This window comes from Maribacter sp. (assembly GCF_039974175.1).
Classification (GTDB): Bacteria; Bacteroidota; Bacteroidia; order Flavobacteriales; family Flavobacteriaceae; genus Maribacter_C.
In genome coordinates this window covers 345,548-403,218 of the sequence record NZ_JBDWJN010000009.1, presented here as the reverse complement: position 1 = coordinate 403,218, position 57,671 = coordinate 345,548, and the positions used below count along the sequence as shown (strand labels likewise).

42 protein-coding genes (2 of these 42 running past the window's edge) are annotated in these 57,671 nt (G+C 39.1%); 26 read left to right on the top strand and 16 right to left on the bottom strand.

Annotated elements, in window-relative coordinates; translation table 11 throughout:
* The 7 genes from ABJN95_RS08190 to ABJN95_RS08160 all read left to right on the top strand — a co-directional run.
* Nucleotides 1-165 carry the 3' portion of an aminotransferase class III-fold pyridoxal phosphate-dependent enzyme gene (locus ABJN95_RS08190; protein WP_348369895.1) on the top strand. It extends 963 nt beyond the left edge of the window, so 165 of the gene's 1,128 nt are visible here — the last part of the coding sequence; the start codon falls outside the window, past its left edge; the stop codon is at nucleotides 163-165.
* Between the two features lie 75 nt (nucleotides 166-240).
* A complete protein-coding gene (locus ABJN95_RS08185; RefSeq protein ID WP_348369894.1) occupies nucleotides 241-1,176 on the top strand; it encodes an acetylornithine carbamoyltransferase in 936 nt (311 codons plus the stop codon).
* On the top strand, nucleotides 1,173-1,952 hold the full coding sequence (argB, locus tag ABJN95_RS08180; protein WP_348369893.1) for an acetylglutamate kinase: 780 nt from the start codon (nucleotides 1,173-1,175) through the stop codon (nucleotides 1,950-1,952). Before ABJN95_RS08185 ends, argB begins: the two co-directional genes overlap by 4 nt.
* A gap of 1 nt (nucleotide 1,953) precedes the next feature.
* Nucleotides 1,954-3,018 carry a M20 family metallo-hydrolase gene (locus ABJN95_RS08175; RefSeq protein ID WP_348369892.1) on the top strand — a complete coding sequence of 355 codons (1,065 nt, stop codon included), beginning with the start codon at nucleotides 1,954-1,956 and terminating at the stop codon, nucleotides 3,016-3,018.
* A gap of 126 nt (nucleotides 3,019-3,144) precedes the next feature.
* A complete protein-coding gene (gene argH / locus ABJN95_RS08170) occupies nucleotides 3,145-4,425 on the top strand; it encodes an argininosuccinate lyase (RefSeq protein WP_348369891.1) in 1,281 nt (426 codons plus the stop codon).
* Between the two features lie 41 nt (nucleotides 4,426-4,466).
* Nucleotides 4,467-6,062 carry a M1 family metallopeptidase gene (locus tag ABJN95_RS08165; RefSeq protein ID WP_348369890.1) on the top strand — a complete coding sequence of 532 codons (1,596 nt, stop codon included), beginning with the start codon at nucleotides 4,467-4,469 and terminating at the stop codon, nucleotides 6,060-6,062.
* Nucleotides 6,063-6,138: 76 nt separating this feature from the next.
* Nucleotides 6,139-7,689 carry a hypothetical protein gene (locus tag ABJN95_RS08160; RefSeq protein ID WP_348369889.1) on the top strand — a complete coding sequence of 517 codons (1,551 nt, stop codon included), beginning with the start codon at nucleotides 6,139-6,141 and terminating at the stop codon, nucleotides 7,687-7,689.
* Nucleotides 7,690-7,795: 106 nt separating this feature from the next.
* On the opposite strand, the gene ABJN95_RS08155 is transcribed toward ABJN95_RS08160, so the two are convergent.
* From ABJN95_RS08155 to ABJN95_RS08135, 5 genes are all read right to left on the bottom strand, one after another.
* Nucleotides 7,796-8,635: a pseudouridine synthase gene (locus ABJN95_RS08155; protein WP_348370082.1), complete on the bottom strand. Its 840-nt coding sequence runs from the start codon at nucleotides 8,633-8,635 to the stop codon at nucleotides 7,796-7,798.
* Nucleotides 8,636-8,661: 26 nt separating this feature from the next.
* Nucleotides 8,662-9,612 (bottom strand): carbon-nitrogen hydrolase family protein, encoded by a 951-nt coding sequence (locus ABJN95_RS08150; protein WP_348369888.1) that lies wholly within the window; start codon nucleotides 9,610-9,612, stop codon nucleotides 8,662-8,664.
* An 82-nt stretch (nucleotides 9,613-9,694) separates the two neighbouring features.
* A complete protein-coding gene (locus ABJN95_RS08145; protein ID WP_348369887.1) occupies nucleotides 9,695-10,600 on the bottom strand; it encodes a geranylgeranylglycerol-phosphate geranylgeranyltransferase in 906 nt (301 codons plus the stop codon).
* Between the two features lie 15 nt (nucleotides 10,601-10,615).
* Nucleotides 10,616-11,554, bottom strand: a complete 939-nt coding sequence (locus ABJN95_RS08140) for a mevalonate kinase (protein ID WP_348369886.1) — start codon at nucleotides 11,552-11,554, stop codon at nucleotides 10,616-10,618.
* Between the two features lie 60 nt (nucleotides 11,555-11,614).
* Complete coding sequence (locus ABJN95_RS08135; protein WP_348369885.1) at nucleotides 11,615-12,697, bottom strand: diphosphomevalonate decarboxylase; 1,083 nt, start codon at nucleotides 12,695-12,697, stop codon at nucleotides 11,615-11,617.
* A 70-nt stretch (nucleotides 12,698-12,767) separates the two neighbouring features.
* Here ABJN95_RS08135 and ABJN95_RS08130 point away from each other — a divergent pair, with 70 nt between their 5' ends.
* Entirely contained in the window at nucleotides 12,768-13,241 is a 474-nt protein-coding gene (locus ABJN95_RS08130) for a TspO/MBR family protein (RefSeq protein WP_348369884.1), read from the top strand.
* 29 nt (nucleotides 13,242-13,270) lie between these two features.
* Nucleotides 13,271-13,792, top strand: a complete 522-nt coding sequence (locus tag ABJN95_RS08125; RefSeq protein ID WP_348369883.1) for a GNAT family N-acetyltransferase — start codon at nucleotides 13,271-13,273, stop codon at nucleotides 13,790-13,792.
* Here ABJN95_RS08125 and ABJN95_RS08120 read toward each other — a convergent pair whose 3' ends face one another.
* The 3 genes from ABJN95_RS08120 to ABJN95_RS08110 are packed head-to-tail and all read right to left on the bottom strand — an operon-like array spanning nucleotide 13,793 to nucleotide 16,301.
* The gene (locus ABJN95_RS08120; protein WP_348369882.1) at nucleotides 13,793-14,332 is read right to left on the bottom strand and encodes a DUF1697 domain-containing protein; all 540 of its coding nucleotides are present in this window, start codon (nucleotides 14,330-14,332) and stop codon (nucleotides 13,793-13,795) included. It abuts the gene before it with no gap.
* The gene (locus ABJN95_RS08115) at nucleotides 14,329-15,612 is read right to left on the bottom strand and encodes an NAD(P)/FAD-dependent oxidoreductase (RefSeq protein ID WP_348369881.1); all 1,284 of its coding nucleotides are present in this window, start codon (nucleotides 15,610-15,612) and stop codon (nucleotides 14,329-14,331) included. The genes ABJN95_RS08120 and ABJN95_RS08115 overlap by 4 nt, the downstream gene beginning before the upstream one ends.
* Nucleotides 15,612-16,301: a glycerophosphodiester phosphodiesterase gene (locus ABJN95_RS08110; protein ID WP_348369880.1), complete on the bottom strand. Its 690-nt coding sequence runs from the start codon at nucleotides 16,299-16,301 to the stop codon at nucleotides 15,612-15,614. The genes ABJN95_RS08115 and ABJN95_RS08110 overlap by 1 nt, the downstream gene beginning before the upstream one ends.
* Before the next feature lie 259 nt (nucleotides 16,302-16,560).
* On the opposite strand from ABJN95_RS08110, the gene ABJN95_RS08105 reads away from it, so the two are divergent.
* Nucleotides 16,561-16,977 (top strand): hypothetical protein, encoded by a 417-nt coding sequence (locus tag ABJN95_RS08105; protein ID WP_348369879.1) that lies wholly within the window; start codon nucleotides 16,561-16,563, stop codon nucleotides 16,975-16,977.
* 69 nt (nucleotides 16,978-17,046) lie between these two features.
* On the opposite strand, the gene ABJN95_RS08100 is transcribed toward ABJN95_RS08105, so the two are convergent.
* The 4 genes from ABJN95_RS08100 to ABJN95_RS08085 are packed head-to-tail and all read right to left on the bottom strand — an operon-like array spanning nucleotide 17,047 to nucleotide 23,020.
* Nucleotides 17,047-18,921 carry an alpha-amylase family glycosyl hydrolase gene (locus tag ABJN95_RS08100; RefSeq protein ID WP_348369878.1) on the bottom strand — a complete coding sequence of 625 codons (1,875 nt, stop codon included), beginning with the start codon at nucleotides 18,919-18,921 and terminating at the stop codon, nucleotides 17,047-17,049.
* Between the two features lie 35 nt (nucleotides 18,922-18,956).
* Nucleotides 18,957-21,257, bottom strand: a complete 2,301-nt coding sequence (locus tag ABJN95_RS08095; protein ID WP_348369877.1) for a glycoside hydrolase family 65 protein — start codon at nucleotides 21,255-21,257, stop codon at nucleotides 18,957-18,959.
* A gap of 58 nt (nucleotides 21,258-21,315) precedes the next feature.
* Nucleotides 21,316-21,972 carry a beta-phosphoglucomutase gene (gene pgmB / locus ABJN95_RS08090; protein WP_348369876.1) on the bottom strand — a complete coding sequence of 219 codons (657 nt, stop codon included), beginning with the start codon at nucleotides 21,970-21,972 and terminating at the stop codon, nucleotides 21,316-21,318.
* A gap of 19 nt (nucleotides 21,973-21,991) precedes the next feature.
* Nucleotides 21,992-23,020, bottom strand: a complete 1,029-nt coding sequence (locus tag ABJN95_RS08085; protein WP_348369875.1) for a LacI family DNA-binding transcriptional regulator — start codon at nucleotides 23,018-23,020, stop codon at nucleotides 21,992-21,994.
* Nucleotides 23,021-23,386: 366 nt separating this feature from the next.
* Between ABJN95_RS08085 and ABJN95_RS08080 the strand changes: the two genes are divergently transcribed.
* The 4 genes from ABJN95_RS08080 to xylA all read left to right on the top strand — a co-directional run bounded on the left by ABJN95_RS08080 (nucleotide 23,387) and on the right by xylA (nucleotide 31,158).
* Nucleotides 23,387-26,536, top strand: a complete 3,150-nt coding sequence (locus ABJN95_RS08080) for a SusC/RagA family TonB-linked outer membrane protein (protein ID WP_348369874.1) — start codon at nucleotides 23,387-23,389, stop codon at nucleotides 26,534-26,536.
* A 19-nt stretch (nucleotides 26,537-26,555) separates the two neighbouring features.
* Nucleotides 26,556-28,163: a RagB/SusD family nutrient uptake outer membrane protein gene (locus ABJN95_RS08075; protein ID WP_348369873.1), complete on the top strand. Its 1,608-nt coding sequence runs from the start codon at nucleotides 26,556-26,558 to the stop codon at nucleotides 28,161-28,163.
* 183 nt (nucleotides 28,164-28,346) lie between these two features.
* Entirely contained in the window at nucleotides 28,347-29,831 is a 1,485-nt protein-coding gene (locus ABJN95_RS08070; protein ID WP_348369872.1) for an FGGY family carbohydrate kinase, read from the top strand.
* A 1-nt stretch (nucleotide 29,832) separates the two neighbouring features.
* Nucleotides 29,833-31,158 (top strand): xylose isomerase, encoded by a 1,326-nt coding sequence (xylA, locus tag ABJN95_RS08065; protein ID WP_348369871.1) that lies wholly within the window; start codon nucleotides 29,833-29,835, stop codon nucleotides 31,156-31,158.
* An 87-nt stretch (nucleotides 31,159-31,245) separates the two neighbouring features.
* Here xylA and ABJN95_RS08060 read toward each other — a convergent pair whose 3' ends face one another.
* Nucleotides 31,246-32,832 carry a solute:sodium symporter family transporter gene (locus ABJN95_RS08060; RefSeq protein ID WP_348369870.1) on the bottom strand — a complete coding sequence of 529 codons (1,587 nt, stop codon included), beginning with the start codon at nucleotides 32,830-32,832 and terminating at the stop codon, nucleotides 31,246-31,248.
* A gap of 317 nt (nucleotides 32,833-33,149) precedes the next feature.
* On the opposite strand from ABJN95_RS08060, the gene ABJN95_RS08055 reads away from it, so the two are divergent.
* The 5 genes from ABJN95_RS08055 (at nucleotide 33,150) to ABJN95_RS08035 (ending at nucleotide 42,973) form a co-directional block, all read left to right on the top strand.
* Nucleotides 33,150-36,521, top strand: coding sequence for a VCBS repeat-containing protein (locus ABJN95_RS08055; RefSeq protein ID WP_348369869.1), 3,372 nt, complete (start codon nucleotides 33,150-33,152; stop codon nucleotides 36,519-36,521).
* Nucleotides 36,514-39,780: a VCBS repeat-containing protein gene (locus ABJN95_RS08050; RefSeq protein WP_348369868.1), complete on the top strand. Its 3,267-nt coding sequence runs from the start codon at nucleotides 36,514-36,516 to the stop codon at nucleotides 39,778-39,780. The genes ABJN95_RS08055 and ABJN95_RS08050 overlap by 8 nt, the downstream gene beginning before the upstream one ends.
* Before the next feature lie 11 nt (nucleotides 39,781-39,791).
* Nucleotides 39,792-41,132 carry a vanadium-dependent haloperoxidase gene (locus tag ABJN95_RS08045; protein WP_348369867.1) on the top strand — a complete coding sequence of 447 codons (1,341 nt, stop codon included), beginning with the start codon at nucleotides 39,792-39,794 and terminating at the stop codon, nucleotides 41,130-41,132.
* A 2-nt stretch (nucleotides 41,133-41,134) separates the two neighbouring features.
* A complete protein-coding gene (locus tag ABJN95_RS08040; RefSeq protein ID WP_348369866.1) occupies nucleotides 41,135-42,028 on the top strand; it encodes a GyrI-like domain-containing protein in 894 nt (297 codons plus the stop codon).
* Nucleotides 42,029-42,118: 90 nt separating this feature from the next.
* Nucleotides 42,119-42,973 carry a hypothetical protein gene (locus ABJN95_RS08035; protein WP_348369865.1) on the top strand — a complete coding sequence of 285 codons (855 nt, stop codon included), beginning with the start codon at nucleotides 42,119-42,121 and terminating at the stop codon, nucleotides 42,971-42,973.
* 8 nt (nucleotides 42,974-42,981) lie between these two features.
* On the opposite strand, the gene ABJN95_RS08030 is transcribed toward ABJN95_RS08035, so the two are convergent.
* Nucleotides 42,982-46,695, bottom strand: a complete 3,714-nt coding sequence (locus ABJN95_RS08030) for a metallophosphoesterase (RefSeq protein WP_348369864.1) — start codon at nucleotides 46,693-46,695, stop codon at nucleotides 42,982-42,984.
* A 60-nt stretch (nucleotides 46,696-46,755) separates the two neighbouring features.
* Between ABJN95_RS08030 and ABJN95_RS08025 the strand changes: the two genes are divergently transcribed.
* Nucleotides 46,756-47,946 carry a Pycsar system effector family protein gene (locus ABJN95_RS08025; RefSeq protein ID WP_348369863.1) on the top strand — a complete coding sequence of 397 codons (1,191 nt, stop codon included), beginning with the start codon at nucleotides 46,756-46,758 and terminating at the stop codon, nucleotides 47,944-47,946.
* Nucleotides 47,947-47,955: 9 nt separating this feature from the next.
* Here the strand turns inward: ABJN95_RS08025 and ABJN95_RS08020 are convergent, their stop codons facing one another.
* Complete coding sequence (locus ABJN95_RS08020; protein ID WP_348370081.1) at nucleotides 47,956-50,331, bottom strand: GAF domain-containing protein; 2,376 nt, start codon at nucleotides 50,329-50,331, stop codon at nucleotides 47,956-47,958.
* A 124-nt stretch (nucleotides 50,332-50,455) separates the two neighbouring features.
* Here ABJN95_RS08020 and ABJN95_RS08015 point away from each other — a divergent pair, with 124 nt between their 5' ends.
* From ABJN95_RS08015 to ABJN95_RS08005, 3 genes are all read left to right on the top strand, one after another.
* Entirely contained in the window at nucleotides 50,456-51,358 is a 903-nt protein-coding gene (locus ABJN95_RS08015) for a serine/threonine protein phosphatase (protein ID WP_348369862.1), read from the top strand.
* A gap of 256 nt (nucleotides 51,359-51,614) precedes the next feature.
* Entirely contained in the window at nucleotides 51,615-52,538 is a 924-nt protein-coding gene (locus tag ABJN95_RS08010; RefSeq protein WP_348369861.1) for an AraC family transcriptional regulator, read from the top strand.
* 75 nt (nucleotides 52,539-52,613) lie between these two features.
* Nucleotides 52,614-53,759: an acyltransferase family protein gene (locus tag ABJN95_RS08005; RefSeq protein ID WP_348369860.1), complete on the top strand. Its 1,146-nt coding sequence runs from the start codon at nucleotides 52,614-52,616 to the stop codon at nucleotides 53,757-53,759.
* A gap of 87 nt (nucleotides 53,760-53,846) precedes the next feature.
* On the opposite strand, the gene ABJN95_RS08000 is transcribed toward ABJN95_RS08005, so the two are convergent.
* Complete coding sequence (locus ABJN95_RS08000) at nucleotides 53,847-54,569, bottom strand: energy transducer TonB (RefSeq protein WP_348369859.1); 723 nt, start codon at nucleotides 54,567-54,569, stop codon at nucleotides 53,847-53,849.
* A gap of 170 nt (nucleotides 54,570-54,739) precedes the next feature.
* On the opposite strand from ABJN95_RS08000, the gene ABJN95_RS07995 reads away from it, so the two are divergent.
* The 3 genes in view from ABJN95_RS07995 to ABJN95_RS07985 are tightly spaced (at most 22 nt apart) and all read left to right on the top strand, a layout consistent with a single transcriptional unit that may run on beyond the window.
* Nucleotides 54,740-55,213 (top strand): (2Fe-2S)-binding protein, encoded by a 474-nt coding sequence (locus tag ABJN95_RS07995; RefSeq protein WP_348369858.1) that lies wholly within the window; start codon nucleotides 54,740-54,742, stop codon nucleotides 55,211-55,213.
* Nucleotide 55,214: 1 nt separating this feature from the next.
* On the top strand, nucleotides 55,215-57,410 hold the full coding sequence (locus ABJN95_RS07990) for a molybdopterin cofactor-binding domain-containing protein (RefSeq protein ID WP_348369857.1): 2,196 nt from the start codon (nucleotides 55,215-55,217) through the stop codon (nucleotides 57,408-57,410).
* 22 nt (nucleotides 57,411-57,432) lie between these two features.
* Nucleotides 57,433-57,671, top strand: the start of a protein-coding gene (locus ABJN95_RS07985; protein ID WP_348369856.1) for a RidA family protein. The gene runs 343 nt beyond the window's last position; the window shows 239 of its 582 coding nt (coding positions 1-239); the start codon lies at nucleotides 57,433-57,435; its stop codon lies off the right edge, out of view.

Here is a 57,671-nt window from a genome sequence, read left to right as displayed (position 1 = left end):
TTCGATTTCGAAATAGCAGAACTCCGCAAAAAACTAATTTACAAACAACATTTGTTTACTGGGGGTGCAAAAGATAAAAGTGTTCTTCGCATTTTACCAGCTTTAAATATTACAAAAGAAGACTTAGATCTTTTCTTTGAAAAATTACTAGACGAATTAGCATAAGATTATGAGTATTCCTTCCATCAGCAGAGGTAGGGTAGATTTTCTCCTTTTTAAGGAGTGGGCAAATACAGCATTATGAAACATTATTTATCGATACATGACATCGACTCGCTTCCCGATTGGGTTGCAGAAGCTAGAAAATTGAAAGAAAACCCTACCGCCCATAAAGCGTTGGGGTCAGGTAGAACCATTTGCCTGTTGTTTTTCAACAACAGTTTGAGAACCCGACTGAGCACTCAGAAGGCTGCTTTAAACCTAGGTATGGAAGTAATGGTGATGAACTTCGGAAGTGAGGGTTGGTCATTGGAGTATGAAGATGGCACCCTTATGAACCAAGGTACTTCAGAACATATAAAAGAAGCTGCCAGGGTAGTCTCGCAATATTGCGATATCGTTGCAATACGAGCTTTTGCATTGCTAACAGATAAAGAAAAAGATGAGGCTGAAGTAGTTTTAAACGGCTTTAAGAAGTACGCTTCGGTTCCCATTGTAAATATGGAAGGCTCCGTAGCTCATCCGTTACAAGCCCTCGCTGATGCGATTACGCTAGGCGAACAAAATACCAAAACACGACCCAAAGTTGTGCTTTCATGGGCACCACACCCAAAAGCATTGCCGCATGCAGTTGCAAATTCTTTTGTTCAAATGATGCAGTTACAAGATGCTGATTTTGTAATTACCAATCCGAAAGGATACGATTTGAACCCTGATATCGTAAATAATGTTCCCATTGAACACGATCAACGGAAGGCTTGTGAGGATGCCGATTTTATCTATGTAAAAAACTGGAGTAGCTATTCCGATTATGGACAGGTTTTGCACGAAGATTCCGACTGGATGATGACACAAGAAAAACTCGGCAAAGCGCAATTTATGCATTGTTTGCCTGTTCGAAGAAATGTGGTGGTCGAAGATGCTGTTTTAGACGGTACGCAATCTTTGGTTATCGAACAGGCCAACAATCGAACCTATGCCGCACAAGTGGTTTTGAAAAAGTTATTGGAATCATGAAACAAAACCTTTCTATTGTAAAAATTGGTGGAAACATCATTGAAGACAAAGCTGAGCTCTCCAAGTTTCTTCATTCCTTTTCCGAATTAGAAGGGCTGAAAATTCTTGTACACGGTGGCGGAAAACTTGCGACCCAGTTGGCAACCAAGCTAGGCATAGCATCAAAAATGGTTGGGGGACGAAGAATAACCGACAGCAACACTCTTGAAGTAATTACTATGGTATATGCGGGTCTAACCAACAAGAACATCGTGGCAGAATTACAAGCAGCGAATTGCAATGCTATTGGTTTGAGCGGCGCTGACGGAGATGCCATTCAGGCCCATAAGCGCCCTGTAACAACGATCGATTATGGTTTTGCTGGTGATATTGATGGTATAAATAGCCAAATGATTTCAAACCTATTGATTGCCGAATTATCTCCCGTTTTTTGTGCAATGACACATGATGGAAACGGACAATTGTTGAACACCAACGCAGATACCATAGCTTCAGAACTGGCTATTGGTATGAGTGAGCTGTATGATACTACACTCTACTATTGCTTTGAAAAGAATGGCGTTTTGATGAATATCGCTGATGATAACTCTGTCGTAAAACATATCGATTCAAAAAAATATAAAGAGCTATTAGATGCCGGAATCATAGCAGATGGTATGCTTCCCAAACTGAAAAACTGTTTTCATGCTCTAAATAAAAATGTGAGCAAAGTGTGCGTAGGACATCCTTCGATGCTGTACTCTGAAAATGAACTCTTCACAACGATTACCTTATAGAATGACACGAAAACAACTTACAGATAGGGCTTTGCGATTATTGAAACAGTTAATTTCAATAGAATCATTTTCCTCGAATGAAGATAAAACCGCCGACGCAATTCAAGAATGGTTCAAGACATTCGACATTCCTTTTGAACGAATTCACAACAATGTTTTCGCCAAAAACAAATTCTGGGATGATAGCAAACCTACCTTACTTTTGAACTCTCACCACGATACGGTAAAACCTAATAAGGCCTATACAAAAGACCCATTTCATCCTCATATTGAGGATGGTAAATTATTTGGCTTGGGCAGCAATGATGCTGGAGGATGTTTGGTTTCCTTACTTGCTACCTTCTCTTATTTTTATGCATGCGAAGAGCTTAATTACAATATTCTGATGGTTGCTTCTATGGAAGAAGAAAGCGCTGGAGAAAATAGTCTAAGGGGACTGCTTCCTAGTCTTCCCGAAATTGATGTGGCTATTGTGGGAGAACCTACCCTTATGGATTTGGCCATTGCAGAAAAGGGATTGATTGTATTTGATGCGACTATTAAAGGAACCCCATCGCACGCAGCTCATCCGAATGATAATAACTCCATTTATAATACTATTGAAGTATTGGAATGGTTTAAGAATTACAAGTTCGATAAATCATCAGAGGTCTTGGGCGATGTGAAAATGACGGTGACACAAATCAATGCCGGAAGTCAACATAATGTTGTGCCCGCCCAAGTCGAACTGGTGGTTGATGTTCGTGTGAATGATGCCTATACGAATAGCGAAATTGCAACGCTATTAAAATCAGAAGCTCCATGTAAGTTGCAAGAACGCGGCTTAAAACTCAATTCATCAAAAATAGATAAGAACCACCCCTTGGTGCAATCAGGTATTGCTTTAGGAAGAAAAACTTACGGCTCTCCTACCCTTTCAGATCAGGCTGCATTGAGTTGTCAATCGTTGAAACTGGGGCCCGGTGATAGTACTCGTTCGCATTCCGCAGATGAGTTTATCTACGTTCACGAAATTGAAGAGGGGATTGATTTGTATATTAAAATTTTAGAAGGATTTATCAAATAAGAATTGCGGTTATATCGAACGACGTCGCGCTGTATTTTACCAATGCAACTTTCTTCCGTTCCGCTCGAACTGACAATGGTAATAGTAAACAGATTCCGACCTTTGTAGGAATGAAAACAAAGCATTATGAAACTCTGGGATAAAGGATTCAGCACAGATAAAAAAATAGACCATTTTACGGTAGGTAATGACCGAGAACTCGATTTGTATTTAGCAAAATATGATGTGATTGCTTCAAAGGCTCACGCCAAAATGCTGGGTAAAATAGGTTTGCTGACGGAGGACGAAACCAAGGCTTTGATTGCAGAGTTAGATGTTATTGGAATAGCAATAGCAAAAGGAGAGTTTACCATTGAAGATTCCTTTGAGGACATGCATTCCAAAATTGAATTTCAGTTAACGCAAAAGTTGGGAGATACGGGCAAGAAAATTCACTCCGCACGTTCGCGAAATGATCAGATTTTAGTGGCGATGCATTTGTATTTAAAAGAGGAACTAAAAGAAATTAAATCGGCGACCAAAAGTCTTTTTGATTTGCTGATGAATTTGGCAGCGCTACACAAGGCAACTTTGCTTCCCGGCTATACACACCTACAAATCGCCATGCCATCTTCATTCGGATTATGGTTTTCAGCCTATGCAGAAAGCCTAATCGATGACTTGTATTTTGTTGATGCCGCATACAGAGTGGCCGACCAAAACCCGCTAGGTAGTGCGGCAGGATACGGCAGTTCTTTTCCAATTGATAGAACCTTTACGACCGAAGAAATGAGTTTTGAAACCATGAAATACAATGTGGTGGCAGCACAAATGTGCAGGGGAAAAGTTGAAAAAGCTACAGCTTTCGGAATGTCAAGTATTGCCAGCACATTGTCAAAAATGGCAATGGATATCTGTTTGTACATGAGTCAGAATTTTGATTTTATTTCGTTCCCTGATGAATTGACAACAGGCAGTAGCATTATGCCCCATAAGAAGAATCCCGATGTTTTTGAGTTGGTAAGGGGAAAATGTAACAAGCTGCAAGCGGTTCCCAATCAACTGAACTTGGTTATCAATAACCTTCCTAGTGGTTACCATCGTGATCTACAATTGGTGAAAGAAATTATAGTACCTGCGATTCAAGATCTAAAAGCGTGTCTAGAAATTCTCACTTTTAGTTTAACCAAAATCCAAGTAAATAACAGTATTCTAGATGACCCAAAATACGATTATCTTTTTAGTGTTGACACCTTAAATGAACTTGTTCAAAATGGCATGCCTTTCAGAGACGCCTATAAAAAAATGGGACAAGACATCAATGAAGGGAACTTCACTCCCAAAAGAGACATACAACATACCCATGAAGGCAGTTTGGGTAATTTGTGTCTCGAGGAGATTCGAAAAAAGATGGAAAAACTTCATTAGCGCTTTTGGACTATATTCGTACTGCGAAAATTCTAATTCTGATGAAAAAATTACTCCGTAAAAACAGCTTGCTTTTAGTGTCCTTTCTTCTTTTGGGTTATGTGCTTCAGGCCCAAGATACCTACCTCAGAAATACATCCGCTGACGTGCAAGGGTATATTTTCAATCTTTCGTTACATGACGACACTAACGAAATTAAAGGCGAAACCATTGCGACAGTAGCATTTAAAAATGAAGTCAATGAATTTTCATTAGACCTCGTAGCGAAATCAGGTACATATGGTATGGAAGTGCTAGGTGTTTTTGAAGACAGTATCAAGGCAAATTACAGTCACGAAGGCAACAAAATAAGAATTATTCCGTCAGCCAAGGAAGCAAAGCAACGAGTCTATACCATACAATACCAAGGTATTCCAGAACGCGGTTTGGTAATCGACACTACCAAATTCGGACAACGTTCATTCTTTGGTGATAACTGGCCTAATTTAGCGCGTCATTGGTTACCGTCTGTTGACCATCCTTCTGACAAGGCAAGTATTGAATTTCGTATTACCGCACCCGACCATTACGATGTGGTGGCTACTGGAGAAAAAATAGAGGAAAGTAATTTGGGCAACGGTGCTAAATTAACCTCGTATAAAGAGGCCGCGCCCGTCGCCATGAAAGTTGTTACCGTAGGAGTAACCAAATTCGCAAGTAAAGTTTTAGATGAGGTAGAAGGCATACCTGTTTCTGCATGGGTATATCCTGAAAATCGATTGGATGGATTTTCAGACTACGGTGTTGCCACCAATGTATTGAAATATTTCATCGATCATATTGGACCTTATTCGTACGCCAAGCTAGCCAATATGCAAGCAAAAACGCAATGGGGCGGACTTGAAAATGCAGGTACTATTTCTTATTTTGAAAATTCCGTTACCGGTCAAAACGAAGTTGAAGGATTAATTGCACATGAGATTGCACACCAGTGGTTTGGAAATTCGGCGTCTGAAAATGATTGGAATCACGTTTGGTTAAGCGAAGGATTTGCTACCTATTTTGCCATTTTGTATCAGGAAAGCGTTTATGGAGACGAAAAACGCAAAGAGGAACTGGCGATAGACAGAAAACAGATTATCGAATACTACGCGAAAAACCCATCGCCGATAGTTGACCCAAGTATCAAAGACCCCATGAAAGTATTGAGTACGAATACCTATCAAAAAGGAGGTTGGATATTGAATATGTTGCGTCATAAATTAGGTGATAAAACGTTCTGGAAGGGAATCAAAGCGTATTACAAAAAGTACCGCAATTCAAATGCAATGACCGTTGATTTTCAAAAAGCAATGGAAGAAGCTTCAGGGCAAAATCTCGAATCTTTTTTCCAACAATGGATTTTCACCAAAGGCTATCCTGAAATCAAATATAACTGGACCTATAAAAAAGGAAAGGTCAACATAACTATAAACCAAATTCAAGACTATCATATCTTCGAATTTCCCATGGAAGTCGAAGTCAAGAAAAATGGCAAATCGGTAATTTCATCTGTTCAGGTAAACACGAAAGAGTCCACTTTTGAAATAGCCGTCGATTCAAGACCAGAGGCTGTAAATTTCGATCCAAATCTTTGGCTTCTTTTCGAAGAGAAGTAAAATGTATGTTGCAAAACCTATTTTCAATGGGCAATAATATATTTTCAGTCCGTTTTAAAGTAAAGCTCCATTCAACATGAAAAAAATCTCACTGATTCTTCTTCTGTTCACTTTTTTAGAAGGCTTCGGTCAAGAAATAAAGATCGATACTTCGTATAGCAGGATTTTTAGAGAGCGTATTGAGAATACCACCCTTATCAGTACTCTCAAAGACCCCGTCAATGGAATCTATACCATAAGAAAATATCGACAACTTGTACCCTCAAAAGGCTGGACCAGAGGTTATATTATTCAATTCTGGGATGATGACATAGAACCAAAATCATATTACAATTACAGAGTTACAGAGAAATCGAGTTTTTTAGCAGGAGCTTTTATCAATGAGGGGAGACTGCATTTGTTGGAGTATGTGCAAAATAGAAAGAACAAAACCGTGGAGTGCTATGCCCACGTTTCCCCGTCTAAAGACCTCAAATTTGAAAAGAAAAAGTTGTTCGCGGTTGACATCAAAAAATTTCCAGGATTTTTTAGTTTTCTTTCTTCGCAATTCGACGCCGATTTTGGTGGTAATATAGCTTTTTCACCAAATGGTAAAAAGCTTCTTTTCTATGTAGACTCCTATAGCAAAAAAGAGGAGCGACATGCGCTATTCACTTTTAACAATGCTTTGGAACCACTTTGGAGCCGTGAATTTTCACATGAAAAAAAGGATAAGCTTTTCGATTTGGAAGAAGCGACCATAGATGACGAAGGCACGGCATTTATTGTAGCAAGAATCTATGAAGACAGTAGAAGAAAGAATAAAAACGGCAAACCAAACTATACCCATGAGCTGTTTAAAATATCAACCGATGAAACCAAAATTACGTCATTCGGTGACGAAAAGTATTTTATCAATAGTATTCAACTGAAGTTGACCGATTCAAAGGTCAAGTGTATAGGTTTTTATTCTTATGAGCAAGATTATCAACTGGCAGGAACATTCGTTGAAATATTAAACAAGTCTTCTCTCGAGCACGAAAGCAGTAACTTTCAAAAATTTACAGAAGAATTTTTGAATGATAAATATGGAGATCAAAAGAAAAAAGAACTTAGAGATGTTCATATTCGCAGTATTCAAACACTATCCAACAATGATATGCTTATTACTGCTGAGGAGATTTTTATCGAAGTAAATTTTAATACCAACGCAACTACTTCACAAACTTACAACTTTGATGATATTGCGATTATCAAATTGTCGGAAAGTGGTGATATGCTTTGGGCACGTAACATCAATAAAAATCAAGAAAGCGGATACCTAAACGAAGTATTGTCTTTTTCATCGTTAACTAAGGAAAACGAACTATACTTGTTTCTCAATGGTCATAAAAAAATGGGTCTGACAGGTGATCGAACTCGATTTAAGTCTGGCATTTTTGGAACTATAACCAAAGGAAATTCTGTTCTTTACGTCATCAAGTTTGACGAAAATGGTAATTGGACCTATGATATTGTACAGGAAAACCGTAATCCAAATCGAATATTTGATGCTAGAAATGGTATTCAGATAGACGAATCTAAAATACTTCTCTTTGGTTCAAAAGATCAGGAAAAACAGTTTCTAACAATCAGTAGTGTTGATTAAAAAGCAACACATTCGATATACTCTTCACTTGGTTTTTATTTGATGAAAAAAGCCGTCAAAACGATGCAAGCTTACAATGAATCGATCAAGATACTTGTAAAATATGCTACTGTACCATTCCGAGGTTGATTACCTCTTGTTCGGTTAGATAGCGCCAATGCCCTCTAGGAAGATCTTTTTTGGTAAGCGTACTATAGACTACTCTATCGAGTTTGGTTACCTCATACTCTAGTTCTTCAAATAAGCGTTTCACAATATTGTTTCTAGAACTGTAAATCTCAATACCTACCTCATTCTTGGGTGCATTATCTACAAAACTAATGTCTTGAACTCTTACGGCGTGCTCGTCTACGCTAACCCCCTCTTTAATGCGCTTCAAATCTGCGCTGCGCAATTCTTTTGTCAAGGTGACGTGATATATTTTTCGAAGTCCGTTTTTGGGTCTTGCTAGTCTTTTTGAAAGTTCTCCGTCATTGGTAAACAACAACAAACCCGTAGTACTTTTATCGAGTTTATCTACTGGAGCTAATTCAGATTTAGAAGCGCCTGACACTAAACTGTTAACGGTGCGCCTTCCCCTTTCATCTCTGCCGCTGGTAACAAAATCTTTGGGCTTGTTCAATAGAACGTATTCCTTTTTGATGGGGTTTAAACGTCGCCCATCAAAGCGCACATCATCGGTTAATTGCACCTTATAGCCCATTTCAGTGATGGGTTTACCGTTTACGGTTACATTACCAGCCGAAATATAGATATCAGCTTCGCGACGTGAACATACTCCAGAATTGGCCAAATATCGATTTAAACGAATTACATTCGGGTCAGACGGTTTATTACTTTCCGTTTTTTTGAAGGAAGATTTTCCTCTTCCAATTTTTCTGTTTCGGAAAGCTCCGCCTTTTTTCTCAGGTTTTTTTTTATCGTTGTTCGAATCTGACCTACCCATCATTTCTATTTTTTGCAAAGGTAGTCTTAATCCTCAAACTCCACTGTAGATTGCCGCTCTCTATTTACTGTCAATTTTGTAACATCAGGTCTTGAGTAATGCCCAACGCAATCAAAATTCTGGCGTTCTTCGTAAACGCGATTGAAGTCTAATTCTTGATAGATCAAACCTTCTTTATGAAGTACGGGTTCAATAATCCATTCGCCGTCTGGGCCAGCAATACATGAACCTCCGTTCGCCAAGGTTTCTGGAGCTCGCGCCAAAATAGCCCCCAAGTGTGGTGTGTCTTTCGGAAAATCGGTTTTCTTCATCAATGAGGAAACTGAAATGACATAGCTTCTAGATTCTCTCGCAATGAATCGAGTGATATCTTTGGTATTGTGCTCACTTCCCGGCCAAACAGCAATATGAAGGTTTTCCCCTTGTCCGTAAAGGGCAGTTCGTGGCAAAGGCATCCAGTTTTCCCAACAATTAAGCCCTCCGACCGTGAATTGTTTTAGCGGATGTACTTGCAATCCGTTGCCATCTCCGGGTGCCCAGGTTAAACGTTCATCGTAGGTCGGCTGTAGTTTTCTATGAACTGATTTGATCTCCCCTTCTTGATTGATATAAACCAAAGAGGCATAAATACTATGGCCGCCTCTGTTTTGAGCCCTTTCCATAATTCCCAAATAAATAGCAATAGTATTTGCCTTCGCTAGCTTACAGATTGCATACAGTTCCCCATCCTCAATTTGAATGGAGTTTCGGACGTAATGCGCGTGAAGTTCCTTATTTACTTTACTATCCCACTCGGCTCCATTGGTAAGCGCTAGCCAGAACGGATACCCCGGCAGGAGGGCTTCTCCAAAAACGACAAGCTCCGCTTCTTCTTTTGCAGCTGCCTGAATCGTTGTTTCTATTTTCTTTAGGGTTTCTTCTTTATTCAACCACACCGGTGCAATTTGGGCGAGGGCTACTTTGAGTATATTTTCCATTTATAAAATCAATGTTTTTATTCTTTGATATGAATTTCGCTAATTGTCACCAATAAATCTTCTTTATACTTTCTAGCCGCTATTATAAAATACGATTCAGCACTAGGTCAATATCAATCAGCAAAATACTAAAAACGCCGGCAACGATGATGAATTTCAAAATATTGTGAAGCCAAACGTAGTGCTTTTTGATCTTGGACTTCAACAGCAAAACAAGAAACAAAATCAGAAGGGCAATACATCCCATAAAGTAGTAGTTCATCAAACCCACATCAAATTTTGTGATCAGTAAAAGGGAAGGAACGAGGGTAAACGAAATCAGGGCGGCAATACAAACTTTTGAAACACCTGCACCGTAAATAATGGGGATCGTCTTATAATTTTGTGCCAAATCACCTTTCATATTCTCTAAATCTTTTATCATCTCACGTACCAAAATCAATAGAAAAAGAAAGATGGCATGAACGAATATTACAGTCTCAAAATTCTTATAATACACAAACACCGCAAAAAAGGGAGCAATGGCTAAAGTAGCCGAAACAAAATTTCCTACAAAGGGTACTTTTTTCAATTTATGCGAATAGAACCAAATTCCGAAGATATAGGCGGAGAAAAAGAATACGGCTCTAAAAGACACGTAGCTCGCTGCGAAAACAGCTAAAAAATTAAGAATGAAGTAGGTGGTCAATTTAAATCGTTGGCTTACCAACCGATCGAGCATACTTTTTTTAGGCTTATTGATTAAATCCTTTTCAGCATCATAGAAGTTATTGATAATATACCCGCTGGCAATTGTCAATGCCGAGGCGATTACAATAAAAAGCAGGTTGACATCAAAAATAACGCGGCGTAGTGGTAAGTTCGGAGACAGAATGTAGATAGAAGCTAGGTACTGCGCCAAAGCAATAATCAGAATGTTATAGCCTCGTACTACAGAAAACAGACTCAATAACTTTAAAAGTAAGAGTTTATTTTTTCTACTTAGCATTTGGAATGTGTTGTACTAGAAGTTGTACACCACTTCTAAATTATAGTCTTTGAGTGCTGATTTGGCTTTGTTAAAATCTTGTGTAAAGCCTAAAATATAACCGCCACCGCCTGAACCACAAAGTTTTAGATAATAGTCGTTTGTTTCGATTCCTTGCTTCCAAAGTTGATGAAATTTTGGTGGAATCATGGGTTTGAAGTTATCCAAAACCACATGTGATAGCTGCTTCAGGTTTCCGAAAAGTGATTTAACATTTCCATTTACGAAATCTTCTACACAGGCATCGGTATGTTTAATGAATTGATTCTTTAACATGGTTCTAAAGCCTTCCTGTTTCATCTTTTCCATAAACAGTTGTACCATTGGTGCAGTTTCTCCTGTTGAACCACTATCCAATAAAAATACTGCTCCCTTACCTTCCATGTTTTGACTAGGTATGCTGGTGGATTCGATATTGTCTTGGGAGTTAATTAGAATGGGTAAACTCAAATAACTATTCAATGGATCAAGCCCAGAAGATTTTCCATGAAAAAAGGATTCCATCTTACTGAAAATCTGTTTTAGTTTTAAGAGCTTTTCTCTGGTAAGGTTCTCAAGAACTGTTATCTTATCTTTCGCGTATTGTTCGTAGACAGCAGCTACAAGAGCACCGCTACTTCCTACCCCGTATCCTTGAGGGATAGAGCTGTCAAAATACATACCCGCCTCAACATCCTTTTTCAAACCGTCAAAATCGAAAGTAACTAGCCCAGGTTCTTCCTCAGCCACCTCTTGAAGATACTGCACAAAGTTCTTTAAGTGCGCATTGGAATCGAGCGCCTCTTTTGAAGGATTTTCATCTGTCTTCAATGCACCTTTAAAAAAGTTATAGGGAATAGATAAACCTTTGGAGTCCTTAATAATTCCGTACTCTCCGAAGAGCAATATTTTTGAATAAAACAAGGGACCTTTCATAGACTGTTTTGATTCGGGATTCTTTACTTAACGCCTATATGACGCTAATATGATCAAAAGTTACAATTTTTTGGCTCCAAAACCAATTCGGTCACAAAGGTACTGTCCATTTTCGCAAAATGCAACTAACTCATTCTTAATAAATTGAAAAGCTTCTTCCTTCTCAGCTTCAGGATATAATACATGTACATTTGCACCGGCATCTAAGGTAAAGCAGACATTTGTACCCGAAGATTCGCGAAAAGCCCATATTTTATTGATAATCTCTAGGGTGTTCGGCTTCATTAGAACAAAATAAGGTAAACTTGTCATCATCATCGCATGGAGGGTCAATGCCTCGCTTTCAACAATTTCGACAAAAGATTTTAAATCACCTTCGGCAAACACCTTTTTCAATTTCGTCAGATTTCTATGCGCTTGGTCGAAACGATTTATGGCAAATGGATGATTGTGCATTAAATCGTGACCGACGGTGCTGCTCACTTGCTTTTGACCCTTATCAACTAGTAAAATGGTATCATGATAGTTTTTAAATACCGAGTGCACCTCATATGGATATTTAATTCCGTACAAATCAGAACTGCCATCTATTTCGCCATGCTTCCCCCATTGTATTAAATCCCCTTCAATGCTTCTACAGGCACTGCCCGAGCCCAATCGGGCCAAGAAAGAAGCTTTCTTAATGAAATATTCTTGCTCCATTTCTGGATTCAATTCCTTTTCAATGGCCATTAAACCAAGTGCTAAAGCAGACATGCCGCTGGCTGAAGAGGCAATACCGCTACTATGCGGAAAGGAATTCGAAGTTTCGATGGTAAAATTGTAGTCCTTTAAAAATGGAAGATAGTTCTCAATTCGTTCAAAGAAAGTTGTGATTTTTGGCTTAAAACTCTCCATTGGTTTTCCTTCAAACAATAGATCAAAACTAAAACTTGACCCTTTTTCTTTTAACTTTTTATAGGATATCGAGGTTGTAGTGGCACAGGCATCCAGAGTAAAACTGATAGAGGGGTTTGCCGGAATTTGGCTTTCTTTCTTCCCCCAATATTTGACCAATGCAATGTTACTAGGAGACTTAAAGGTTACTTTTCCTTCATTGGTTTCATTCGAATAAACAGAAGGAACAAAGTTTTTATCGGTCATTCAAAATGGAATTTACGCAAAGATAGTTGTTAAACCATAAATTCACTATTTTAGAGAAAAACCAGTTCTGTTGAAAAAAAAGCTGACCTATATTATTGTTTCCGTATCTGTATGCCTTTTAATAGGGTTTCTTTCTGGTTTTGCCGCACAAAGCTCCTTAAATACATGGTTTGTAACGCTGAACAAGCCTAGTTTTAACCCTCCAAATTGGCTTTTTGCCCCCATTTGGACGATTCTGTATACCATGATGGGAATTGCTGCGGGTATAGTTTGGGCCAAAGGAATGCATCATGTTTGGGTAAAAACGGCATTATATCATTTCGGATTCCAATTGCTTTTGAACGCCGCCTGGAGTATTGTTTTTTTTGGATTCAAACAGCCTATTTGGGCGCTAATGGTAATTATTATGCTGATCGTTTTATTAGGATTGACGATTCGCTGGTTTAATGTGGTCAGTAGAGCTGCTGCTTATCTTTTGATTCCGTATTTTTTATGGGTTTGTTTCGCTACTGTCTTAAACTATAAAATTTGGGAATTAAATTGAATATACCCCCTTCAAAATTAATCTGACACATGGGTGTAACAAGCATAAGAAGGGCAACTGTAAGCGATGCTGAGTATATTTCTCTTTTAGGTAGAGTTACGTTTAGCGAAACATTTGGAGCCCTTTTTAGAGACAAACAAGATCTATTGCTTTATTACGAACGCACTTTCTCTGTTCAAAAGATAAGAAATAGCATTGCCAACGCAAATAACGCCTTTTGGATAGCCTTTGTGAATGAATTGCCTGTCGGATACGCCAAGTTAAAGCTAAAATCGGGTTCTCCATTTATCAACTCGAATGAGGTGTCTCAACTTCAAAAAATTTATGTATTAAAGGATTTTATTTCACTAAAAATTGGGCGCGAACTCCAAAATAGCGTATTGGCCAAAGCTATTGAAAATAAGAGCGAATATATTTGGTTATCCGTTTTAGAGAGTAACAATCGAGCGATAGCTTTTTACAAAAAAAACGATTTTTCGCAGGTAGGAAATCATGATTTTCAAATCGGTAAAGAGGGGTTTTCTTTTATCGTAATGTCTAGAATTCTTTAATTAATCACTCAATGCCAAAAGTTTTAGCATGGTTCTGTGATTTCTTGTCGTTGCAGCTACTTTAAGCTTGCGCTCCACAATATTGTTGGTCAATTTTGCTTTTCCTGCGCCGTATATACAATTCAGATAAACGCAATTCTTGCGAATCGAGAATAGCTCATTCGGATAATCTTGCTGAACCAAGCCAGCAATAGCATCTTGTTTTGGTTGTTCTTTTAATAGCACATAATAGATTCTATTTGCTTCTAAATCTTCCGTTTTATTATATGGGCTTTCTTGAAGAATTTTGGCTATTTCCGTTTTTGTTTTTACCAATACCGGAACATCAAAACCAAAGGTGTCGGCTATACCTTTAATTATTCTTTCTTCCAAAACTTGAATTTCTTGCGCATCTGATTTGAAAACAACATTTCCACTTTGGATATATGTTACTACATCTTTAAAGCCAATGTTTAGGAACATCGCTTTTAAGTCGATCATTTTTATTTTCTTCTGACCGCCGACATTAATTCCTCGCAATAATGCTATATATGTATTCATGTTTTACCCTTTGCAATTCCTTGGGCGGCTATGTAAGCACCAGTCCACGCGTTTTGAAAATTGAAACCGCCTGTAATGGCATCTACATCAATTACTTCCCCAGCAAAAAAAAGATTGGGTAGCAGTTTGCTTTCAAACGTTTTAAAATTAATCTCTTTGAGGTTCACCCCTCCGGCAGTTACAAACTCTTCTTTAAAGGTACTTTTACCGTCAATTACAAATTCACATTTAGTCAATTGACTGGCTAGTAACTGTAATTGCTCTTTCCTTGTGTCGGCCCATTTCGTATCTTCTGAAATGCCTGAAGCTCTGACTAAATTGGTCCATAATCTTCTAGGCAGGTCAACGGCTTTGGTACGTAATACTGTTTTTTTTGCCTCTACTTCTTTAATTTCAAGCAGCAAATTGATGACGGCATTGGCATGATATGAGGGTAACCAGTTTATTCTCAAGTGAAATTTGTAGTTCATTTCATTCAAAATCTTTGCGCCCCAAGCCGATAGTTTTAGAATAGCTGGCCCACTCATACCCCAATGCGTTATTAAAACAGGCCCTTCAGAACTAAGTAATACTTTATCTGCAAGCTCGGTTTTTAGTGGTATGGTAATTTTAGGCTGAAACGTCTTTTTGGCTAAAACTTCAACTCTCGCATAGGTGCTCAAACCAGGTATTCCTTTGATGCGCTCATCCTTACTATTAAAGGTAAACAGCGATGGAACCGGAGCTTCAATAGCATGCCCAAGTTGCTCAAGCATTTTCCATATTTTAGGATTGCTTCCTGTGGCTATCAATAGTTTTTTACATTGGTAGGTTTTCTTTATTGAAACTACCTCCCATATATTTTCGGCCTCAAAGTCTTTTACGGCAATTCCAACTACACTACTATGTTTTAACACTTGAATACCTAAACGATTGGTTTCTCTTAAAAAGCAGTCGATTATAGTTTGTGAAGAATCTGAAACTGGAAACATACGACCATCCTCCTCTACTTTCAACGAAATGCCTCGTTCTTCAAAAAAGGCTACCGTATCGCCACTACAATGAGTGTGAAAAGGTCCCAAAAGTTCTTTCTCTCCTCTCGGATAATTCTTGACCAACTCACTGGGGTCGAACTCTGCATGCGTAACATTACATCTTCCTCCACCAGAAACTTTTACTTTTGACAGCACCTCCTTACCGCGCTCGAGAATAGCAACTTTTAGATTTGAATCTGCTTCTGCAATATGAATCGCCGCATAAAAGCCCGCCGCACCTCCACCGACGATCAGTACATCAAACATTAACGAATGCGTTCAGGATAATTCGTAATAATGCCATCAACACCGAATCTTTTCATGGCCATGATATCTTGAGGTTCGTTGACCGTCCAAGTATACACCTTAAAACCCGCTTCTTGAATTGCCAAATTATTTTCCGCATTCAACATTTTATAATTCGGATTGATAGCCTCAGCATTTAATTCCTTAGCGACAGCGATAGCATCCACCGGGTCTTTTTCGGTCAACACAGCAATAGGGATATCAGGATTAAGGGCTCGCATAGCTTTGAGCTCGTCCCATTTGAAGCTAGAAATCAGAAAATCTTCAGTTTTCCAACCCTTTTCTTTAATATAGTAATTGGTAATAAAATTTATACGGTCAGTAGTTCCAGCGCCTTTTAACTCGATGTTAAGCCTGACCTTGTGATCAATAACCTTGAGTACGTCTTGCAACAAAGGTATCTTATGACCCCCATCTACTATGACTTTCCGCAACTCATAGTAACTCCAATCTTCTATCTTACCTCCCGCGTTGGTCAGGCGCTCTAAGGCCGTGTCATGAAAAACTACAGTCTCTCCGCTTCTTACATTAAAAACGTCTATTTCGATCATATCTACCTCTAATTCCAAGGCTTTTTCAATTGAGGCAATCGTATTTTCGGTTTCGTGACCCATGGCACCCCTATGCCCAATAACAAGTGGTTTATTCATAGTTTCGCAGTTTAAAAAGAGAAAAATCGAGAGAATTAGAACAGCAAATTTCATCAAATCATTTTTTTTACAACCAAGAATCAAATATACAATTGGTTCTGCAATTTAGAAATTTTATCAGCACTTGAATTGGTTTGCAAATTAGCTACCAATACGAACTAAAACGCAGATTATCAGCAAGATAATTATTGTTAAATTTTTAAAAAACCATCTATTTTTAATTAGATTTATATCGCAACAACCAATTAAAACCAATATTATGTTTACAAAAACAAATTTGATCTCAACAATCGTGACCGCTATTTGGGGACTTATGGGCGGCTATCTTTTATGGGGAATTTTAGCTGATAGCTTTTTGAACAGTCATTTAGGAACCGCCGCAGGGGTTGGTAGAGAAATGCCTGAATGGGGCCTTTTGGCGCTTGGCTGTCTTATTCAAGCTTTCGTATTTTCAAGTATATTTAGACATTGGGGGCCCAATAGCTATACCACTTCCGATGGATTAAAATTCGGAATTCTTATAGGAGTTCTTGTCGGGCTTGGAAATGAACTCATCAACCACGCCACCACCAATATCTTTGATATGACCGGTGCACTTGTAAATGGATTGATTTATATTCTATTCTTTGCCGTGATGGGCTTTTTGACAGGTCTAATTTATAACAAAGTCAAATAGCTATTAACTAAATGAAAAGCAGTATTTCAAAGGCTTCCATAGGGAAGCCTTTTTTATGTTTACAGCAAGTTACTGTAGTTCAAAAATAAATGACTCCAAAGAATGTAGTTCAATTTTAATCTTGCCCATTCCATCATCAACTTGTAGTACATTTTCTTTTCCATATAACACATCACGAACCGAGTAATTTCCGTCTCGGAGATTCCATTTTTTAATGACCTTCTGCGGAATTTTTAGTTCGAAGGTGTATTCTTGGTCCGTATCAAAATTGGAAATCACTATCACTTTTTCGTTAGCCGACCAGCGTACAAATGAAAGCACCCGATGATTATAGTTCTTGGTATGTTCTCGGTTAAAATAGTGTATGTCTTCGTATGATCCCATAAGGGCATTGCTACTTATCGTAAAATTTAGCAATCGCTTATAAAAAGTTCGTAGGTTCTTTTCGTCTTCCGAAAGCTGACCTCCATCAAACTTTCTGTCATTTACCCATCTTTGGTGATGCGGCACGCCAATGTAATCAAAAATCGATGTTCGGGTAGGTTTACCATAACCTGCGTTTTCAGCACCCGCTTCTCCAACCTCCTGACCAAAATAGATCATTGTTGGCGATGTACTAATTGTGGCAGAGACTACCATAGCGGGTTTGCCTTTTTTAGCATCTCCTGCGAAGTCAGGGCTGGCAATACGCTGTTCATCATGATTCTCTAAAAAGTGCAGCATATGATGTTCAATATCCTGTAAACCCTCTTGCACTTTGGGAATATGGTCTGTCCAACCATGTCCCTGCATAATATGTTTCAAGCTATCGTAAAGTTCTACTTTGTCGTAGAGGTAGTCCATTTTTCCCCTTAGTAAATAATCTCGATAAAGCGCAGGCTGATACACTTCGGCAAGAAGAAAGGCGTCAGCCTTCTTCATTTTTATGTGTGAATTCATATAACTCCAAAATTCTACAGGGACCATTTCGGCCATGTCGTAGCGAAAACCATCTACACCCATTTCCAACCAATAGAGCGCGATATCTTTAAATTTTTTCCAAGAATTAGGAACGCTTTTATCTGACCAAAATTGATAATGTTCTTCAAAATTTTTGGTGTCATATCCTTCGGGAAGTACATCAAAATCATACGAACCATCTGGACGAACACCGTAATTTATCTTTACGGTCTCGTACCAGTCATTCATATTTGGCTGAGCTAATCGAGAGCCGTTGCCTGTCCATTTTGCTGGAATTTCTTCGAATTTGCCATCGGATAAGGCATGCTTATCACCCCCTAACGGAAGGTATCCATTTTCCCAATTAGGAACTTTAAACTCAGCGTCGGGAACATAATAAAAATTATTATCACGTTCGTATTCCACCAAGGTATTGTCAGATACGCCAAAGGGCTCGGTGCCTTTTGGGGTTGACATGCCTTCATAGTTTCTAGCCACATGATTCGGTACGATATCTATTAGCAGTTTCAGCCCTGCTGCATGTGTACGCTCAATCAATTGTTTAAATTCTTCTAAGCGCCTTTCTGGGTTTTCCGCCAAATCAGGATTTACATTATAATAGTCTTTAACGGCATATGGCGAGCCGGCTCGCCCTTTAAAGATATCGGGGTCGTCATTTGATATTCCGAATTCCGAGTAGTCGGTAATTACTCCATGATGTGGCACTCCAGTATACCAAATGTAGGTTACTCCTAAATCTTTGATTTCCTTCAAAGCTTTTTCTGAGAAGTCAGAAAATTTCCCAACTCCGTTTTCTTCGAGGGTTCCCCAGGGTTTGTTATAAGTACTTGTATTTCCAAAGAGTCTAGGAAAAACTTGGTAAACGACTTCTTTCTTCTTAGCAGCTTGCCTTGGCGTCATATTCTCAGATCCTTTTTTATCAGTTTTGCACGCCAAAAATACCATTGAAATAAATAGCAACAGTATTTTATTGGCGGTTGTCATAAATTCTTTTCTGTATTCTAAAAAGTAAAGCTATTTTAGGCCTGTTCAGCGTGCACAACTAGGCGCTCTCCATTGACGCGAATCGACATATCTTCTTTGCCTTCTTCCAACTCAAATTTTGAGCCCTCCTTAGACACGGTCACCTTCAAAATACGCTTTCGGAAATTGACTTTGAAAGAATAGGCTTTCCATTGGTCTGGTATTCGAGGTGTAAAAGACAATTTATCATCAATTACTCGCATTCCGCCGAAGCCTTCAACTATGCTCATCCAAGTTCCAGCCATTGAAGTAATGTGCAACCCCTCTTCCACTTCTTTATTGTAGTCATCTAAATCTAATCGTGATGTACGTAAGTAAAAGGTATAGGCCTGCTGCATACGGCCTAACTTTGCCGCCTGAATACTGTGCACGCAGGGCGATAACGAAGACTCGTGAACGGTAAAAGGTTCATAAAAATCAAAATGTTTTTCGAGCGCTTCGGTAGTGAATTGATCTTCGAAAAGATAAAACCCCTGTAAAACATCAGCTTGTTTGATATATGGAGAACGTAAAATTCTATCCCAACTCCATTTTTGATTTATGGGGCGCTGCGATTTAGGTAAATCAGCTACTGTAATCAGCTCTTTGTCTAGAAATCCGTCTTGCTGTAAATAAACATCATATTGCTCAGAAAACGGAAAATACATGTTCGTTGCTACTTCTTCCCATTTAGTGATCTCCACTTCCGACAATTGAGCAACGCCGGTAATTCGATCGTAATCCGCCGGATATCCATCTTGAACTTTCTGCAACTGCTCAATGGTATAATTGATACACCACTTCGCCAAATAATTGGTGTACCAATTATTATTTATATTGTTTTCATACTCGTTTGGTCCTGTGACTCCAAGAATTACATACTTATCTTTTTGTGTGGATAAGGTAGCCCTTTGGTGCCAAAAACGTGCGATTCCAATGAGCACCTCTAAGCCCATTTCAGGAATATAGGAGTAGTCTCCGGTAAAACGATAGTAATTGTAAATTGCAAAGGCGATCGCACCATTTCTATGGATTTCTTCAAAAGTAATCTCCCATTCATTATGACATTCTTCACCGTTCATGGTGACCATAGGATATAAGGCAGCTCCCTTCGAAAAGCCCAATTTTTCAGCATTTTCAATGGCCTTTTCCAAGTGATTGTATCGATATTCTAACAGATTTCGGGCAACAATTTGGTCTTTTGTGGCCATATAAAAAGGAATGCAGTAGGCTTCTGTATCCCAATAGGTACTACCCCCATACTTTTCACCTGTAAAGCCTTTCGGCCCAATATTTAATCTTGAATCTTTACCCGAATAAGTTTGGTTTAATTGAAAAATATTAAATCGAATAGCTTGCTGTGCCTTAACATCACCTTCAATGGTGATATCGCTCATTTTCCAGATTTCATTCCAAGCTTCTTTTTGCTTTTCCAATAAAGCCTCGAAACCTAGATCGGTTGCCTTTTTCAAAACCAATTTTGCCCTGTTGATCAAATCTTCTTTCTTATGATTCGTATCAACCACATATCCGCCGAACTTATGAAGTCCAAGTGTTTCTCCTTTTGGCACTTTCTGGGAGTATCCGTGCGTAATAGAAAGCTCCTTTTTGCTTTCTTCAGGCTTTTGCTCTTTACGCTTACCGTTCCTATACAACTGGGCTTGCATAAAGGTACATGTCGCAAAATTCGTCTTCATGGTATGTGCTTCTACAAAGGCTTGGTTGCCTTGCGAACTGACGGCGGTAGTATTCCAAAACTTATCGTCCCAATTACTGTCTTCATTAGTAATTCCTGAGTCTAGATAGGGTTCAAAAAGAATTGCAACATCGGCCTCAAGTGGGGTAATTTCATATTTTATTGCACCGACTTCATCCAAATCTAAACTTAAAAGACGTGTTACATTAACATCAACAAGAATGTCGTTTGCGGTTACGGCTTGAAAAGAGCGTTGGTACCAACCTTCTTTCATATTTAGTTCACGTCGAAAGTGAGAAATACCTTTGCACGTATTCAGATCTAATGGTTCACCATTTAGCCTGATGTTAATTCCAATCCAATTCGGGGCGTTTAACACCTTGGCAAAATATTCAGGGTATCCATTTTTCCACCATCCTACTCTGGTTTTATCAGGATAATAGACCCCTCCAATATAACTACCTTGAAAAGTTTCGCCCGAATACTGCTCCTCAAAATTAGCGCGCTGTCCCATGGCTCCGTTTCCAATACTGAACAAACTCTCTGAAGATTTTACGCGCTCTTTGTCAAAACCTTCTTCTATAATCGACCAGTTATCTGGTTTTATGTAATCTTGATTCATTAATGCTGGTACTTTTTATATGCAGCCCCACAAAGGTGGAGCCTGTCCTTTATAAATCCTATTCTTTTAGTAAGCCGTTTAAAAATTGCAAGTCTATTTCTCTGAAATCTCTGAAATTGTAATTTGCTTCAGAAAGTACTGTGCTGTCTCCAATACCAATGCTTAACATATTTGCGGCATTCGCCGCTTGTATTCCCGCAACCGCATCTTCAAAAACAATACAATTTACAGCACTGACCCCTAGTTTTTCGGCCGCAATTAAAAACACCTCAGGATTGGGCTTGGCCTTAGTCACATTGTTTCCATCAACGATACAATCAAAGTAGTGTAATAGGCCTACCTTTTCTAATATCGGTTTTGCATTTTTACTTGCCGAACCCAGGGCAACAGGAATTTGCTTTTTTCTAAGAAACTCTAACACCCGTGGAACATCGGGAAGGATCTCCGAAGCATTCATTTTTTCAATATACTTTAAATAGTCTTCGTTCTTTTCGATCATCCATCGATCAAACTGCTCTTGAGAGGCCTCAATTTTTCCTATATCTAATAAAATTTCCAAGCAGCGTTTTCTGCTCACACCCTTAAAAAGTTCATTCTGTTCTTCGGTAAATTCAAATCCTAGCTCTTCGGCTAAATTTCGCCAGGCTAAGTAGTGGTATTTTGCAGTGTCAACAATAACACCATCCAAATCGAATATAAATCCGGTTTTTGTCATTTCGTAAAATCGTTGTGGATTAATTTATGGTAGATTCCCTTTCTATCAAGGTGGCCTCGATAACTTCGGTTCGAAAAACTTCTTCTTGCTCTTCCTCGTTCTCAGCTTCTACCCTTTCTATTAACATTTGTGCCGAAAGTTGCCCCATCTGATCACCGTGTTGCGCTACTGTCGTCAATGTCGGCCGCGAATACTTCGATAAAATGCCGTCTGAAAAACCAACAAAAGATATATCTTCGGGAATTCTGAAACCCATATTTTGAGCAATACCCATTCCATGTATAGCGAACATTTCATTTACACATAATACAGCATCTACTTTTCGGTTTTCGAAAAACTTTTTGATTGCAACTTCATCAATATCGTTATATACTAGCCTTAAAACCAGGTTCTCATCATATTCCAACCCTCCATCAACAAGTGCTTTCTTATAACCGGCTGCCCTCTTGTCACTTACATCTCCAAATCCGATATTGGTTATCAGCGCTATACGAGTTCTTCCATTTCCTATTAACTTTTTAACCACATCATAGGCGATGGCGGTGTCATTGATAATAACCTTGTCACATTCTACCTCGGGAGTGGTTCGATCAAAACAAACCAAAGGAATACCTTGTTCAGTTATTTGTTTCAAATGATTGAAGTCTCCTTTATCTAGCGTTTCGGCCGCGAGTGATAGAATAAATCCATCTATGCTACCGTTCGCGAGCATTTCCATATTAATAACCTCTTTATCAAAAGCATCGTCAGATACGCATACAATCACATTATATCCTCTACTATTCGCATACTTTTCAATACCCCTAAAAACAGTGGTGAAAAAATGATGGACAATGTCGGGTATAATAACCCCAATGTTCTTGGTATGCTTGTTTTTTAGGCTTACGGCAATATTGTTGGGCTTGTAATTGTAGAGTTTGGCAAAAGCTTGAACCTTTTCCTTCGTATCTCTACCGATTTCCTCGCTATTTTTTAAAGCCTTAGATACCGTAGATATTGAAACCTCAAGTTCTCTAGCTATATCTTTTAATGTGATTTTTCGCCGCAATGATATGGTATTAAATGGTTTGAATAATCCAAAGTAATTGTTTAGACTAATTTTCTTTACAAAATGTTATTTTTTAACATTCACCTACGTAACTTGGTTAAATTTGCCTGCTTAAACACAAAAATAAAAAACATTATATTTGCCGAAAAAATAAACATTTGGAGTTTTTACACTGCCAAAGATGCGAAATGTTTAATTTATAGCTAATTAAACCATTATACTCTTATTTTGGAAAAGTTATCAACACGAAACCGTTTTCGTAGTTTTTCAATGTTCCCACAAACTCAATTTAACACATTTTTTACATATTTTTAACGCTTGTATTTACTTAAAACTAAAATTAACTCAACTTTTAAATTAACATCTATGAAGATTACGCTACTTAGAAGCTTGTTCATGGTTGGAGCATTTTTATGCTTCGGACTAACGCAGGCGCAGGAAGTAACCGGAACCGTTTCCGACGCCAACGGGCCCTTGCCGGGTGCGAGTGTGGTGGTTAAAGGAACAACCACGGGAACCCAAACTGACTTTGATGGTAACTACACCATTGAGGCAGGAAGTGATGCCACATTAGTATTTAGCTATGTTGGCTTCAGCACGCAGGAAATTGCAATAAATGGACAATCAACCATTAATGTTACTATGTTGGAAGACGCCGAGGCATTGGAAGAAGTAGTAGTTATTGGTTACGGTACTACAACAGTTAAGGATGCCACGGGTTCTGTAACAGCAGTTACCGCTGAGGACTTTAACGGTGGTGTGATTGCTTCACCAGAACAGTTGATACAAGGTAAGACTGCTGGTGTTACTATTCAACAAACAAGTGGTGAACCAGGTGCTGGTATCTCAATCAACATTAGAGGTTCCAACTCGGTACGTGCAAACAACAACCCGCTATTCGTGGTTGATGGTGTGCCCCTGTCAGGTGAAAATACCTCACCTCAAGGTAATGCCGGTAACGGTGGTGGCACTGCACAAAGAAATCCACTGAACTTTTTAAATCCCGCTGATATTGAAAGCATCAGTGTTTTAAAAGATGCTTCTGCAACGGCTATTTACGGTTCAAGAGGTGCAAACGGGGTAGTTATTATTACTACTAAAAGTGGTAAAGGAAGCCAAGGTGGCGTTGTAGAATGGTCATCAAGCTTGAGTATTGCAAAACCAGCACGAGATTATGACTTGCTAAATAGAGATGAGTTTGTAGATGCTGTTTTTAAATTCAACCCGAATGCAGATTTGGCTACTACAGATTTTGGAAATAATACAGATTGGCAAGATTATATTACAAGAACTGCCGCATCAACAAACAACAATGTATCTTACTCCAACAATTATGGAAAGGGAAATGTTCGCGCAACCTTTGGTTACAGCAAACAATTTGGTGTTATTGAAAAAACAGATCTAGAAAGAATTACAGGAAGAATCAATGCCAGACATCGTTTTCTCGATGACAAGTTAACACTAGGCGTTGCGGCAACCATTTCACGTGTTAATGACGAAACTGCCCCCTTAGCAGGTGGAGCTGGTTTTAGAGGTGATATTCTAGGTGCTGCATACTCTGCAAATCCAACTTGGTCGACCAATTCAGCTTTTGCTGCACAAGGAGGTCTTTTATCTCCTGCCAATTATTTAGCAAACAGCCAGATTAGAACAAATACTGACAGAGTGCTGCTTAACGCCTCTTTAGATTACAAGATTACTTCTGAACTTACAGCAAAAATAAACGTGGGTTATGATAAATCGGAAGGTGAAAACAACTCGGTAATTTCTTCTGCAGTTCAAAACATTGATGGTGTGCAAGGCATCGGTCTAGGGTTTTACAATACCTTGGAGCGAGAGAATAGCCTTTTGGAAGCGACTTTGAATTATAAAAAGGAATTTAATAATTCAAACTTAGACGTGCTTGTTGGATATTCTTTCCAAGATTTCAAGACTTCAGGTAGAAATGCAGCTTCTCGTGGATTCACTACCACAGATCTAAACGGAATGGTCAGTGATTTACAAGAAACGGTTAATGGTGCCCAAGCTACCATCTCGGGTTCATTTCAGCAATTTTACTACGGAACCAACTCTAGTAACTTGGTTATAAATCGATTATTTCCAACCGTAGTGGCTGGAGAGGAACAAAATTTCGGGTTTAACAGAAAAGTAAGATCAGTGTTTGTTGACGTTTTTGATAATACTGATGAGTTGCAATCTTTCTTTGGAAGAATCAATTATTCTATTGCCAGCAAATACTTGTTTACGGCAACAGTAAGAGCGGATGGATCTTCTCGTTTTGGTCCTGAAAATCAATATGGTATCTTCCCATCAGGAGCTTTTGCTTGGCAGTTGGGTGAAGAAGATTTTATTGGTGACGCCGTTTCTACACTAAAACTTCGTTTGAGTGCAGGGGTTACCGGTAATCAAGATGGTTTGGGTTACGGAAACTTTGTTGCAAGACAACGTTTTAGTGATGCCAATGGTAATATCCAGAATAACATCCAAAACAATGGTGAAATCAATCCTAATGGTTTAGCCATTGTTGCGACCGATGTTCCTGACTTGAAATGGGAGCCCACTTTAAACTTAAACGTTGGGCTTGACTTTGGTTTCAATAATGATAGGTTAAGTGGTAGTATTGACGTATATAGGAATGAGACTACTGATGTACTATTAAGAACTCCACCTGCTGCTCCAGCAGTTGATCCTTTCCAATTTGGTAATGTAGATGCTACAATTGTTAACCAAGGTATTGAATTCGCCTTAGGTTACGATTGGATTCAACAAGAAGACGTTAATTTCTCTACCAATTTCAACATTGCCTACAACCAAAACGAAGTTGAAGACTTTGGAGGTTTGATTGATACGGGTGCTGTTAACGGCCAAGGATTGTCAGGTGCATTTGCGCAGCGTTTCGCCGCAGGCCACTCTTTATTTTCATACTACATGGCTGAATATACGGGATTAGATTCTGCAGGTCAACCAACATTTAAAGATCAAAATGGTGATGGTGTAGGTGACGTTTTCCAAGATAAGGTATTTGTTGGCGAAGATGCACTACCGGATGTTACGGCAGGTCTATCGTTAAATTTAAATGTGAAAAATTGGGATTTTGCCGCTTATTTCACAGGACAATTCGGATTCTCTGTGTATAACAACACAGCCAATGGTCTTTTTACTGCAGGTTCTATAACCAATGCTAGAAACGTAACGCAAGATGTAGCCAATAGCAACGAGGCATCTGGTGCTTCCGCTGATGTTTCTACTAGATATTTGGAAAAAGGTGATTTTGTACGTTTCCAGAACGCAACCTTAGGCTACAATGTGCCTCTTACTGGTGAGGGATTATTTAAAACATTAAGATTATCTCTTACAGGTCAAAACCTTTTCTTGATAACGGACTACAGCGGTCTTGATCCTGAAATCACAGTTGCTACTGGAGATTTAAATTCAGGAGTACCTTCAAGAGGTATTGATTGGTCAGGTTTCCCAAATCCAAGAACTATTACTTTTGGATTAAACGCATCATTCTAATTAAAAAAAATTGAATATCATGAAAAGAATTAATTTGAAACTTTATTTTACCAGCCTCCTTTTGGTAGTAGGATTAGCTTCCTGTACCGATTTAGAGCTTGAGGAGACCGATTCGATTATCAGTGCCGGTTTTCAAGGTTTGGCTGACCCTTCATCTACGGTAGATGAACTATATAATAGATTAAATGGTCAATACGGAGATCAGGGTAACCGTTTTGCGTTGATGGAAGTAACCGCTGATGCGGCTATAGTTCCAACGCGTGGTACTGACTGGGGTGATAACGGACAATGGTCTAGTTTACATCAGCACCTATGGACTCCTGAGCATGTATTCGTCATTAATGTTTGGAATGACTGGAATGGTAATCAGTTGCTTGCATCTCAAATTTTAGATTCGCGTAGTAACCCTTCAGCTGAAAACGTTGGTGAGGCAAGCTTTATTCGTGCTTTGAGTATGTGGACCATTTTAGATTTCTATGGTCAGGTACCTTTTAGAGATGTAACCTTACCTTCTTCTACCTTGCCAGATGTTCTTTCTGGTCAAGCTGCTCTTGACTTTATTATGGCTGATGTAGATACTGCTATATCTAACCTTCCAAGTGTTGCCGCAGGTAGCGGTGAAGCCAATGGCAGAGCTAGTAAGGCCGCTGCTAGGTATCTTAAAGCAAAAATACTTTTAAACAAGCACATCTATCTTGGTGGATCTGTAGATAGCGGTGATATGGCTTCGGTAATTTCATTAGTAGACGAAATAGCTGGTGAAGGCTACGCACTTCAAGATGGCTATTTTGATCTCTTTAGAGACTCCGCTGACAATGAAACTATTTGGTCGTTAGCATCAGGTGTAGGTAACCGTATTTTTAATGGTTTACATTATAACTCTACCTCTCAAGGTGGTGGTGGATGGAATGGTTTCAGTACCTTGGCTGAATACTATGATCTTTTTGAAGGAGATCCAAACAGTAACCGAGTCGAGTTGGATGAAACTCCATTAGACATGCAAGAGGAAAGACGTGGTGGTGTTCCATCTGGAGGTATCCCATTTACTGGAAGAGATCAAACAGAAGACGAAGATGGGTTTGAAGTTGGTTCAAATGTAGGTAATGGCTTCTTAGTAGGTCAACAGTACGCTCTTGATGGTACTCCATTAACAGATAGAGCAGGTGCTCCTTTAACATTCAAAAGAGATTTCTTGGATGGTGATGGCGCTCCAAATATCATCAACAATGACGAAACTACAGGAATTCGTGTCATGAAATATGCCCCTCGATTTGGAGCTTTCCGTGGTCATGAAATATTCTTCCGATATTCAGATGCGCATTTAATGAAAGCTGAAGCTATGATGCGTAGTGGTGGTGATCCAACCGCTATGGTAAATGAGCTAAGAGTTTTAAGAAAAGCTTCTCCCCTCGGCTCAGTTAGCGAGCAAGATCTTTTAGATGAAAGAGGGCGCGAGTTATTTGCTGAAGCCTGGAGAAGACAAGATTTAATTCGCTTCGGACAGTACACAAGAGACTGGCAGTTTAAAGCGGCAGGCTCAATTGGCAACGACACCTACAAATTGTTCCCAATTCCAGCAGCACAGCTACTTGCTAATCCGGCTTTGGTTCAAAACCCAGGTTACTAAGAGTATTTAAATTTTAAGTGTTTAAGAGCCTTGATGAAATTTCATCAGGGCTTTTTCTTTTTTGGCTGCTAAACACAAAATTCAAGCTTTTTGTATAATTAAAGCGTTGTTTAAAATTCAGTTTGTGACAAATTGTGAAAAACAATATCTTTCGCAGCGCAAACGATATAGTAAACCTTATTTATGTATTCTATTGGATATGATATTGGAAGTTCTTCCATCAAAGCCACCCTTGTTGAAATCGAATCGGGCAAGAGCATTGCCCTTGTCAATGAGCCCAAAACAGAAATGGGAATGCATGCGATACAAAACGGTTGGGCAGAACAACATCCTGATGACTGGTGGATGCATATTTGTACGGCCACGAAAAGACTTCTAAAGGATCAAAATGTTCCACCATCGCATATTACAGGTATCGGAATATCATATCAAATGCACGGTTTGGTAGTTGTTGATAAAAATGGTAAGCCCCTGCGAGATGCAATCATCTGGTGTGATAGTCGAGCCGTTGAAATAGGGCAAAAAGCATTTGATGATTTGGGAAACGAAAAATGCGCCGAGCAGTTACTAAATTCTCCAGGAAATTTCACTGCCTCTAAATTAAAGTGGGTCAAAGAAAATGAGCCTGAAGTATATTCCAAGATTTACAAATTTATGCTGCCCGGTGACTATATCGCGTACAAGCTGGGAGGGGAAATCTGCACTACTATTTCGGGTTTATCTGAAGGAATTTTTTGGGATTTTAAGACCAATGCGATAGCCGATTGGCTTTTACAGCATTATGGTATTGATGCAACTCTAGTTCCAAAAGTAGTCGACACCTTTGCGGTGCAAGGTCAAGTTTCACAACAAGGCGCTTCCGAATCTGGTTTGGCAGTGGGTACACCAATATTGTATCGTGCAGGTGACCAACCCAACAATGCCCTTTCACTAAATGTTTTTAATACCGGTGACGTGGCGGCAACTGGAGGCACTTCAGGAGTTGTATACGCCATAACCGATAGTCTTTCCGTTAAAGAAAGTTCTCGCGTCAACAATTTTGCACACGTGAATTATGATTTGCATAATCAGCGTATTGGAAAGCTTTTATGCATCAACGGAGCAGGGATTCAATACCGCTGGTTATTGAACAACCTTAAAGTGTCATCGTATGAGGAAATGAACGAATTGGCGGCTTCAATTTCCATTGGTTCTGATGGTGTTACCCTACACCCTTTTGGAAATGGTGCCGAACGCATGCTTGATAACAAAAGCTTAGGTACCCAGCTTTCCAATTTAAATCTAAACAATCACTCAAAGGCACATTTGTGTAGAGCGGCCTTAGAAGGTATAGCCTTTTCCTTTGTATATGGCATGGAAATTATGACGTCTGATGGAATTCAGACCAAAGTAATTAGAGCAGGAAATGACAATCTCTTTCGCTCCGAGATTTTTTCGAATACCATCGCAACACTAATAGGCCAAGAAATCGAAATATACAATACTACAGGAGCAATAGGAGCTGCGCGAGCGTGTCAACTACAAAAAGGGGACTATGAAACGTTTGGCAAACAAATTATGGATAATGATTATGTTATGAGTTTTAAACCCTCAGCAAACCGAGAGGCCCATACAAAAGCGTATCAAAAATGGAAAAAAGAATTAGAACAACTATTAAAAAACAACTAATATGGTAAATCTAGGCGACAAGGAGTATTTCAAAGGAATAGGTGAAATCAAATTTGAAGGAAAAGAATCAGATAATCCTTTGGCATTTAAATATTACAATGCCGATGAGGTTGTTGCTGGTAAAACCATGCGCGAACATTTCAAATTTGCCATTGCCTACTGGCACACTTTCTGTGGGCAAGGGGCAGACCCATTCGGGCCCGGCACTCAAAGTTTTCCATGGGATCAACCGTCTGATGCAGTTGAAGCCGCAAAAGCCAAGGCAGACGCGGCTTTTGAATTCATTACCAAAATGGGTTTTGACTATTTCTGTTTTCACGATTTTGATTTAATTCAAGAAGCTTCCACTTTTGCCGAATCTGAAAAACGCTTGGCCACTATTGTTGACTACATAAAAGAGAAAAAATCGGAAAGTGGTGTAAAACTTTTATGGGGAACAGCTAACTGCTTTTCCAATCCCAGGTATATGAACGGGGCATCTACCAATCCTGATTTCAATGTGCTGGCACGCGCCGGGGGTCAAATCAAGTTGGCTTTGGATGCTACAATGGCATTGGATGGCGAAAATTATGTATTCTGGGGAGGCCGAGAAGGATATATGTCGCTTTTGAATACCGATATGAAGCGCGAATTAGACCATATGGGTAGGTTTTTGGCAATGGCAAGAGATTATGCCAGAGGTCAAGGTTTTAAGGGAAATTTCTTTATCGAGCCAAAGCCCATGGAACCGATGAAGCATCAGTACGATTTTGATTGTGCTACTGTTGTTGGTTTTTTACATCAATATGGACTACAGGATGATTTTAAACTTAATATTGAGGTCAATCATGCTACTTTGGCCAGTCATACTATGCAGCATGAACTTGAAATAGCCGCAGCGCATGGCATGTTAGGCAGTGTGGATGCGAACCGCGGCGATTATCAAAACGGCTGGGATACCGATCAATTTCCGAACAATATAGGGGAGGTTACCGAAGCCATGTTGGTATTTTTAAAGGCCGGTGGATTGCAAGGTGGCGGTGTCAATTTTGATGCTAAAATCCGTAGAAATTCTACCGATATGGATGATGTATTCCATGCCCATATTGGCGGAGCTGATACTTTTGCTAGGGCTTTGTTGGTTGCGGATAAAATCATTTCCTCATCACCCTATGACGCGCTCCGCAAAAAAAGATACAGTTCCTTTGATACTGGAAAAGGGCAAGATTTCGAAAATGGAAAACTAGATTTTAAAGATCTCTATGAAATAGCATTGGAGAACGGAGAGCTTGAGCTTCAAAGTGGAAAACAAGAGCTGTTTGAAAATATTGTAAACCAATATATTTAAAAAAATAACTACAAGAAATTACCGCTTATAAATGAAAAACCCAACCTTTTTAAGGTTGGGTTTTGTGTATTCAAAAAGGTGACTGTACTATCTAAAAATAATATATGTGCTTATCACCACCAGGGTTATGGCAATACCCACTGGCTTTACATATTTCCAATTGGTGATATCCACCTCATTGGTATACTTCTGTACATAATCTGTTTCACGTGGTTTCATACGACCAATGGTCAACATCAACACAATAGTAAGTACAAACGTAATCGCTTGCATGTGAAGCATATGGGGTAACCATTCTACACCAAATCCTCTTGAAAGAATAATGTAAGCTACATATACCACAAAGGCAAATACAATACCCGTCTTGGCAGCAATGGCCGGTACACGTTTGGTCAAGAAACCAATAACGATTACAGATAATATGGGTATACTATAAGCCCCATTGACTTGCTGTAAATACCCAAAGAGTCCGCTAGAAGCATAATATAGAAAGGGTGCTATTACCATTGAGAAAAGTGCTAAACCGATCCCAAACTGCTTGCCTTTTGCAACAACTTGACCCTCTGGAGCTTCCTTGTTGATATACTGCTTGTAGATATCAACGCCAAATAACGTAACACAACTGTTTAATGCGCTGTTAAAAGAGCTCAAAATCGCTCCAAAAAGAACGGCTGCAAAGAAACCAACAAAAGCAGAAGGCAATACTGCTGCCACCAATTTCGGATAGGCCTGATCTCCCCTTTCCAACTGCCCGTCGAACATATGAAAAGCAATAATACCAGGCAAAACAACAATAATAGGACCTAATATCTTAAAAAAGGCAGCCAATAATAGCCCTTTCTGACCCTCGATCAAATTTTTGGCTCCTAAGGCTCTCTGAATAATTTGTTGATTAGTTCCCCAATAAAACAACTGAACCAAGACCATTCCTGTAAAAATAGTTGCAAAAGGTATGCTCGAAGATTCAGAACCAATGGCATTGAATTTTTCCGGATGTTCGGTAGTCAGTTTCGCAATTCCACCTAAAATACTGTTGTCATCACTAATCGCTAAAAGACCAAAAACAGGAATTAATAGGCCTCCCAATAATAATCCAATGGCATTAATACTATCGGATACGGCGACTGCCTTAAGTCCACCAAATATGGCATAAATACCGCCAATAATGCCGATACTCCAGACACATACCCAGATCGAAGCCCATTCAGAAATACCCAGTTTACCAGGTAAATCAAACATTCCACTGATGGCCAAAGAACCAGAATATAATACAATAGGTAGTAGAACAATAGCATAACCACTCAGAAATAATCCTGACGTAAGTGCTTTTGTGGTCGTATCAAAACGCCTTTCCAAATAGGTAGGAATGGTGCTAATACCGCCCTTCAAATATCTAGGCAATAAGTAAATGGCACAAATGACCATAGCAATAGCCGCTAAGGTTTCCCAAGCCATTACCAAGATACCGTCTCGATACGCATCACCATTTAGTCCAACAATTTGTTCAGTAGACAGATTGGTCAGCAAGAGTGAGCCCGCTATAACACCAGCGGTAAGACTTCTACCTCCTAAGAAATAGCCGTCTGAGGACTTTTCATTTGTTTTTAAAGTGGATACATACGCTATAATGGCAACCAAAATGGTAAAACCTAAAAAAGAAACTATTCCGAGCATTTGAATGGATTGGGTTTGATTATTTTTCTAAATATATTGGATTTTAATAGAATATTACCCTCGGAAAAAGTATTTCTAACAAAAGGGGCTATTACTCTATCGTTTTAGTACAAAACAAGAAGCTGTTTTTGACAAATATTAACTAGAGTCAACTTCCCTGTTCATCAAAGATTGCATATCTTGCGCTGCTACATTTAGAGTGTGTAATGATTTATAAAATATGAAGCATACTCAAGCTCTAAAAGCCTAAAATTTGATTGAAAAATAAAGCGTTTTTCACCATAAACCACTGTACGTTTTTTGATAAAAAGAATCGGATGTTTAGTTATATCACAACCAAGAATTTTAGCAAAGTATTTATGCTGTTGCTATTGATTTCCACCATATTTTCATGCACTTCAAAAGAAGAGGAAGAAGCAGTAAACCAAGACCAAAATCAGAAACTGTTTTCACTGCTACCCTCGCAAAAAACAGGTATCGATTTTATAAACTCTGTCGAGAATCAGAAGGATTTCAACATCTTCAAATACAGAAATTTCTATAATGGTGGTGGAGTTGCTATTGGCGATATCAACAATGATGGCTTAGCTGATATTTATCTGACAGGCAATATGGTGCCCAACAAGCTATATCTCAATAAAGGCAATTTGACCTTTGAAGATATTTCGGCAAAAGCGGGAATCGAGGGTAGTAAACCCTGGTCAACAGGGGTTAATATGGTTGATATCAATGCCGACGGCTTATTGGATATTTACGTTAGCAATGCTGGTAATATGAAGGGCAATAATCACGATAACGACCTGTATATTAACAATGGTGATCTTACCTTTACGGAAAAGGCCAATGAATATAATCTGGCCAAGACAGGGTTCTCAACCCATGCTACATTTTTTGACTATGATAAAGATGGAGATCTCGATGCCTACATTTTAAACAACAGCAATATTCCAGTAAGCAGCTTAGGATATGCTGAGCAACGCCACGTGCGCGCACAAGATTGGGAAGGGGTTCCAGATATCTTCAAGGGTGTGGGCGATATGCTATTGCGTAATGATGATGGTACATTTGTTGATGTCAGCGAAAAAGCCGGAATTTATGGTAGTCTTATTGGTTTCGGATTGGGAGTAATGGTAACTGACATTAATAAAGATTTATACCCCGATCTCTATGTTTCAAATGATTTTTACGAGAGAGATTATCTCTACATCAACAATCAAGATGGTACGTTTACCGAAGAAATTAAAGAATGGACACAGCATTTATCACTCTCGGCAATGGGCATTGACATTGCTGACATTAATAATGATGGCAATTCAGAGATTTTTATAACAGATATGCTTCCTGAGGCCGATCAACGTGTTAAGGCGGTAATGGAATTTGAAGGTTATAATGTCTTCAAGCTAAAGCAGGGTAAAGACTTCTACCAGCAGTATATTCAAAATACCTTACAACTCAATAATGGCAACGGCACTTTTTCCGAAATTGCCTATTACAGTGGTGTAGATGCGACAGATTGGAGTTGGGCCGGACTTCTAGTTGACATGGACAATGATGGCCTCCGAGATATCTACATTACGAACGGTATTAATCATGACTTGACTGACTTGGATTTTGTTGACTTTTTTGCCAATGAAATCATTCAAAAAATGGCCTTGACGGGTAGAAAAGAATCTATTGATTCTATAATAAATAAAATGCCCATTCGACCTCAACCTAATTATGCGTATAAGAACAATGGAGACATTACCTTTTCAAACGCGAACGCCGAATGGGGTTTTGAAATCCCCAGTATGTCAAATGGAGCGGCATATGGTGACTTAGACAATGATGGAGATTTGGAGCTGGTGGTCAACAATGTAAACATGGAGGCCTTCATTTATGAGAACCATACCAACGAGTTTTCCGAAAACAACTATATCAAAATAAGCCTCGAAGGCACCGAAAAAAATAGATTTGCCGTAGGTGCTACGGTCTTGCTATACTATGACGATAAAACTGTGATGCAAGAACAAATTCCATCACGTGGATTTCAGTCTTCCATGGATTATACCATGACGATCGGTCTAGGAAGCAAAAATACCATTGACTCACTTCGTGTTATTTGGCCCGATAACCGATCGCAGAAAATTGATAATGTCAAAGCAAATCAAACGCTGCGCCTTACATATGACGTTACTGATAAGGTTTACAATCCATGGAAAAGCCAAAAGAAAAAGCCTTTACTGAAGGAAGTTGAGAATACCGAGCTAGTTGCTCACAGGGAAAACAATTATAACGATTTTGATTATGAAGGCCTCATTTACAAGGCCCTATCTCAGGAAGGTCCTTCATCGGCCGTAGCAGATATTGATGGTGATGGAAATGAGGATGTTTTTATAGGTGGTGCGAAAGGGTCTCCTGGAAACCTATATAAACATATGGGCAATGGGAAACTAAAATTGATTTCCCAAAACGTCTTTGCCGATGATGCAAATTTTGAAGACACCGCCGCAGCCTTCTTTGATGCGGATGGAGATTCTGATAAAGACCTTTTAGTTGGGTCTGGTGGAAACCAAGTTGGCGAAGAGCAAAACTATAGAGCTAGGCTTTATTTGAACAATGGTAAAGGTGTTTTTAGCAAATCAAACGAACAATTGCCCTCCACCTTTAAGAACATTGCTACAATTGCTCCGCATGATTTTGACGATGATGGTGATATCGATGTATTTGTTGGTTCTAGGAGCGTGGTAGGCACTTATGGTCTTGACCCAAATCATTTGTTTTTGGTAAACAATGGCGATGGAACATTCGAAGACGCTACGGAACGCTATGCCTACGACTTGAAGAATGCTGGCATGGTGACCCATGCGGTTTGGACCGACATGGATGGCGATGCAAAAAAGGATCTTGTCACCGTATCGGAATGGGGTACCACCAACATCTATAAAAATTCTGGACGCCGTTTGGCTAAAATGCAAACCTCGCTAGATAGTCTACCAGGGTGGTGGAACGTGGTTACATCGGCAGACTTAGACAATGACGGAGACAATGACCTTATTCTTGGCAATCAAGGAAACAATCTACATTATAAACCTACCATTGACAATCCAATGAAAATGTGGATCAATGATTATGACAACAATGGAACACTTGAACAGATTGTAACTCAAAGCCAAGATGGAAAAGATTATCCGTTACATCAGAAACAAGAAATGACCGAGCAAATTACCGCCTTAAAAAAACAAAATATCAAAGCCTCAGTTTATGCTACCAAAACGGTAGGCGAATTGTTTCCGGCGGCTGTTTTTGAAAAATCGATCATGCGGCAATCGTCAATATCAGAATCGGTAATTGCTGTGAACGAAGGCGGTGGAAAATTTTCGATCAAGAAACTCCCCAGCCGGGTACAATTATCCTGTATTTGTGGAATTGCATGTTCTGATATCAATGGTGATGGAAATTTAGACTTAATCTTAGCGGGTAATAATTTTGAATTTAAGCCACAATATTCCCGTTTAGACGCTAACTACGGTAACGTGCTTCTTGGAGATGGCAAAATGGGCTTTGTGTGGCAAGACTACAACACCAGCGGTTTTTCTGTTCGAGACGAAGTAAAACACCTAAAGCAGTTCAAAGATTCAAATGGAAAAAAATTCCTAATAACAGCTATCAACGATAATAAACCTAAGGTATTTGCATTCGATGATTAAAAATGTACTTTACATTTTACTCTTTGTATTTGTTATAAGTTGTGGAAATTCCGAAGGAGAATTATTTTCAAATCCCTCGTCGCAAGAAACCGGAATTGACTTCTCCAATGCTTTAACACCTAACGAAGATGCCAACATCTTAGATTACCTCTATTTTTACAATGGAGGTGGAGTTGCTGTTGGTGATATTAATGGAGATGCGTTGCCTGATATTTTCTTTTCAGGAAATCAGGTAAAGAACAAACTATATCTAAACAAAGGCAATCTTACCTTCGAAGATATTACTGATATAGCAGGTGTTTCTGGAAACAGCACTTGGAATACAGGAGCCGTTATGGGCGATGTCAATGGCGATGGGCTAATCGATATCTACGTTTGCGCTGTTGTTGGAATTAACGGTTTTAGCGGCTTTAATGAGCTATACATTAACAATGGCCCATCGACGAGTTCGGGCCAAGTTACTTTTACCGAAAGTGCGGCTAAATATGGACTCGATTTTGACTCCTACAGTTCCGCTGCTGCGTTTTTAGATTACGACAGCGATGGTGACCTCGACATGTATCTTCTTAACCATGCCGTTCATACTCAGGAATCATATGGCAAGGCCGAAACACGTAAAAAGAGAAACTATCAAACTGGAGATAAATTATTGCGAAACGATAATGGAAAATTCATCGATGTAAGTGAAGCAGCTGGTATTTATGGTGGTGTAAATGGTTATGGCTTGGGTGTTGCTGTCTCCGATTTCAATCAAGATGGATATCCAGATATCTATGTAGGCAATGATTTCCATGAAGATGACTATTACTATTTGAATAATGGTGATGGTACTTTCACGGAGTGTCTAAAAGAATACTTCGGACATACCTCTAGATTCTCAATGGGGAATGATGTGGCGGATATCAACCATGATGGTTGGCCCGATATACTTTCCTTAGATATGCTCCCTGAAAATGAAAAAGTCTTAAAGTCTTCTGAAGGCGCCGATGATGTGCAGACACAAAAACTACGTACAGAGCGATTTGGCTACCATTACCAATACTCGAGAAATATGCTTTTTGTAAATCGGCCGCAAGCTGGCTTTACAGAAACTGCTTTGTTAAGCGGAGTAGCTGCTACCGACTGGAGTTGGAGTGCGCTTTTTGCAGATTATGATCAAGATGGGCAGCAAGACATCTTCATTTCTAACGGCATTGCCAAACGTCCTAACGATTTGGATTATATCAATTTTGTTTCCGATAAACAGATACAGAAGAAGATCAACAACACCAAACTAGTTGATGAGCAAGCTTTAGCGCTAATGCCTTCCGGCGCCGTGCACAATTATATTTTTAAGGGCTCTAAAGATTTAAAATTCGAGAATAAATCTAAAAATTGGATTAGCAACGACACCTTAAAATCGGGCGCCACTGCGATGGCAGATCTTGATTTGGATGGCGACCTTGATTTGATCGTTAACAATACGAACCAATATGCTTCATTATATATCAATAAAACGGATACAAAAGCCAATTTTCTAAAGTTGAAGTTCAACTATAAGCAAGCGAATCGTTTAGGAATCGGCACCAAAGTATTTTCATATCACAGTGGTCAACTGCAGTACAAAGAACTGTTTACAGCTCGTGGTTTTCAAGCCTCTTCAGAACCCATAGTACATTTTGGGTATGGTGCAAATCAACAAGTAGATTCATTAAAAATCGTTTGGCCCGATCATACGTTCCAGGTGTTAAGGAAAGTACCTACCAATCAGATCTTAACAGTAACACCTGAAAATACAAAACCCTTTGATTATCGAATACTTCAACCCGCAACTGCTAAGTTGTTCGAAAGGGTTGAAAACAATCTAGGCATATCTTTCGATCATAGAGAGGATGGATATGTCGATTTTAATCGGCAAAAGCTAATTCCTTATCAAATAGGAGATCGAGGACCTGCATTTGCCCAGGGAGATTTAAACAATGATGGTTCAACCGATCTTTTCTTTGGAGGCTCTAAGTACATTCCATCGAAGACTTATATTCAAAGTGATTCGATTTTTGTAGCGTACAAAATACCTTCCATAAGCAAAGATTCTCTTAAGGAAGATGTTTCCGCTGTAATTTCAGATTTCAATTCCGATGGTAAAAACGATATACTTCTTGGTACCGGAGGCGCTGATTTCTTTAATGAAATGAAGCCTCTCCTAAATAGTTATTACAAGCAAAAAGATACCGCTTATGAGTTAGCACCGCTACCTAAGAATTTTGAAAATGCTTCGGTTTTGCGAACTGATGATTTTGACAATGATGGAGATGTAGACATATTTGTTGGCAATCAGTCTGTTTCAAATGATTTTGGAAAGCTTCCCAATTCTTATCTATTGGAAAATGAAAATGGAAATTTTATTATCAGTGAAAATAAAGTACTGCAAAATGTAGGTATGGTCACCGATGCCGTGTGGCATGATTTTGACGGAGATCAGATTAAAGACCTCATTGTTATTGGTGAATGGATGGCCCCGACCTTCTTTAAGAATAAAAATGGTACCCTTATTAAAAAAGACATGGCAACCGATGAACTAGCTGGTTTATGGCAGAGCATTGCCCCTTTTGACGTAGATGGTGATGGAGACATCGACTATTTGCTAGGCAACTGGGGCGCGAATAGCAAGTTTACCGCTTCGGCAAAGTCTCCTATGAAGATGTACTATGGAGATTTCGATAACAACGGACAAACAGAGACCATCATAACCACCGAAAAAAATGGAAAATACTATCCGCTGGAAAGTCTTGACGGACTAACAGGTCAACTGGTTTCACTTAAAAAGAAGTTCACTACTTACGCTGACTTCGCAGGAAAAACCATTGAAGAGATTTTTGAGAAGGAAATCCTAAAAAATACCACTGTACTAGAAGTATCTGAGCTGCATTCGGGATTTTTACGTAACGAAAATGGTGCATTTAGTTTTGTTCCCTTCAAAAATAAATTGCAAGTATCACCGATCATGGCATTTTTGTGTTATGATTTTGATAAAGACGGGAAGGAAGAAGCACTAGCAGCCGGAAATTATTTTGGTGTAAAACCCTTTCACGGTAGATTTGATTCTTTTTCAGGAGCATTGATAAAAGATGAAAATAATGTAATTTTGGGTGATGAAATCGGATTGAACCTTACGCAAAAATCTGTACGGCATTTAAGTATCGTTATGCTAAATAAGCAACCTTATTTGCTAGTTACCATCAATAATAATAAAGCGGAAGTTTATAAACTAACAAAGTAAAAAGAAGAACGATGAAGAAGATCATTGTAGTGTTTACTGCCCTAACCGTATTGTATTCTTGTAATGAACCCATCAATGTCTCCCCTGAGGATTTACATACTTCGGTAGATAAGGTAATCGAAATCATGATTCATGATATTTTTTCGCCCCCAGTAGCGAGTAGAATCTTTGCATACCCCAATGTAGCCGCATACGAAATTATCGCCTTAGAAAACCCAGAATATCTTTCCTTAGCCGGACAGTTGACTGATTTTAAATCCATACCTCAACCCAAAGATGCTGTAATAATTAATTATAAAGTTGCGGCCATGGTCGCGCATATGGAGCTCAGTAAGAAGTTGATTTTCTCAGAGCATGAAATGGAGGTGCTTCGCGATAGTCTGTACAATATTTGGGAAGGAAAGAATTCGGTCTTATTTGAAGATTCGAAAACATATGGGCTAGAAGTTGCTGAACATGTAGCGGAATGGATGAGCAAAGACAATTACAATCAGACCCGTACAATGCCAAAATTCACTGTTAATACCGATGACCCTACCAGATGGCAACCTACACCACCTGCGTATATGGATGGCATTGAGCCTCATTGGAACAAAATACGGCCATTTGTAATTGATTCGGCAGCACAGTTCAAACCCGTTCCTCCGCCACCGTTTTCTTTAGATAAAGAATCTGATTTTTATAAGGAATTGGCTGAGGTTTATGAAATAAGCAATCAAATTACCGCAAAAGGTGATGACTCTGAAGAAATTAAAATCGCTCAATTTTGGGATTGCAATCCGTATGTGTCTGTGACCCGAGGACATTTGATGTTTGCTACCAAAAAAATTAGTCCGGGTGCACACTGGATCGGCATCACCAAGATAGCAAGTAGAAAAACGAACAGTGATTTTGACAAAACAATTTATGCCTATACCAAAGCCTCAATTGCCATGGCAGATGCATTTATCAGCTGCTGGGATGAAAAATACCGTAGTAATTTGATCCGCCCTGAAACCTTAATTAATGAACACATTGACGAAAACTGGAAACCCGTTTTGCAAACACCTCCTTTTCCTGAATACTCGAGCGGTCATAGCGTAGTATCAGGAGCTGCGTCTATTGCACTAACCGATATTTTTGGTGATGACTTTAGTTTTGATGACGATACCGAAGTGGCCTACGGTTTACCCGTGAGAAGTTTTACTTCTTTCTCAAAGGCGGCCGATGAGGCGGCTATCAGTAGAATGTACGGTGGTATTCATTATCGCGCTGCGGTTGAAATAGGAGTGAAACAAGGCCGTGACCTGGGAAAATTCGTTGTTGATAATCTAAAAATGACCCCCGACAAAAAAATGGCAATAAACCAATAAACATGCGAAAGAAATTTCTGTGGGGTTTGCTGGTATTACTATCTGGCGCTTTCATATGGTATCTCTTCCTTAAGCCAAATGATTACCAAGTCACATTCAAAACAAAGGCCATACCGGGTACCATAAATCAAACCATTAAGCTGTGGGCTAATGGCCTAGACCAGGCAAAGTTGCTGCACCAAACAGATTTACAACACTTTAGTCACAGACTAGAATTCAATGATTCTATTTACGACTATGATTGGAATGTTATACCTTTAAATGATTCTACATCTCAAGTAACAGTGCTTGTAACGGATGTTGAAAATAGCCTTTCAAACAAAATAGCGATTCCCTTTTCAGAAACTGACTTTGAAAAACGCACAAAACGTACGCTCAAAGACCTCATGGAAACACTCAAAGAGCATTCGGAGAGTTTTAAAGTAACGGTATTGGGAGTAGACGAAATACCTTCTAAATATTGCGCTTATGTTCGCTTAAAAAGCATTCAAAAAGAAAAAGCGCTCAAAATGATGGAAAATTATCCCTTTTTGAACAGCGTTTTGGCAAAAAACAACATTCGACTAGATGGCCCCCCATTTATCCAAATTGAAGATTGGGATATGCAAACAGATAGTATTGCTTTTAATTTTTGCTATCCTATCATAAAGTCGGATACGTTACCCCAAATTAATGGTGTTAGGTATAAACTAATACAGGGGCAAAAGGCTATAAAAACCGTATTTAATGGCAACTACATCGTTTCAGATCGCGCCTGGTACACCATGATTGATTATGCCAAGCAGAATGGGCTTGCGATTCGCAAACAACCTGTCGAAGTTTTTTACAGCAATCCCAATATGGGTGGAGACGAAATGAACTGGAAGGCTGAAGTTTTTATGCCATTGAAAGAATGATCTGAGATACGCAGAAGAACTGACTCCAATACCAACAAATAGTGGTGTTGGTAGATAACATCTGACCGACGAAAAAATAAAAACAAGCAGATGAAACCATATTATTCCGCTTTATTATTGATTTGCTTAATGCATAGTTGCGCCAATCACGGGCAGCTTAAACTCATCGAAAAACTCCCTCAAAAATTAAAGGAGAACTCAGGTATCGTTTCGTTTTCAGCGTCATCGGCTTGGTTTATAGAAGACAACGGAAATAGCGATAACATATACAAAACAGATTTCAACGGAAACATCATTCAACAATTTGACGTAAAAAACGCCAAGAATAACGACTGGGAGGATCTAACCAAAGACAAGAAGGGAAACCTATATATTGGTGACTTTGGCAATAACGCTAATCAGCGAAAAAACTTGGTTATTTACAAAGCTCCCAACCCTGAAAAAGAGAAGGGAGAAAAGATATCGATCGAGAAAATCAAATTTAAATACCCTGAACAGCAAAACTTTCCCCCAAGAAGAGGTAAACTATTGTATGACGCCGAGGCCTTCTTTCACTATAATGGATATCTCTATATTTTTACAAAGAATCGAGCCAATCCCTTTACAGGAGAGACATCTGTGTACAGGGTGCCAGATAAAAAAGGGACGTATGAGGCAGAATTGATGGGTACAATTCGAATATGTTCCGATTGGAATACTTGTCAAATTACCTCCGCAGACATCTCCCCTGATGGAAAAACGATTGTGCTTTTGAGTTATGGCAAACTTTGGACTATCACCAATTTCTCTAATGACGATTTTGCCCAGGGAAATCTAGCCGAAATCGATCTTGGAGTTCGTACTCAGTTAGAGTCGGTTTGTTTTACCAACAACAAGCTTCTGTTACTTTCCGATGAAGAACGAGACGATACCGGTGGAAATTTGTATTCCTATACTTTAAACTAGGAAAGCATCTAAAATCCGAAACCTAAGCCGAAAGAAAAGCGTGGACCGTCAGCACTAGCAAAAAGAGCCACGCGTAAAGACATAATATCGGCGGCATTCACAAAGAAGCCTCCACCATATGAGGTGTGCCAGGTATCTGAATCTTCGTTGGGTTGCCACACCCTTCCATAGTCAAAACCGCCATAAATTCCCATCGTGGTAGGCAAAATTCCGGTTCTCCGTTTACCTAGGCTCAATCGTAAATCTGTATTCTGGTAGTACGCTTTCTTTCCTGTAAAACGTTGGTTTCGGAAGCCTCTTAACCCATCTGTACCCCCGATACTTGCTGCCTGGTAGAACTCATAACCATCTCCTAAGATAAAATGCGCTTTCCATTTTGTAGCAAGCACTAAATTACCGCTAGGTATCAATTTGTAGTCGAAAGATAAACTAGGAATAATATATCCGAAACTACCATTCCCATCTGTAGTTTCGGTCTTATATCCGACATGAAGTGAGGTAGCCATGCCCAAGGTTGGAAAAGCTGTGTTATCTGCATTCTCATAGGTATATGCACCATCTAACCCAATAAAGCTTTTTTGGGTTTCTTCATCGTTCTGTTGATAAAATGTATTTATAAATCTATTATCTGTTTCTTCTACTTCTATAGATTCATATGAAATTCCTGTTCGCACTTTGCTTCCCAACGGTCCGCGCCAAACCAAAGAAGGGGCGAGCTTTATAGTACCAAATCGTACCCGATTGTAATCTAGTTCTAACGCTTCGTCCAAATTTTCCGTTTCATTTCCAAATCCGAAAAAATTAATAGCGAAATTAGGACTCGTAAAACGAGTGTCGAATTCGAGGTTGGCCTTTCCGAAGGCATTTGCAAACTCACCTTTATAGCCCAATTCGAAACCACTAGTCGCAAAATAAAATGCGGCATTTACATGATGCTGCTGTGTAAAGGGGTTTTGACGGAAACCGTTATAGGTATAGGTTTCTAATATTCCAATTTTTAGGCCGTCATCAGGATTGAAACCAATAAGCGGTAAAAGCTGATTTTGAGAAGCTCTTATCTTTAGAGGTTGATAGGTATTTACCCCGTAATTGTCGGTCAGCTTCACTCGCGCTCTCGAAACGTCTTCAAGTTTGTTCTTTTTACTCTGATAGTCATAAATAACAGTACCTCCACCCGCTCCAACATCATACTTGTCATTATTCTGACCTCCGACAAGACGAACTTTGATCTTACTTTTATGCGTACCCTTGACCACAAAGCGATCTTCATCGTCTAATCCGTAAACCCATATCTCTTTCGTAAAATCTTTCGAAAATTTTTTGTTAAAAAACCGTTTCTTCTTTTCACCATCGATGATTCGATATGCACTGACTTCAACTTCATTCTTATTCAAATATTCAATTTCAAACCAGTCATCCTTATCGGTTCCGATAACAACGGCATATTTATTTAAAATGCGGTAATACTCGGCCGCGGTTGCTTCTATGGTTGCTATTCGCTTTAAGAGCACCCGCTTGATCTCAGTAACCGTTTCATCACGCACCTCTTCTGGAAAAGCGAGAAAAGCTTGATCGACGACAGCAGAAGTCAAATTTTCTCGAATATATTTAGCCTCAGCTAACCATGTCTCTCTTGTGGTTTCATTTAATAACGCCAAATCTAGTACATAGGTTTTAGGAGAAGAGTTAAACCCTTTTACACTTCTGATTTCCTCTTTAAAACCTTCCATTAAACGCAATGCAGGAATTAAACGAGTTGCCAACCCCATAAACAACCCATCACCCATAATAGAGTAGGCTTGGTCACGATCTCTAGGCACAGGTCTGTATGTTTTTTTCTTTTTCCCTTTTTCCTTGAATTCGGCCCATCGCCATTGATCGACATGGCGATCCCAATCTCCTATAACCATATCAAACAATCTAGCTCGGGCATACATTTCGGCATCCACATCATATTTTTCATCATCACGAAGATTCTCAAGCATCTCATCGGTACTAATGAGTTTATCTGAAAATCCATAGCTTGCCAAGTCTCCGTGACCATCACCTGCGTGTTCCTCAATCATATACAGCTCATCTCCAAAACTCAGGTTAAACTCCTCTAAGGCCGACTGTTTTGGCACAAAGTACAATATTGGGTTGGTATGATAAATTCCTATTGCATCTGAAAGCGGGCCAATGGTAAAAGGAGCATAGGGGTGTGATCCGGTATAAAAATCTTGAAGAAATTCTTGCAAGAAGGTATCCTGCAAATCATCCATGACATATTGCTGCTGAAAAACCATAGACTGTAAGTATAACTCCGAAACTTTTCGCAGAGCACGCATTACATATTCCTTTCCATTTTTATGGCGAAGTCGAAGTGATTTTGATTGATGTCCACCGCCCTTTCGAACGGGTTTCAATCCCCCAAAGAGCGTATCTAGATTTACCGTTGGAGCAGTCACTTCAGTACCATAATATTTACGGTACCGCTCACCCCAAATGGTTTTAAAAAAACCTGTTTTATTTATTTCTTCCTCAGAATAAATCGAAGCCGAGGCTTCTGACGGATATGATGTTGCATAGTTACTGTTGTGAAGCTCTCTATCGGGACCTAACACTTGAGTAGTAAACAAAAACTCTTCCTTTTCAGAATCGTCAGCCCCGAAATAACGAACCTGAGAAGATCCATCCTCGTATATTTCCAAAGTCGCGTAACCCATTTTACCGGTGGCAAATTGGCTGCCGTTCATTATACGAACAACCCCATTTTTTGCTCCAGCCCCACTAACAATCTGCGGTGTATTGTTCTCCCTGATGTATTGTAAGGTATGCTCATGACCCGAAGCGAAAATCACTTTTTCGGAATACTGCGCCAAAGTCACCATTCGATTTTTGAATTCGGTGTAACGCTTGTTTTGAATATCAGCGGGAGAGGCCCCAGAAGTTTTTCTGAGCACATTGATAAACGATCCTATAACGGGCAATGGAAATCTACTATTTCCTTGAAAAAGCTGTTGCTTCATGGAAAACTGTCCGCCATGAGGCCCATAGGAATACATGGGATGATGCATTGCTATTAAAGTCGTCTTATCGCGGTTCTTTTTAATTGCCCCCTCGACTTCTTCCCAAAATTTTGCACGACTTTTAATCTCACAATTATCATTCATAGTGGGATGTTTGTCCCAATTGGTCAAGTACCACTCGGTATCAATTACAATAATGACTAGCTTATCATTCACTTTTACCTGGGTAATAGGGCACCCATTTTCAGGTAAAAACGGATTCTTTTGCTTCAGTTTTTTCTTGACATACTTTTCTTGACGATCTAACCCTTTTAATCCTTCACTATACCAATCATGATTTCCAGGAATAAATAGTGGTCTCCCATCAAAATTTTCAAGAGTCTCCAATTGCGCATCTAAATAACTTTTTGCTTCACCATATGCTGTTGGAAAATCTTTTTTATCTGGTAGTCCGGCAGGGTAGATATTATCTCCAAGGAATATGGCAGTGCTATGCGCGTCTGCCTTGTTCAATTTATTTTTAAATAATTTTAAAGCTTTGTTGGGCTTACCTTCCTTGGAAAGTCCTGCATCACCGATAAGATAAACGGTATGTGATACCTTTTTTGTCGTATTTATTTCCTCTTTTGAAAACCCCTGCGCATACTTTGTCTTTTGCGTAGCGCAATTTGTAAGCAACAGGAAACATAACACGACCAACGAATACTTCTTCATATAAGGGTTCTAAAGTCTAGAATTTTGTATTTTGGTGGGGGAGATTCTAATACATGCCATATGTCGGATATAATTGAAAAAACTAAAGTTTTTGCTACGGATTTATTGACAAACACTCTAGACCCAAAACATCTATATCACAATCTAAAACATACAGAGCGTGTTGTTAAAAGTACTAAAGAATTGTTGGATGCCCATAACCTTTCCGCCGAAGAAAATGAGATTCTTTTGCTTACTGCTTGGCTTCACGATACAGGTTACATAAAAGGAACCGTAAATCATGAGGACAATAGCTGTATCATAGCCAAAGACTTTCTTATTGCAGAGGGTTATGACGATTTAAAAATTCAAAAAGTTTTAGCTTGTATTCAAGCTACAAAAAGGTATTACCAGCCTCAAAATATTTATGAAATGATTATTCGAGATGCGGATTCTTCCCATTTCGGACAAAAAAGTTATTGGGAGACTTCTGATTATTTGCGTGAAGAACTATCGCTACTAGGTATCGCAGATTACAGTACAAAAGAATGGTGCGACGCCAATATGGAAATGTTCAAAAAAGAACATCGCTTCTTCACAGAGTACGCCAAGGAAAACTGGCAGACTGGAAAAGACAAAAACCTCAAAAAGTTAGTCAAAGACAAAAAGGCTGAAAAGCAGATTGCCAAAAAGGAGGCAATTAAAGCGCGATACAAGACCGAAAGTCCCGATAGAGGTATTCAAACCTTATTTCGTGTAACACTTAAGAATCATCTTACCCTAAGCGATATTGCAGATACCAAGGCAAACATTTTACTATCTGTAAATGCGATTATCATTTCATTGGTGTTATCAAATTTGATTACCAAACTTGACAATCCGTCAAACACGTATTTGATTTACCCTACCGTAATTTTTGTGGTTTTTAGTGTTGTGTCAATGGGTTTGGCAGTATTGGCCACAAGACCAAATGTGACCAGCGGTCAGTTTACCAAAGAAGACGTAAAAAACAAAAAAGTGAATTTATTGTTCTTTGGAAACTTTCATAAAATGAAATTGCCCGATTATGAATGGGCCATTAGAGAACTGGTAAAAGACAAGGAATACATCTATACCAGCTTGACCAAAGACCTTTATTTCTTAGGATTGGTTTTGAATAGAAAATACAAAATTTTGAGATGGACCTATACTATTTTTATGGTAGGCATTGTAGTCTCTGTATTGGCTTTTGCCATAGCCTTTCGGTTTTTTGGACCAGATCGGATTGCATAAAACTATCTACTACGCCTTCAATTCTTCCATTAGGTCATCATAGGTATACGTCTTTTCAGATTCCATGTCCTTTCTGTATAGAATGTCTGCACGTATAGCCTTGAGTCCCGCAACGCCTTGAAGCCCCTCCAATTCTACAATTTCAACCTTTCCTGTAAAATATCCTTTTGATTTTAAGAATTTGATATAGCGCAGGTACTCTAGCTCATCACTTTTTTGAGAGTACACAATAACCATTTTTCCTGTTTGCGTAAGACGTTCGTTTGTGCCTTTGACAAAGGATTTATCGATACGCTTTTTAATAATTTCATAGCGTGCGTTATACGTACCGTCTACATCAAAGCGCTTTTCATCCATTCGGAAACGAATCGACAAAGAGGTGTTGTAAACCAAGATCAAAGAAGCTACATCTAAAGGCACAGGAAGATCAGGTTTTAAACTATAGTGTTTGTTTTCCATATCACACATCACCTGCAGCTGCCACAAACGTAGGTTATTCAAATAAAGGGGGTCGAAGTTGCGATTTCCCGCTATCGACTCTCCAATATACATATTGTGTTCTATACCGTCGGTTTTGTAGCGCTCAAAATAGTGCGGAAACATAAGCTGCGCCTCATCTTGCTTTTGATCTATCAACGAGGCCAACTTTTTATTGATGGTCATTACACTGGTATCATAGTTCTTACGATGGTCGTAGTAGGTATGTGTATTTTTATCAATTTGAGATTCGTAGCTGAGAATTAATTTTTCAAGTTCGTTATCCTCCTTTTTCAAATGTTCGAAAACCGGATTCACCTCGTCCATTATAAAGTTAAAAATCGTCTGCTCGCTGTTCGTATGTAGTGTTTCTTTGACCTCATCTATATGATTGTCTACCCGAAAAACAAGTTCCTCATAAATGGGGAGTTTCGTTTTTTGCCAAGCTTCGGTCAACACCCTGCTTACATCTGATAATTGGATCATCAAATCGCGTTGAATTGCCGTATTTCTTGCCATAGACGAATCCTTAATGTCTATTTGTCCGTACAATGGATTTACCCGCTCAAAAACAATTTCCTTGAAAGAAGGTTGTTCTCCTTGTAAACCATCCTTGATAAAATTTTTAGCCTCTTCTTGAAACCTCCAATAGACTGATTCATGAACAGAAGTACACTCGTGCTGAATAATGGCATCTATCAAATTTTCCTCTTCCGTTTTTGATCGTAGTACCGCAGTTACGATAAACGGCATGATATCTTCAAGCTTGGTGGCAACTACACTGTTCAACTCATTTTTATTGGGTGACCCTATCTCAAGAACACCAAGTAAATTTCCATTGTCGGCTATCGGCGCAAAAATGGCGCTCTGATAACCAGCAGCCTTGAGGTTTTTATAGGGAGAAGTACCCCCTGAAAGCTCATAGTATTTGTTAACATCAGTAACTGCAAAAAAGTCGTTATCTTTCATCAAGGCTTTATAAGAGCCTGGGCATAAAGCTTCATCACAAGAAACAAATTCGTCTTCTCCTAAAATAACACTCTCCATTCCCGCGCCATGAACACACTGAAACTGGTCTTGCTTTGTGTCGTAGGCCACAAAACCAACCTTCACATCTTTTAACCTAAAGAACGACCGAAAAGTCTCCTGCATAAATTCCATAAACGACTCATCACCACCCTCCTTCTCGTTTGAAATGAGGCCAGACTTTATTTCCGATATCGAATGCTCTGCCGTCACATCAAACATATTCGAAATCACAAAACCCTTTGCTACAAAACTGCGCGGGGGAATTTTTTCTTTCCAAAGTTCAATATTGTCATAATTCTCTAGGAGCTCGTCAATATCTTCTTGTTTTAGGTCTTTTGCCTTATCTGTAGGATGTAATTCCAAGAAATCCGCATTGTACAAGATTCGATAATGATGCATTACACCATTCGCATCGGGAATATCATAAAAATAAGGTCTTGAAAAGTCAAGTTTAAATCCGTAGTAAAAATTTAGTACCACTACGGCGGCCATGATATAGTTGAACTCGTCCTCTTGGTTGCGAATTTTAGGCTCAAAACCCGGGCCCGCATCTGCCAATATTTTTTGAAATCTTTTCGAAGAATTGAAAATAAAATTGTCATACGGCAATGCCGCCACCTTTATCTCGTTATTGCCCAAAATATCGGAGAACGTATCCTCTAAGATGATATTTATGACATCTTTGTGTGTTTCTAACAAAGTTAAATCTGTGAAACCTTCTCGAAGTTCAGGGTGTGGTGCTTGGGCATCAAGCACCCGTTTTGCTTTAGTAGCCAAAAATGGATCCTTGCTTTTGGCCAGCTCATCATAATATTCCAAAAATTTATTGAAACTTATGACACGCTGAATAGGCATGTTCTCGAAGTTGTTTAAAGACATAGTATCCATAAGTCTACTTTTTCACCATAAAATTACAAAACAAGACCTAAAATTTTGTTAAGGAAACCTTATCAAGCATGTTAAGGTATGCCTTGTTTTTCGGATATTTATAAAAAAATCGTCAATGTCATCAAGGTTTCGGTTATCAAGAGCATATGAGCAGGCAAAAGTGATTCCTTTTGACAATAGCTCGAAGTTCATTCTGTTTAGTGATTGCCATAGAGGAGATAATAGTTTTGCTGATGATTTCGCCAATAATAGAAACATCTATTTTCATGCCTTAACATACTATTTCAATGATGGTTTTCACTATTGTGAGTTGGGTGATGGTGACGAACTATGGGAAAATCGAAGCTTTAAATCTATTTTTCAAGCGCATAAAAATGTTTTTAAGCTCTTAAAACGTTTTCACCTTGAAAAAAGATTGCACATGATTTGGGGAAATCATGATATGGTGTACAAAGATCCTAAATATGTTGAGAAACATTTATTTCACTATTTTGAACCTGTTGAAGATTGTGAAAAAGATCTACTTGCAGGAATTACCTATCACGAGGCAATTGTATTAAGGCATAAAGACACACAGCAAGAACTCTTCCTAGCCCATGGTCACCAAGCCGATTGGTGGAATTACACCTTTTGGCGATGGGGGCGATTTTTAGTACGTGTGTTGTGGAAACCATTGCAAGTATGGGGAATCGCAGACCCTACTAGCCCAGCAAAAAACTATATTGAACTTAAAAAAGTAGAGCGTCGCATCAAAAAATGGATTCTTGAAAAAAACTTGTTAATGACTGTAGTAGGGCATACTCACCGCCCTCGTTTTCCTGAACCGGGAGAAATTCCATTATTCAATGATGGTAGTTGCGTACATCCAAGAAGTATAACAGGCATCGAAATTGTCAAGGGCACTATTGCATTGATTAAATGGCAAATTGCTACTAAAGATGATGGCACCCTGCAAATAGTACGTATGGTACTAGAAGGGCCTCAGAGTTTAGCAGACTATCAAAAAGCAAATCAATAGATTGGTGAATACACTTGAGCTACTTGTTGACCAAATTCCGATAAAACATAATCTTACTTCGAGTATTATGTTAATTGGAATAGTGCAAAGCCTATTTATAAGTCTGGTCATTTTTCTTCGTTCAAAAAAAAATTATGCGATCAAATATTTAGGCTGGTCCTTTTTGTTTAGCACAATCGTTTTTTTTGATACCTACCTATGTTATACTGGTCTTATAAAAAACATCTTGTTCTTAAATGATTCCACAGAATTTTTGGTGCTTTTAATTTTCCCGTTCGTTTACTTCTCCCTGTATGGGCTTTTAAAAAGAGCTCCTATTACATTAGCAAAACACTGGTGGCACTTTGTACTTCCTGGTGGTTATTTTTTAACGCAAATACCCTTTTACCTCGCTCCCCTAGCAGTTAAATACAACGCCTATTTAGGCGCTTATTTTCCCGAATTGCCTACTTTGGAAGTGACTGAATCCTTTAATTACAGTTATCATATCATCAAAGATATTTTTGACTGGTTAATTCTTTTAAGTATTTCTTTCTATACCCTTGTTTCGCTGAAATTAGTCAGAGATGAAAGAAGTAAAAATGTATCGAACAAAATAAAAGGTAAATCTGGAAAATATCGTTTCAGCAGAAACTCAGCAGTTGTGCTATTACTACTGTTGGTTTTCATTTTTATTATTTTTTATTCCTATGACGATGACGGTGGAGATCATTACATTGTCTTTTTTCAAACTATAATAGCATTTTCTACAACCTATCTCATCATGTCAGAATCACGATTCTTCGAAAAATCATGGATTGCTGATAAATATGAGACCCTCGGAAATTCAAAGCGTGATATAGAATTTGCGGAAATTCAAAATTATGTTGAGCGTGAAAATTACTTCTTATCACAAGAAGCCTCATTGCATGATTTGGCATCACTTCTGCAGGCGCATCCAAACCAAATATCCAAAATAATCAATCTGCAAAACGAATCTAATTTCAATGATTATATCAACCAAAAAAGAGTGAAGTTAGCTACAACCAGATTAACCGATACTGCCTTTTCTCATTTGACTATTGAAGCTATTGGTACTTCGGTGGGGTTTAAATCAAAATCAGCTTTCTACAACGCATTTAAGAAACATACCGGCACTTCACCCTCTGCTTTTACAAAGCAAGTTTCTCCCAAATTGTAATTCAGGACATAGAAGGCAGGAAATTAATTGATTCTCTAAAAGAAAGAGCAAACCTTTGGTGCAAACAAATGCATCATGGAAGTAAAAATAAGACGTCACGATTTAGATTGGTTAAGGGTAATCGTTTTTGGGCTACTCATTTTTTATCATGTGGGCATGTTCTTTGTCCCATGGGGTTGGCATATTAAGAACGACCCAACCTATGACTGGTTAAGGTGGCCTATGATGTTTTTGAATCAATGGCGACTACCCATTCTTTTTGTTATTTCTGGAATGGGTACCTATTATGCCTTATCCAAACGTAGTCTTTGGAAATTTAGCTGGGAGCGCGTTAAAAGACTCGGTATTCCATTACTATTTGGAATGCTCCTTATAGTACCTCCTCAGGTCTATTTCGAGCGTTTAGACAAAGGGCAATTTATTGGTTCCTATTTTGAGTTTTTCACAACCATTGCCTTCGATGGCATCTACCCTGAGGGAAACTTAAGTTGGCACCACCTTTGGTTTTTACCCTACTTGCTCGTATTCTCTTTGCTTTTGGGGCCGGTTTTCGTTTTTATAAAAAAGAATAAAACCGCCTTGGTTGAATGGATCAAGAGACTTGTTAAAAGACCATTCGGGTTCTATATTTTTATAATTCCTTTATATCTGCTTGAAGCGTGTATGGAACCTTATTTTGATATTACGCATGCCCTTGTTGACGATTGGTTCAACTTTAGTTTTAGTCTTGTTTTATTCTTTTATGGATTTTTATTGATTTCCATAGGAGATACTTTTTGGGAGGGCTTGAAAAGGATTAAAGCGAAAGCCTTGATCATAGGAATAATGGCATTTTTAGGGCAAGTTTTTATCTGGGTATATTTAGAGGACGGCTTTATAGTTCATTTTACAGAGGCATTTTTAAAAGTAACCAATATCTGGTCATGGATTTTGGTATTGTTTGCCTACGCTTCTGAGTATCTTAACAAAGAGAGTGCAGAACTAGCTTATTGTAATCGAGCGGTATATCCCTTTTATATTTTACATCAAACTGTCACTATCAGTATCGCCTACTATCTAATCGATCAAGATTGGAGCTTAGTGCCTAAATTCACAGTCCTAACATTCGGAACTTTTCTAGTAAGTTGGTTAATTTATCACCTCATCATTTTACAAATACCTTTATTGCACCCCTTATTTGGTTTGAAACCAAAGCGAAAATTACCGCCAGACCAAAGTTAGTATATAAGTAAAATACGTGCCAATATTTCAAAAGACGCTTTGCAGCTGCTTGCCGTATTGCGCCTTTTTGTGATGTTGCAATAATAACTACTCTAGTTTAAAGGTAATCGGGAGGCTATATGGTACTTTTACGGCCCTACCCCGCTGCATGCCAGGGGTCATTTGGGGCAATGAAGCCACAATTCGAGAAGCTTCCTGCTCTAAATTAGCATCGGGTCCTCTGGTTCTTATATGAGTAATATAACCTTTACCATCGATAACGAATTGCACATAAACTTTGCCTTGAACACCTAGTTCAAGTGCTGTAGGAGGGTAGTTGAAATTCTTCTTAATATGTTGTTGCACCATTTTTTGAAAACAGGTTCTTCGCTCCTCATTGTTTTTCATTGTTTCACAGCCCGGAAAAATAGGAACATTTTCAATTACAGCAAAAGGCACAGTAATTTCTTCCTCCTCTTCGGCAACTTCTACATCTTCTACAGCTATAACCTCCTCTATCACCGTCTCTTGGTCAATTTCACTACTTTCAATTATAGTTTCTTCGATTTCAGCTTCGTCTTCAACAATTTCAATAAGCTCGGGTGCAGATGGCGGTGGCGGTGGTGGCGGTGTTTTTAAAGCCTCCGTTATGGGTACATCCTCCTTAAGGTCTTCCTGAACTTCAAAAACCTGCACGATTTCGTCTTGGGTCTCATAAGTTTTATGTTCCAGAGCCCTCCAAGTAACGAAGAGAACTAGGGTTAGGCCAATAATAAAATATAGGCCACTATTTCGATTCAAATCTGCCTTTGGGTTTTTCTTGGTTTCCATGATTCTCTGATTTAATTACTTAAATCTAAATCACTTACAAATCAATTCATATGACTTATGTCAGGTTTTATTCCTTACTGAGCAAAGTCTCTTAAATAGGAATATCTTTAAAAACAAAACACAGTCTTCGCTGATTTTTCAGTAATTTAATAGGAAATTAAAGAACTGCCATGCCAAAATATACCTTAAATGTCAACACTAAAAAACTTGAGGTTGAAGTGACCCAAGGCACTTCATTACTCTGGGTGTTGCGCGAACACTTGGGTCTTACGGGCACCAAATATGGTTGTGGAATTGCCCAATGCGGTGCATGTACTATTCATGTTGATGATAAACCGATGAGAGCATGTACGCTCCAGGTCGATAACGTTTCCGATAGACAAGAAATCATCACAATAGAAGGGCTATCAGAAAAGGGCGATCATCGGGTACAGCAAGCTTGGGTCAACCAACAAGTGCCTCAATGCGGATACTGTCAATCTGGGCAAATTATGCAAGCCGTTTCCCTATTAGCCGAAAATCCAAATCCTTCACGCGAGGAAATAAAAAAATATATGAACGGCATACTTTGCCGTTGTGGCACCTATTTACGAGTTATCGCTGCCATCGAGGCGGCAGCTAAAACTAATTCTCAAGCAAGCTGAAATGTCAACAAAAACTGAAGGTGCTTCACCTCTACCAAATCCTTTTAGTCGCAGGCAATTTCTTAAGTCATCAAGTGGCGTAGCTTTATTTATTGGCGCGGCAGGAATCTTACCTCAGATAATTGCGTGCAAAGACGAGAAAAAAGTTGGTGAACTATTCCAAAAACATGCGATAACGGCCTGGGTACAAATCACGGAAGCTGGTGCTATTACCATTTACAATCCTGCTGCTGAAATGGGGCAAGGATCTATGACCTCCTTACCTCTGATTTTTGCAGAAGAAATGGACGCAGACTGGTCAAAGGTAAAGGTAGAATTTTCCCCGCAGGAGAGCGATATTTACGGTTCAGAGGGCTGGGTTCCTGGCAGCAAGCTCATGTTTACCGTGGGAAGTCGCACTACCAAAAGTTATTTCCCTGTGATGCGAAAAGCAGGGGCACAAGCCCGTCATGTTTTGCTGAATTCAGCTGCGGCGCATTGGGGTGTTCCCATTGCTGAATTGACAACTTACAACAGTCAGGTTAGGCATAAAAAAAGCACTAAAAAGATATCCTACGGAGAATTAGTGCCCTTTTTAACCATGCCCAATACCTTACCCGATTTCGCAGCGGTAGGGTTAAAAAAACCAGAAGATTTTCGTTTGATTGGCACGAAAATTCCACGTACAGAAATTCCAAGTAAGGTAGATGGCAGTGCACAATTTGCCATTGATTTACGTCTGCCCCAAATGGTATATGGGGTATTGGAAAGAGGAAAAACAAACGGTGCTAAGCCGACATTGACCAACGAGACCGAGGTCTTATCCGCTGAAGGGGTTTTAGAAATAGTAGCCTTTGATTACGCTATAGGCATAGTCGCAAGTACCCTTGAGCAAGCGTTAAACGCCAAGCAAATGCTAAAAATAGACTGGAGCAAATCTGAGGCTACAGGCTATAATTCTCAGGAAATTTACTCGAAATACAAGGCAATCGCCGATCGTAAAACACTAGGTAAAATAACGAATGAAATAGGTAATGTTGAACAGGCGATGCAAATCGCAGCCAAAACCTATTCTTCAGATTTTAAAAATGATTATGTGTATCATGCCCAAATGGAACCTTTGAACGCCGTAATTCGTGTTTCTAAAGATCTACAATCAGCAGATGTGTGGGTTGGAAGTCAACAAGGTGCAGATACTAAACTGGGGGTGCCTAGTATCTTAGGCATAGCCCCAGAAAAGGTGAAGGTACATTTACAGTATTTAGGCGGGGGATTTGGAAGAAGAAGTATGAGCGATTTTGTACAAGAATGCGCTCATTTGGCAAAAAAAATGGCTCCGCTTCCGGTAAAATTAATTTGGACACGAGAAGATGATCTTACTTACGGAACTTTTCGCCCACTTTCACTTCAGCGTATACATGCTTCTACAAATGCCCAGGGAACATTAACAGGTTTCTCCCATTGTGTAATTGGCGATGGAGGACATCTTGTGGCCAGTGGAGCTAGGAACGACCATTATGATATTCCCAATCAATTGGTTGAATGGCGAGAGGTGTCACATGGCATTCGCTTGAAACATTGGCGCTCTGTGGGTCATGGCCCGAACAAATTCGCAATTGAAACCATGCTCGATGAGATAGCCTGCGATCAGGGAGTGGATCCTGTTGAGTTTCGAAGAAAATTGATGAAAAATTCGCCAAGAGCTTTGGCCACCCTGGAAGAAGCAATGGCGTTGTCAAAATGGAAAGAAGGTTCTATGGCCGGTAGAGCAAAGGGGGTCGCTTTCGTCGAACATGGATCTTTAGGTACTGGAATATGTGAAATTTCGGTTAACCACAATACGGGAAAAATCAAGGTTCACCATTTTTGGATCGCGTTAGATGCTGGGGTAATTGTTCAACCTGAAAATGTTAAAGCACAGATGGAAGGTGGTATACTTATGGGTATAAGTAGTGTACTTAAAGAACAAATAACCATTGTAGACGGAAAAGTACAACAATCAAATTTTCATGACTATAACCTATTAAGAATGCAAGAAACCCCAGATAGTATTCAAACCAGTCTCATTCAATCTACTGAAACTCCTGAAGGGGTCGGCGAAACCGCAACGCCCATGGTCGCTGGTGCTATAGCCAATGCTTTTTTTAAATTAACAGGCAAAAGATTGCGGCATCTACCTTTTACACCAGATCGCGTGTTGGAGGTATTGAATGCGTAATCTATTGCAGAGAAATTCTCTTATGTTAAAAATAAACAGATATGCTTGTTATTTTCATCGTTTTACGACTATCGCCATCGGTTTTCTGGCTTTTTATTCTTGTGGCTCTCCAACTCAAAAAATCGAGGCGCTATACAACTACGATATCGAAGAAAAAATCGCTGAACTCGGTATTGAACTAAGTGAGCAGAAAACACCACCCGGCCTCAAAATTAAAATGGCTACCCAAAGCGGTAATATGATATATCTATCTGGCAACGG

What these genes read in the sequence shown, in the direction of transcription:
- ABJN95_RS08140 (WP_348369886.1), bottom strand. Translation starts at nt 11,554, where the DNA reads ATGAAAGGTCCCTTGTTTTATTCAAAAATATTGCTCTTCGGAGAGTAC.
- ABJN95_RS08075 (WP_348369873.1), top strand. Translation starts at nt 26,556, where the DNA reads ATGAAAAGAATTAATTTGAAACTTTATTTTACCAGCCTCCTTTTGGTA.
- ABJN95_RS08155 (WP_348370082.1), bottom strand. Translation starts at nt 8,635, where the DNA reads ATGGGTAGGTCAGATTCGAACAACGATAAAAAAAAACCTGAGAAAAAA.
- ABJN95_RS08145 (WP_348369887.1), bottom strand. Translation starts at nt 10,600, where the DNA reads ATGCTAAGTAGAAAAAATAAACTCTTACTTTTAAAGTTATTGAGTCTG.
- ABJN95_RS08045 (WP_348369867.1), top strand. Translation starts at nt 39,792, where the DNA reads ATGAAGAAGATCATTGTAGTGTTTACTGCCCTAACCGTATTGTATTCT.
- ABJN95_RS08040 (WP_348369866.1), top strand. Translation starts at nt 41,135, where the DNA reads ATGCGAAAGAAATTTCTGTGGGGTTTGCTGGTATTACTATCTGGCGCT.
- ABJN95_RS08175 (WP_348369892.1), top strand. Translation starts at nt 1,954, where the DNA reads ATGACACGAAAACAACTTACAGATAGGGCTTTGCGATTATTGAAACAG.
- ABJN95_RS08030 (WP_348369864.1), bottom strand. Translation starts at nt 46,695, where the DNA reads ATGAAGAAGTATTCGTTGGTCGTGTTATGTTTCCTGTTGCTTACAAAT.
- ABJN95_RS08100 (WP_348369878.1), bottom strand. Translation starts at nt 18,921, where the DNA reads ATGACAACCGCCAATAAAATACTGTTGCTATTTATTTCAATGGTATTT.
- ABJN95_RS08005 (WP_348369860.1), top strand. Translation starts at nt 52,614, where the DNA reads ATGGAAGTAAAAATAAGACGTCACGATTTAGATTGGTTAAGGGTAATC.
- ABJN95_RS08095 (WP_348369877.1), bottom strand. Translation starts at nt 21,257, where the DNA reads ATGAATCAAGATTACATAAAACCAGATAACTGGTCGATTATAGAAGAA.
- ABJN95_RS07995 (WP_348369858.1), top strand. Translation starts at nt 54,740, where the DNA reads ATGCCAAAATATACCTTAAATGTCAACACTAAAAAACTTGAGGTTGAA.
- ABJN95_RS08160 (WP_348369889.1), top strand. Translation starts at nt 6,139, where the DNA reads ATGAAAAAAATCTCACTGATTCTTCTTCTGTTCACTTTTTTAGAAGGC.
- ABJN95_RS08165 (WP_348369890.1), top strand. Translation starts at nt 4,467, where the DNA reads ATGAAAAAATTACTCCGTAAAAACAGCTTGCTTTTAGTGTCCTTTCTT.
- ABJN95_RS08185 (WP_348369894.1), top strand. Translation starts at nt 241, where the DNA reads ATGAAACATTATTTATCGATACATGACATCGACTCGCTTCCCGATTGG.
- ABJN95_RS08125 (WP_348369883.1), top strand. Translation starts at nt 13,271, where the DNA reads ATGGGTGTAACAAGCATAAGAAGGGCAACTGTAAGCGATGCTGAGTAT.
- ABJN95_RS07990 (WP_348369857.1), top strand. Translation starts at nt 55,215, where the DNA reads ATGTCAACAAAAACTGAAGGTGCTTCACCTCTACCAAATCCTTTTAGT.
- ABJN95_RS08135 (WP_348369885.1), bottom strand. Translation starts at nt 12,697, where the DNA reads ATGACCGATAAAAACTTTGTTCCTTCTGTTTATTCGAATGAAACCAAT.
- ABJN95_RS08110 (WP_348369880.1), bottom strand. Translation starts at nt 16,301, where the DNA reads ATGAATAAACCACTTGTTATTGGGCATAGGGGTGCCATGGGTCACGAA.
- ABJN95_RS08000 (WP_348369859.1), bottom strand. Translation starts at nt 54,569, where the DNA reads ATGGAAACCAAGAAAAACCCAAAGGCAGATTTGAATCGAAATAGTGGC.
- ABJN95_RS08115 (WP_348369881.1), bottom strand. Translation starts at nt 15,612, where the DNA reads ATGTTTGATGTACTGATCGTCGGTGGAGGTGCGGCGGGCTTTTATGCG.
- ABJN95_RS08020 (WP_348370081.1), bottom strand. Translation starts at nt 50,331, where the DNA reads ATGTCTTTAAACAACTTCGAGAACATGCCTATTCAGCGTGTCATAAGT.
- ABJN95_RS08120 (WP_348369882.1), bottom strand. Translation starts at nt 14,332, where the DNA reads ATGAATACATATATAGCATTATTGCGAGGAATTAATGTCGGCGGTCAG.
- pgmB (WP_348369876.1), bottom strand. Translation starts at nt 21,972, where the DNA reads ATGACAAAAACCGGATTTATATTCGATTTGGATGGTGTTATTGTTGAC.
- ABJN95_RS08025 (WP_348369863.1), top strand. Translation starts at nt 46,756, where the DNA reads ATGTCGGATATAATTGAAAAAACTAAAGTTTTTGCTACGGATTTATTG.
- ABJN95_RS08060 (WP_348369870.1), bottom strand. Translation starts at nt 32,832, where the DNA reads ATGCTCGGAATAGTTTCTTTTTTAGGTTTTACCATTTTGGTTGCCATT.
- ABJN95_RS08015 (WP_348369862.1), top strand. Translation starts at nt 50,456, where the DNA reads ATGTCATCAAGGTTTCGGTTATCAAGAGCATATGAGCAGGCAAAAGTG.
- ABJN95_RS08105 (WP_348369879.1), top strand. Translation starts at nt 16,561, where the DNA reads ATGTTTACAAAAACAAATTTGATCTCAACAATCGTGACCGCTATTTGG.
- argB (WP_348369893.1), top strand. Translation starts at nt 1,173, where the DNA reads ATGAAACAAAACCTTTCTATTGTAAAAATTGGTGGAAACATCATTGAA.
- ABJN95_RS08070 (WP_348369872.1), top strand. Translation starts at nt 28,347, where the DNA reads ATGTATTCTATTGGATATGATATTGGAAGTTCTTCCATCAAAGCCACC.
- ABJN95_RS08150 (WP_348369888.1), bottom strand. Translation starts at nt 9,612, where the DNA reads ATGGAAAATATACTCAAAGTAGCCCTCGCCCAAATTGCACCGGTGTGG.
- xylA (WP_348369871.1), top strand. Translation starts at nt 29,833, where the DNA reads ATGGTAAATCTAGGCGACAAGGAGTATTTCAAAGGAATAGGTGAAATC.
- ABJN95_RS08035 (WP_348369865.1), top strand. Translation starts at nt 42,119, where the DNA reads ATGAAACCATATTATTCCGCTTTATTATTGATTTGCTTAATGCATAGT.
- ABJN95_RS08055 (WP_348369869.1), top strand. Translation starts at nt 33,150, where the DNA reads ATGTTTAGTTATATCACAACCAAGAATTTTAGCAAAGTATTTATGCTG.
- ABJN95_RS08050 (WP_348369868.1), top strand. Translation starts at nt 36,514, where the DNA reads ATGATTAAAAATGTACTTTACATTTTACTCTTTGTATTTGTTATAAGT.
- ABJN95_RS08080 (WP_348369874.1), top strand. Translation starts at nt 23,387, where the DNA reads ATGAAGATTACGCTACTTAGAAGCTTGTTCATGGTTGGAGCATTTTTA.
- argH (WP_348369891.1), top strand. Translation starts at nt 3,145, where the DNA reads ATGAAACTCTGGGATAAAGGATTCAGCACAGATAAAAAAATAGACCAT.